Genomic DNA, 54,464 nt, shown 5'->3' on the forward strand with positions numbered 1-54,464 from the left:
GCCTCAAACGCCGGCGAGGCTAAGGTGGCCCCGGCCGAGGTTGAAGGGGGCCGGGCCGAGGCTGAAGGGGGCCCGGCGAGGATGGATCGGCCCCGGCGGGGGCTAGAAGCCTGGGCCGTCTGCGCGGTTGCCGGCGGTGGCCAGGCGGCCCCAGAGCAGGTCGGTGAGGCCCGCGACCAGGACCGCGCGCTCGCAGGGGCGTTCGCCCAGCCACCAGTCGCCGGCCGCGTGCATCATGCCGACGATGCCGTGCCCCCAGATCCGGGCGAGGCGTTCGCCCCCAGGGCCGAGGTCCACCCGTTCTCCGATCACCTCGGCCAGCTCCTCGCCGAGCCGGCGCAGCAGCGGGGCCGAGTGCAGGCCGACGTCGAAGCCGCGTTCCGCGCTGTGGGAGTCCTCGGCCGGGTGCATGAGGAAGCGGTAGACCTGCGGGCGGGCCTCGATGGCGGCGAGGTAGGTGTCGAGGGTCGCCTCCACCCGGCGGCGCCGCTCGGCGGGGGCGTCGAGCGCGGCCCGTAGCGAGTCGAGCAGCGCGTCGGTGTGCCGGACGGCGAGGGCCTGGTAGAGGCCCGCCTTGTCCCCGAAGTGCCGGTAGAGGATGGGCTTGGTGATGCCGGCCTCCGCCGCGATCGCGTTCATGGAGGCCTTGGGGCCGTCCCTGAGTACGACCCGGTCGGCGGCTTCGAGCAGTTCCCGCCGGCGGCGTTCGGCCGCTCCCGGCTCACCGGCCTGCTGAGTGGTCTCCATGACGTGTTTCTCTCCCCGCCCTTGCGATGTGCGTGACGCCCACGCAACGTAACACCCCGCACACCCTGTCGATCGAATCGGCGGTCACCCCGTCCGGCGTCAGGGCCGGTGCGGGCGGTGCTTGACAGTGCTTACTCGTCGGTAACAGACTGTGGCCTTCGCGTAGGTTACCGCTAGTAACTTCCGCAGGGACGAGTGCAGACAGGTGGAGGGGACATGGCGGAGTTCACCATGGAGCTGAACGACGACCAGAAGCAGGTGCGGGACTGGATCCACGGCTTCGCCGCCGATGTGATGCGCCCCGCCGCCGCGGAATGGGACGAGCGCGAAGAGACTCCCTGGCCCGTCATCCAGGAGGCCGCCAAGGTCGGCATCTACTCGCTGGACTTCTACGCCCAGCAGTTCTTCGACCCGACGGGCCTCGGCATCCCGATGGCGATGGAGGAGCTCTTCTGGGGCGACGCGGGCATCGCGCTGTCGATCGTCGGCACCGGACTCGCGGCCATCGGCGTCGTCGCCAACGGCACCGAGGAGCAGATCGGCACCTGGATCCCGCAGATGTACGGCACCCCCGACGACGTCAAGGTCGCCGCCTTCTGCTCCTCCGAGCCGGACGCCGGCTCCGACGTCGGCTCGATGCGCACCCGGGCGGTCTACGACCAGGCCAAGGACGAGTGGGTGCTCAACGGCACCAAGACCTGGGCGACGAACGGCGGTATCGCCAACGTCCACATCGTCGTCGCGGTCGTCGACCCGGAGCTGGGGACCAAGGGGCACGCCTCCTTCATCGTCCCGCCGAACACCCCCGGCCTGTCGCAGGGCCAGAAGTTCAAGAAGCACGGCATCCGCGCCTCGCACACCGCCGAGGTGGTGCTGGAGGACGTACGGATCCCCGGCTCCTGCCTCCTCGGCGGCAAGGAGAAGCTGGACGAGCGCCTCGCGCGGGCCCACGAGCGCGCTCGCAGCGGCGGCGGCGAGCGGGTGAAGAACGCGGCCATGGCCACCTTCGAGGCCTCCCGACCGGCGGTCGGCGCGATGGCCGTCGGCACCGCGCGCGCGGCGTACGAGGTGGCCCTCGACTACGCGAAGACCCGTACGCAGTTCGGCCGCCCGATCATCGACAACCAGGGCGTGGCCTTCCAACTCGCCGACATGCGGACGCAGATCGACGCGGCCCGGCTGCTGGTGTGGCGGGCTTCCTGGATGGCGGTGGCGGGCCGGCCGTTCGAGTCGGCGGAGGGCTCGATGTCGAAGCTCTTCGCGAGCGAGGTCGCCAAGAAGGTCACCGCCCAGGCGGTCCAGATCCTCGGCGGCAACGGCTTCACCCGTGAGTACCCGGTCGAGCGCATGCACCGGGACAGCGCCATTTACACCATCTTCGAGGGCACCAGCGAGATCCAGCGCCTGGTGATCGCCCGCACCATCTCCGGCATGCCGATCCGCTAGGCCGGGGCCGTGGGGCCCTCCGGGGTGCGGGGTGAAGGCCCCGTACCCGCGGCTCGGCCCGGTGGGGTGGGGCGGAAGGTGCCGCGCCCTCAGGGTCTGAGCAGCCGCGTGAGGGCCCGGCCGAAGAGGCGCCGGCCCGCCGCCGCGACCAGGGGATCCAGGGCGCGGGGGAGGCCGCGCAGGCGCAGCTCCTCACGCCAGTGGATCTCCGCGCCGCCCGTGGCGAGGGGGCGGATCTCGATCTCCGCCCAGCCCGTCACCGACCGGCCGCGCTTCTCCAGTCGGACCAACCCCGACAAACCGTCCGCGGGGGGTCGCCACACGACGACTTCCATGCGGTCGTCGAATGTGATCCTGCTCACGCCCGTACGCGCCGTGAAGATCGTTCCGACGTGGGTCGGCGGCGCCGTCTCGATGATCGTCCGGGTGAGCGGGACCTGTGCGCCGTGGCGCTCCCAGTCCGTGAGCATCGACCACGCCTCGACCGGCGGAAAAGACGTGCGGTGAATGATCCGGATTGCGGGCATGAGCGCATGGTAATCGGGCATACACACCGTGAACTGGACGGCGAATATGGGTTCCGTCCGGGGGCGGCGATCAGTAATACTCACCGCCACCGTGGATCGCGGAATCGACCGGGTGACCACCGGCGCTCCCGCCCCACTTCGCGAGGAGGTGCGCCATGTGCTCCCACCAGCCACCCTGCCCTACCGCCGACAGCGCCGATCACGACGCCGCCCGCATTGTGGCCTCTCGCCCCGAACAGGGCTGGAGCCTGCTGTGCAACGGAGTCGTGGTGTTCGACGACACCGGTGAACTGCTCCCCGACAGCCGCACGGTGGAACCCCGCCGCCCGGCCCTGGTCTGAGCGAGGAGGCAGCATGCGCCAGCAGCTGATCCGTAAGCCCGTCCCGAAGCCCGCCCCCCGAGACCTGGACCTGCGCACACCGTCGGGCAGACCCCTCCCGTACTGACGGGAGCCCAGGATTTAGGCCGTACCCCGGTCCCACCGGCCGAGACTCAGCCGGTGGGCGCCGCCGCGCCGCCCAGGAACGCCGTCTCGTAGGCGGCGTCCCCGATCGCCGCGCGGGCCTGCCGCTCGCCCTGGTCCCGTAGGGCCGTCAGCGAGGGCGAGCCCATCTGCGGCCGGCCCACCGTGCGCCACCAGGCGTGCCCGGTGCCCAGCAGCCGCGCCGCGAGTTCCCCGTCACCCAGCCCGGCCACCGCCGCGGCCAGCAGGTCCAGGCCGAGCGCGATGCCGAAGCGGTCGCCGAGCAGTCGTTTCCCCGAGAGCATGGCCCGTACGTGCCGGGCGGCCTCCCCGTGGTCGCCCAGGCCCAGTGCGGCCACGGCCAGGATGTAGTCCGCGTACGCCCGCAGCCAGCGCTCGCCCAGCTCCACGCAGGCCTCCCGCAGGGACCGCGCCTCCTCGGTCGCCTCCTCGAAACGCCGCAGGTCGCACAGGGCGTAGCCGGTGGCCAGCTTGCACAGGAGCCAGCCCGCGCCGCTGGTGCGTCCGCCGTGTCCCGCCCGGGCCCGGGGGCCGGCCAGCCGCAGGGCCCGTACGGGATCGCCGGGCATGAGGACGGAGACCGCCTGCAGGTAGCCCGCGCGCAGCTCCCGCTCCGGGTCCGCGAGCCGGGCCGCGTCGCGCGTGCACTCGCCGCCGAGCTGCTGGGCCGCGTCCATGTCGCCCTGGAGCAGCGCGGTGAGTCCGAGGGCCCACACGGCCTGGTTGTACGCGGCGCCCGTACGCGGAGCGGTCCGCAGGGCCCGTTCCAGGAAGCCGCGGCCCTCGTGCACGTGCCCGCACGCGAACCAGTAGAACCACAGCGCCCCGGCCATCTCCAACGCCGCCGTCGGGTCGGCGGCGATCAGATGTTCCAGGGCGGTACGCAGCTGCGCGTGCTCGGCGGTGATCCTGCGGTACCAGTCCACCTGCCCCGGGCCCAGCCAGCCCCGGTCGGCGGCCTGGGAGAGCGCCGCGTACCAGTGGGCGTGCCGGTCGGTGACGATCCCCACCTCGCCGAGCTCGCCCAGCCAGTCCTGCCCGTACTCGCGGATCGTGTCCAGCATCCGGTAGCGGGCCCCGGTCCCGCGTTCCTCGATGCGCAGCACCACGGACTTGGCGGCGAGGCCCGCCAGTACGCGCTCCACCCGGGCGGCCGGCAGCGGCCCGCCCGAGCAGACGGCGCGAGCCGCCGCGATGTCGAAGTCACCGGTGAAGACCGAGAGTCGGGCCCACAGCAGCCGCTCCAGCGGCTCGCACAGTTCGTGGCTCCAGCCGATCGTGGTCCGCATCGTCCGGTGCCGGCGCGGCACCGCGGCCGCCCGGGCGTCGGACAGCACCTCGAAGCGTTCCCCGATCCGCTCGGCCATGTGCTCCAGCGTCCACGACCGCAGCCGGGCGCCCGCGAGTTCCAGCGCGAGAGGGATGCCGTCCAGGCGTCGGCACACCTCGGCGGCCACCGCGGTCCGCGCGGGGTCGGCGAAGACGGCCGCCGCCCGCGGGGTCGCGGCCAGGGCGCGGGCCCGGAACAGGGCGAGGGCGTCGCTGTCGGCCCCTTCGCAGGGCAGCGGCCGGACCTCGACGACCTCCTCGGTCGGCATGTCGAGCGGCTCGCGGGAGGTGACCAGGATCGTCAACCCGGGCGCGGACTGGAGGAGTTCGCCGACCAGATGGCGGCAGTCGGCCACCAGGTGCTCGCAGGTGTCCAACACCAGGAGCAGCTCCCTGTCGGCCATCCACGCGCACAGCTCCTCGTCGGGAGGGCGCGGGGAGTGGTCGGCGAGGCCGACCGCGTGGGCGACGGTGGCCGTGAGCAGGATCGGATCGCGCAGGGGGGACAGCTCCGCCCACCAGACCCCGTCGGGGCGCGCCTGGCGGGCGGCGGCGACGGCGCGTAGGGCGAGCCGTGACTTGCCGACGCCACCCACGCCGGTGAGGGTGACCAGTCTTCGTTCACGCAACAGGCCGTCGAGCAGCTGGAGTTCGCGCTCCCGGCCGACGAAGCTCGCAGGTTCCGGGGGTAGGTTGCCGGGCACCGGGCAGGGGGCCGGTCCGGGACCGCCGTCCGCGGAGTCTGCCTGATTGTCATTGAACGAGTACTCACCGAACACGGATGTATTGTGCGCGATCTTCCCGGGCGGCCGCGCCGTTCAAGCCGGATCGGTGTCTTCTTTCACGCGACGAGTGTGATCCGCCGCTCCGCGGAGAAGGATCCCCAGTTGCCGTCGGGGAGTCTGGCCCGCAGTTTCACGGCCCACACCGTGCCGGCCGGCTCGGCCACCGTGATCCGGTGTTCCGCCCGGCCGCTGGGCACCGCACCCGCTCCGAACTGGATGACGGTGGTGGGCAGTCCGTTGACGTACAGCTCGTACTCGGTGGTCTCGCCGCCGGTGTCCGGGGCGGTCCAGGTCAGGGTGACGGTGCCGGGGGAGGCGGTCGCGGCGAATTCGGCGGGGGCGGTGCCAGGGCCGTCGCCGGAGGCGGGTGGGGTCGTCACGTCCACCGCCGGGCCGTCGGGGGAGGAGTTGTCCGCCCCGTCGCGGGCCCGGACGGTGAAGGTGTAGACGGTGTCGGGCCGGAGGTTGGCCAGGGTCGTGGCGCTCTCGCCGGGGCCGGCGGTGTGGATCCGGACGCCGCCCTGGTAGATGTCGTAGGCCGTGACGCCGGTGTCGTCGGTGGCTGCCGTCCAGGTCACCCGGGCGGGCCGGGGCCCGGTCGCCCGGGCGGTGGTGGCGGCCGGGGAGGAGGGGGCCGTGCGGTCCTCGGCCTTGGCGGCGGGCGTGGTCACCCGGGCGGCCGGGGCGGGTCCGGAGAGGTTGCCGGCGGCGTCCTCGGCCCGGACCGTGAAGGCGTAACCGGTCTGCGGGGCGAGGTCGGTGATGTCCACCATGGTCTTCTCGGCGGGGAGTTCGCGGACCAGGCGGTCGGCCTGGAAGACCTGGTAGCCGGTCACGCCGTCCTGGTCTGCGGCCGCGTTCCACATGACGTGCACGCTGGTGGCGCTGCCGGCCTGGGCGGTCAGTCCGGCGGGGGCGGGCGGGGGTCGGGTGTCGGGCGTGGTGCAGGCCGTGAGGCCGGTGAGGCCTGCGACGGCCAGGCGGAGGGCGAGCGTGGGGGCGCTGCGTCGCACGGGGGTGCCTTCCTCGGCTTCCTTGGCTCCTTATTGGTCTAGACATATATGGCACGGCGGGCGGGAGCCCGACAAGACCCCTGCGCCCGGCGGCTCGTGGTGTGCCCGGGTTCGTGTTCATCTGTTCCGGCAAGGGGCGGCAACTCCGTGATCTCCGACGGTCCCGAGCCGACGCCGACCGGCTCGCAGCGAGATCGTCAAGGACCGACCGCCCGTCACGGACGGTCAACACCCGTACGGCGGACACGTCTTTCGCCCGAAGGCACCCCCTCCTGCGCCACGATGGCGGCGAGTAAGGAGGTTTCGATGGTGATTTCCCTCTCGGTGGTCGTCCTGCTCCTCATCCTGGCCTGGATCTTCCTGCGCAGCGGCGGGCTCAAGTTCTCGCACGCCCTCGTCTGCGCACTGCTCGGCTTCTACCTCGCGAGCAGCAGCATGGCCACGACCATCCACAACGGTCTGACGGCCACCGCGAACGTGGTGGCCGGCCTCAATCCTTGATCGACTGTTGCGCCTTCGTGAATCATCCGGCCCATCCATGGACTCCTCGTGCGGTGCGATCTAGCGTCTGGCGGCGGCGCGACATCAGACGCAATGTCAACAACACTCAGAGACATGGAGGAAGCCCGGATGCTCCGAAGATCGCTGAACTGCGCCGTGCTGCCCGTCGTCGCCGCACTCACGGTGATGTACGGCGGCTCCTCGGCCCAGGCCGAGGAGATACCCAAGGCCCCCGGTCATCGCCTCGTCACCCACTACGACGGCAGCCCCTCGGCCGCCGTGCCGTTGCCCGGCGAGGCGCCGCCGCAGCACCCCTTCCTCGCACCCAACGGCCGCAGCGGCATGCACTCCGACGCGGCGGGCAGCGCCACCTCCCCCTGGTCGGGCCCGCTCGGCAAGAATCCGAAGGTCACCAGCGAGAAGATCGCCGCCCTCGGTGGTGAGTGCGCCACCGCGACCTTCGACTCGGCCGGCCGGCTCGTCACGGTGTGCGGCACCTTCTCCGGCTTCAAGGTCAAGCTCCTCGAGCCCCGTACGCTCGCCACGCTCGCCGAATACCAGCTCCCGCAGCGCTCCTCGACGGTCGAGGCGATCACCTCGCTCGACTTCGCGAAGATCTTCAAGGACACCTCGGGCGGCGCCTACTTCTACCTGGACAACCAGGACCGGGCCGTGCTGGCCGACTCCCGCCAGCACATCCTGCGCCTCGGGCATTCCTGGCACGCCGACGAGTCGGGCGGCAGCTGGAAGTTCACGGTCGAGGACGACTGGGACCTCACCGGGCAGGTCCCGCACGACTGCGTGACCTGGACCAACCTGTGGCCCAGCGGCACCTGCGACCCCGTCACCTCCGTGATGCCCGACTGGAACGGCCGGATCTGGTGGGTCACCCGCCAGGGCCGGGTCGGCACGGTGGACCCGGCGACCGACCGGATCCGCTCCGTCCAACTGCGGGGCGAGGAGATCCAGAACTCCTTCTCGGTCGCCGAGGACGGAGTCTCCATCGTCTCCGACCACGCGCTCTACAGCTTCCGCGCCGCCGCCGACGGCACCCCCGAGGTGCAGTGGCGCCAGACGTACGACCGTGGCACGGCGTCCAAGCCCGGCTCCGTCAACCAGGGCTCGGGCACCACCCCGGACCTCTTCGGCCAGAACTATGTCGCCATCACCGACAACGCCGACGACCGGATGAACGTACTGGTCTACAAGCGGGGCATGGACGTGCCCGCCGACCGGCGGCTGGTCTGCAAGGTGCCGGTGTTCGGCTCCGGCGCCTCGACCACCGACAACTCCCTCATCACCTGGGGCAACAGCATCGTCGTCGAGAACAACTACGGCTACGAGAACCCCACCACCCTGCTGCTGGGCAAGTCCGTCGTGGGCGGCGTGGCCCGCATCGACGTACGCGCCGACGGCAGCGGCTGCGACACGGTCTGGGAGAGCGCCATCCGCGCTCCCTCCGTGGTCCCGAAGCTCTCCACCGCGAACGGGCTGCTCTACTTCTACGAGAAGGAGCCCAACGTCTGGGGCATCGACGCCTGGTACCTCACGGCCGTGGACTTCCGCACAGGCGAGCGCCGCTGGCGGCAGCTGACCGGCACCGGCCCGCTCTACGACAACAACTGGGCCCCGATCACCCTCGGCCCCGACGGCACCGCGTACGTCGGTGTCTTCAACGGCATCGTCGCGGTGCGCGACAGCTGACGCACGAACCGCCCGCCGCCAGGTACTCCTCGCGGCGGGCGGCTCACCTCAGGCGGGACGGGCCGCGCCCGCCCATACGGGAGGCCTGCGGTCCGCCCAGGGGGCGGCCCGCTCCAGTTGTGCGGCGAGCCGGAACAGCGTGTCCTCGCGTCCGTGGCCCGCGGCGAACTGGACGACCTCGGTCAGCGTGCCGACCGGCGGTGCCACTCCTCGGCGAGCAGCCGGTAGGAGTGGACCCGGTCCGCGTGCCCGTGCGTGATCGTGGTGATCAGCAACTCGTCCGCGTCCGTCGCCTCCTGGAGCCGCTCCAGGTCATCGGCGACGGTCCGTGCCGAGCCGACGAACCGGGTCTCCACCCGGTCGGCCACCAACTGCCGGTCCGCGTCGGTCCACGGCAGCGCCCGCGCCTCGGCCGGGGTGGGGTACGGGATGGCCCCCTCGGCCGTCCGGATGCTGCGCACCCAGGCCCCGTACCCGGCGGCCAGTTCGCGCGCCGTCTCCTCGTCCTCCGCCACGACCACATCGGCGGACACCGTCAGATACGGCCGCTCCAGCTCGGCCGACGGCTTGAACGCGGCCCGGTACCCCTCGGCCGCCTCCAGCACCGCCGCCGGACTGACGTGGTAATTCGCCGCGAACCGGAGCCCGTTGCGGCCCGCCGTCTCCGCGCTCACCCCGCCGCTGCTCCCCAGGATCCACACTTCCACGTCGGCCCCCTCGCCGGGGACGGCATGCGCCTCCACCCCCTCCGGCGAGCGGTACTCGCCCCGCAGCAGCGCGAGCACGTCGTCGACCTGCTCGCCGTACTCCTGCGGCCGGGCCCCCGGCAGGTTCAGCAGCTTCTGTTGGAGGGCCACCCGCGGATGGCCCAGAAGACGGGTGAAGGAGAACGGCTCCGGGATCCGCAGCCCGTTCGGGGCGTACCCGTCCACGACCGGGGTGACCGGCGGCTGCGGGACCGGACCCTCGGACGGCCGGGGTCGGCCCGCCGAGCGGCCCAGCCCCAGGTCGACGCGCCCGGGATGCAGCGCGTCGATCAGGCCGAACTCCTCGACCGTCGACAGCGCGGTGCGGTGCCCGAGCTGTACCGCGCCGGAGCCGAGCCGGATGGTCGAGGTCGCGGAGGCGGTCAGCGCGAGCACGACCGCCGGGGAGGTCCCGGCGACCCCGGGATTGAGGTGGTGCTCGGCGAACCAGTAGCGGGCGTAGCCGAACTCCTCGGCGCGCCGGGCGAGATCGATGCTGCGCCGCAGGGCCTCGGCGGCGGTGGAACCGGAGGAGACGGGGACGAGGTCGAGGACCCCGAGAGGGATGCCGGGCATGGCCGGACTCCTTAAAGGTCGGGGAGGGAGGGGTCGGGGAAGGCGGGGTCGGGTATCGCGCGGCGCAGGACCGGGGCGATGTCCGACTGGAAGAGTTCGAGCGAGGCGCGGTGGTCCGCCTCGGGGAGCCCGCCCGCCTCGGCCTGCAGATGCAGGGCCGTGTGCCCGAAGGCCTCGTGGTAGCGGTGCACCTTCTCGATGACCTGCTGGGGGCTGCCGATCAGCGCCGAGCTCCGCTCGACGAAGTCCTCCAGGGTCGGGAAGACGGGGGCCGTGCCCAGCCGCTCGTGGAAGGCGAGGTAGCGCGCGAACGCGGGCCGGTACGCCACGACCGCCTGCTGCGAGGTCCGGGCCGCGTGGTAGCCGGCCGTGCCCGCGCCGACCACCGCCCGCGCCGGATCGTGCCCGTGGTGCTCCCAGCGCTCCCGGTAGTGGCGGATCAGCTCGGCGTAGGGGCCGATCGGGTGGGTGACGTTCGCCGAGAACAGCGGATCGCCGTACCGCGCCGCGAGATCGACCGACTCCCGGCTCGTGGCACTGCCGTGCCAGACCCGCAGGGTCCGCTGGTACGGCCTCGGCAGCACCTCCGCACCGCTCAGCGCGGGCCGGAAGCGCGGCTGCGCGCTCACCTTGTCCTCCCGCCAGATCCGGCGGAACAGCTCGTAGCCCTCGGCGTTACGTGCCCACTGGTCCTCGGGGGTCACCTGGAACAGCTCGCGCTGCGCGGTGCCGTTGCCCTTGCCGATCATCAGCTCCAGGCGCCCGTCGCTGAGGTGGTCGAGCGTCGCGTAGTCCTCGTACGCCCGTACCGGGTCGAGCAGGCTCAGGGTGGTGACGGCGGTGAACAGCCTGATCCGGCGCGTCAGCGCGGCGATGTGGCTGAGCACCACGGGCGGTGAGGAGGACAGGAACGGCCGCTCGTGGCGCTCTCCCACGCCGAAGCCGTCGAAGCCGAGCTCCTCCGCCCGCAGCGCGGCGGCGACCACCTCACGGAACCGCTCCCGGGTGGGCCGCAGGCCTCCCGTCACCGGGTCCGGGGAGTCCGTGATCAGGGTGATGGCGAGGAACTTCACGAGACCGGGGCAGGGGCAGGGGCAGAGGTAGAGGCAGGGGCAGGGGCAGGGGACGGAACCGTGAGGCCGAGGTGGTCGCGCAGGGTGGTGCCCTCGTACTCGGTGCGGAAGACGCCCCGCTCCTGGAGCAGCGGTACGACGGAGTCCGCGAAGCCGTCCAGGCCGCCCGGGGTGATGTGGGGGACCAGGATGAACCCGTCGGCGGCGTCAGCCTGCACCAGCGCGTCGATCGACTCCGCGATGGTGGCGGCCGAACCGACGAAGGTCTGGTCGGCGGTGGTCGCGATGACCAGCTCGCGGATCGACAGGTTCTTGGCCCGGGCCAGCTCGCGCCACTGCCGGGCGGTGGCGAGCGGATCCCGGAACTGCCGCACGCTCGCCCGCCCCAGGGCGATGGTGTTCTCCCCGACCCGGGGATCGATCTCGGGCAGCGGGCCGTCCGGGTCGTAGGCGGACAGGTCCCGGTTCCAGACGTGCTCCAGGAACTTGATCGCGGTCTGGCCGCTGACCTGGAGGCGACGCACCTCGTGCGCGATCTCCCGGGCCTCCGCGTCGGTGTCGCCGAGCACGAAGGTGGCCGCGGGGAGGATCTTCAGCTGGTCGTGCGTCCGGCCGTGCCGGGCGAGCCGGCCCTTGACGTCCGCGTAGAACTCCCGCCCCGCGTCGAGGGTTCCGTACCGTCCGAAGATCGCGTCCGCGCCGGCGGCGGCGAATTCCCGGCCCTCCTCGGAATCGCCCGCCTGGAAGATCACGGGCCGGCCCTGCGGGCTGCGCGGCACGTTGAAGCGACCCTCGATGTCGAAGTGCCGGCCCCGATGGGCGAAGGCCCCGGCCCGCGCGTGACGCAGGAAGGTGCCGGACCCCGCGTCGGCGGCGATCTCGGAGCCGTCCCAGGAGTCGAACAGTTCGGTGGCGGTGGCCAGGAACTCCTGGGCGCGGGAGTAGCGGTCCTCGCGCGGCAGGAATCCGCCGCGCCGGAAGTTCTCGCCGGTGAAGGCGTCCCAGGAGGTGACCACGTTCCAGGCGGCCCGGCCCTCGGAGAGGTGGTCGAGCGTGGCGAACTGGCGGGCCACCTCGTAGGGCTCGTTGAAGGTGGAGTTGATGGTGCCGGTCAGCCCCAGACGATCGGTCACCGCGGCCAGGGCGGCGAGCACCGTGAAGGTGTCGGGCCTGCCCACCACGTCCAAGTCGTATATCTCGCCGCCCTGTTCGCGCAGGCGCAGGCCCTCCGCGAGGAAGAGGAAGTCGAACTTGGCGCGCTCGGCCGTCCGCGCGAAGTGGATGAACGAGTCGAAGTCGATGTGGCTGCCGGCGGCCGGGTCGCTCCACACGGTGGTGTTGTTGACGCCCGGGAAGTGGGCCGCGAGATGGATCTGCTTGAGCGGCTTGCTGCTCATGGTTCGTCCTTCCGGATGGTCCGGGTCAGGCGGCGGGTCGGGCAGCGGTCAGGCGGCGGGCCGCGCGTAGCGGTTGGCCGGGCGCTCCAGCCCGAGCAGGCCGCGCAGCGTGTCCGCCTCGTATGCGCGGCGGAAGGCCCCGCGCCGCTGGAGTTCCGGCACCAGGGACCGGGTGATGGCGGGCAGGTCGTGGGCGATCACGCCCGGCCGCAGCAGGAAGCCCGACAGCCCCGCCGCCCGCCGCTCCAGCAGCAGGTCCGCCAGCTGCCCGGGGCTTCCGGCGAAGACCGGGCCGCCGTCGACCCCGTCGTCGTCGCCGTACGGGAGTCCCGCGAGCGCGTCGAGGCGCTCCAGGCGTGCGGCGGCGGCCGGGGCGTCCGCGTCGAGGAACACCGTGAGTTCCCCGAAGAGGTGCAGCGGGTCCGCGGCGAGCCCGGCCGCCTCCCGGGCCCGCCGGATCGCCGCCACGGCGGCGCGCGTACCGTCGCCGTCGTGCGCGGCCACGAACCCGACCTCGGCGGACCGGGCGATGAGCGCGTACGAGGCCTCGCCGGCGCCGGACGCGCTGACGACGGGCTGTCCCTGCGGCGGGCGTGGGGTGATCGAGGGGCCCCTGACGCTGAAGTGGCGGCCCTCGAAGTCGATGGGGTGCAGCTTCTCGCGGTCGACGAACCGACCCGTGGCCACGTCCCGGATCTCCGCGTCGTCCTCCCAGCTGTCCCACAACCGCCGGATCACCTCGACGTGGTCGGCGGCCTCCGCGAGCAGCTCCCCGTCCGCGAACGGAGCGGTGCGCCGCCCGAAGTGCCGTGCCTCGTGGGCGAGTCCGGACACCTGGATCCGCAGGCCGGCGCGGCCGCGGCTGACGTGGTCGAGCGTGGCGATCGCCTTGGAGATGTGGAAGGGCTCGGTGTGGGTGGCCGTCACGGCCGGGACCAGCCCGATGCGCCGGGTCAGGGGCGCCACCCGGGCCGCGGTGAGCACCGCGTCCAGTCGCCCGCGGACCCGGTCCGTGCGCTCGTCGGATCCGGTGGGCGAGGAGGACTGCAGGGCGAGGCCGTCCTCGAAGGTGATGAAGTCGAGCAGCCCGGTCTCGGCCTCGGCTGCGAGACCGGCCCAGTAGCGGGCGGTGAAGAGCTCGGCGGGCCGGGCGCCCGGCTCGCGCCAGGCGGCCGGGTGCCGGCCCGCTCCGTCGAGGGCGACGGCGAGGTGCAGGGGCGCCGGGGACGATGAGGAAACGGACACGGAGAATTGCGCCTTCCTGCTCGGCGTACGGAAAGGGAAGCCGATGCGGGAACAGGTGATTCGGCCCGTCATCAATTTCTTTCGAAAACGCTACGCCCGATAGCGGTGTCATACAATGACCGGAATATTAAGAGAAGTTGGCAGCGGTGTTGCCCGGGGCCCGGACGGCCAGGAAGAAGGGCCGGCGGCGCAGGGTGAAGCCGATCGACTCGTAGAGCCGGATGGCACGCGTGTTGCTCGCCGAGGTGTGCAGGAACGGGATCTCGCCGCGCTCCCGGATGCCCGCGGCGACGGCCCGCACCAGCCTGGTCGCCAAGCCCTGGCCGCGGTGGTCGGGATGGGTGCACACCGCGCTGATCTCGGTCCAGCCGGGCGGGCGCAGCCGCTCCCCGGCCATGGCGACCAGCCGGCCCTGCCGGCGGATGCCGAGGTACGTGCCCAGCTCGACGGTGCGGGGCAGGAAGGGCCCGGGCTCGGTCAGCCGGATGAGTTCGAGGACCTCCGGCACGTCGGCGGCGCCCAACCGGACCGCCTCCGGGGCCGCCTCGGCGCGCAGTGAGGTGTCGACGAGCTGGACGCCCTGGATCCGGCCGGCGGGCTCCCCGCCGGCGGGGCGGGGCGGGGTCAGCACCCCGGCGAGCGAGGCGACCTCGCCGTCGCCGACCAGCGCGCGCAGGTCGGCCCAGGAACGCGGGTCTTCCGGGTCGGAGAGGGCGGCGAAGGGCGAGACGTCCCGGGAGTAGCGGGCGGCGCGGGCACCGCCGCCCGCCGGGTACTCGGCGAAGGCGGTGTGCGCGCCGGACAGGGCGGCCCAGGCCGGGTTGTCCAGGACATGGGGGTCCAGCGAGGTGTGGGCGGGGGTGCTCATGAGTTGCTCAGGGGCAGGCCGGGCGGGTTGACCGCAGAGGTCTTGACGGCCTCGTTGGACAGGTTCCAGGCCGCCAGCAGCTTTTCGTACTGGCCGTTCTCGATCAGGTGGTTGATGGCAGCGGCCACCGGCTCGGCCAGCCCGCTGTCCTTCTTGGCGGTCGCCGCGATCAGGCCCTGCAAGGACTCGCCGGCGCCGGAGAAGGACCCCGCGTTGCGCGTGGGGGCGCTGCCGTTCGCGGTCTGGGTGACGTGGTAGGCGATGGAGGGGTTCGGGGCGAAGTTGATGTCGATCTTCTTGCCGCTCAGGGCGAGGAAGACGCTGTTGGTGTCGGGGAAGTACTTGACGGTGAGGTCCTTGCCCTCGGCCTGCAGCTTCTTCTGCCACTCCAGGAGGATCTTCTCCTGGTTGGTGCCCGAGCTGACGGCGACCGTCCGGCCCGCGAGGTTGCGGTAGTCGCCGTCGAAGTTCCAGGGGCTGTCCTTCAGCACTTCGAAGGCCAGGTTGTCCTGCCGGTACGAGGCGAACTCGTACTTCTTCTTGCGCTCCTCGGTGACCGTGACGTTGGTGAAGGCCACGTCGACCTTGCCGCTGTCGATGCCGACGAAGAGGTTCTCCCAGGTGGAGTTCTTCACGACCGGCTTGAGTCCGAGGGTGGCGGCCACCAGCCGGCCCAGGTCCGGCTCCGCCCCGGTGAGCGTCTTCTGGTCGGTGCCGACGTAGGCCAGCGGCGGGAAGCCGGCGGGGAGCGCGCCGACGCCGACGACCAGCTCGCCCCGTTCGCGGACGGCCTCGGGCAGCCGGCCGCGCAGCGACTCGACGACGGGGACGGACAGGTCCGTCTGCCGGGCGGCGCCGTTGGACTCCGCTCCGACGGTGACCTTGCCCGAGGCCGTCGATGTCGCGGTGGCCTCGGCGTCACCGCACGCGGTGAGTCCGCCGGCAAGGGTCACGGCGGCCGTCGCGGCGCCGAGGCCGCGCAGGAGTCTGACGCGCAGGGTGGGCTCGTGGTGCATGGCGTTCCTTTGCGTGAGTGGGAGGAGCGGAGGAGGGACGGAGGAGGAACGGAAGGCGGAGCCGGGGCGGGTCACAGGACCTTGCTCAGGAATTCCCGGGTACGCGGATGGGTGGGCCGGTCCAGGACCAGCTCGGGCGGACCCTGTTCGACGACGCGCCCGTCGTGGAGGAAGACCACCTCGTCGGCCACCTCGCGGGCGAAGCCGATCTCGTGCGTCACGATCACCAGCGTGGTGCCCCCGGTGGCCAGCTCCTTGATCACGGACAGCACCTCGCCCACGAGCTCCGGATCGAGCGCGGAGGTGGGCTCGTCGAAGAGGATGACCCCCGGGCGCAGCGCGAGGGCACGGGCGATGGCCACCCGCTGTTGCTGCCCGCCGGACAGCTGCCGCGGATAGGCGCCGGTCCGGTCCCCGAGCCCGACGCGCTCCAGCAGTTCCCGTGCCAGGTCCTCGGCCTCGTCGCGGGGGAGCCGCCCGGTGGCGACCGGAGCCGCCGCGACGTTGTCCAGCACGGTGAGGTGCGGGAAGAGGTTGAAGTTCTGGAAGACGAAGCCGATCCGGCTGCGCTGGGCGAGGATCGCACGCTCGCTCAGCTCCTTCAGCCGCCCTCCGTGCCGCCGGACGCCGATCGGCTCGCCGCCCACGCTGACATACCCGGCCTCGGGCTTCTCCAGGTGGTTGATGACCCGCAGCAGGGTGGACTTCCCCGAGCCGGAGCGCCCCAGGACGACGGTGACCGTGCCCGGCGGGACCGTCAGGTTCACCCCGTCCAGGACCGGCCGGCCCGTGAACCACTTGTGCACGTCGTGGACCTCTATCGCGGCGGGCCGCGCCGTGATCGTGTCGGTCGTGGTGGTGGTGTTCGTGGTCATCGAGCCGTCTCCTTCCGGAAGCGGACCCGCAGCTCGCGCAGGGCCGCCCGGATCCGTTGCGCCGGGGTGGGCGGCAGCGTGCGCAGCGCACCGCGCGCGTAGTGCCGCTCGACGTAGAACTGGACGACGGAGATCAGGCTGGTGAGGATCACGTACCAGGCGGTCGCCACCAGCAGCAGCGGCACCACGTCGCCCGAGTAGGTGCCGGCCAGGCTCTGCACCGAGCCGAACAGGTCGAGCAGGGACACGTAGAAGACCAGCGAGGTGGCCTTGACCAGCCCGATCAGCAGGTTCACGTACGAGGGGACGATCGCCCGCAGCGCCTGCGGCAGGACGATCCGGGTGAACCGGTAGCGCCCGGGCAGTCCCAGCGCGGCCGCCGCCTCGTGCTGGCCCTGGTCCACGGAGAGCAGGCCCGCCCGTACCACCTCGGCCGCGTACGCGGCTTCGGCCAGGCTCAGGCCCACGACCGCGATGACCATGTCCGGGGCCGGCCGGGATTCGTCGAAGGTGAGGAAGGCCGGTCCGAACGGCACCCCGATGCTGAGGGTGGGGTAGAGCGCCCCGAGGTTGTAGAGGAAGAGCAGGACGACGATCAGCGGCACGGAACGCAGGAGCCAGACGTACGTCCAGCTCACCGACCGCAGTACCGGGTTGGCGGAGAGCCTGGCGAGGGCGAGCAGAACACCGCCGACCAGGCCCAGCACCGCGCTGTACGCGGCCACTTGGAGGGTGATGAGCAGCCCGTCGAGGATGACGGGCCGCAGGAACCAGTAGGCGAAGCGGTCCCATTGGTAGAAGGGATTGGTGAGCAGCCCGTGCACGGCCTGGGAGGCGAGTACCAGCACGACGCCGGTGGCGAGCCACCGCCCGGGCCGGCGGAGCGGGCGGACCCGCTCGGCCGGCGCGGGCGGGCCGGAAGGGCCGGTGGGCGCGGCGAGGACAAGGGATTCGGTCACGGACACTCCAGCAGCTTCGACAAATCGAAGAATCGAAAGAAGCAGCCGTCATGCCGGAAAGAAGAGGCCGCCGATGTCGTTATCTGCGGCGTAAGCTAGGCAGCCCGGAGAAGGGCTGTCAACGTTTCTGATCGGTATCCGGATAAGCGTCCGGCAATTTAATCAGCCGTACATGAAACGCCTTCCGGTGAAATAATTCGAGGTACGTGGGGTACGTGGGGCGTCGGGTGCGTGAGGGTCGTACGGTACTGCCGGGGTACGCGGGTGTGCCTCACAGCCAGGGGAACTGCTCGGCGGCGTACCGGTAGGCGCGGAAGACCGAGTTCTGGGCACCGGCCGAGGACTCCAGGCCCACGCCCTCCCCGAAGGACCGGAACTGCGGGACCACGAACTCCCACACCACGTCCCCGCCGGGAGTCACCTCGAAGAGCCGCCCGAAGGAGCCTTCGGCGATGAAGGTGTTGCCGTTCGGCAGGCGCTGGGCGCTGGACATGTACGGGCTGAAGAAGTTCTGCGGCGGGTTGTCCTCGTACGCCCACACCTCCTTGCCGGTGGACGGGTCGAGCTCCAGCACCCGCGAGTACGGCACCGAAGTCGTGTCGCGGTAGGTGCCGTTGTCGAAGACCAGCAGGGTGCCGCCGGGCAGTTCGTGCGGATGGTGTTGCTGGGCGAGCACGTCCGGGCCGATGCGCCACCGCACCGACCCGTCGGCGCGGTCGACCGACACGGTGGTGGACGCGCTGCGGAAGCCCACCACGATCGAGCCGTCCGCGCTCTCGTTGACGGTGTTGGCCATCGGCCAGTGGTTGCGGGCGAAGTGCCGGTTCAGCGGTACCTCCTCCGGGTCCAGGTGCTCGATGGCGGCCCAGCGCCACACGATCTCCCCGTCCCAGGTCAGCTCGTACACCACGTCCCCGTAGATCACCCCGCCGGGCGCCTCGGAGCCGGGGATGCCGCCCCGGATCCGGGCCGCGTCGGCCGGGTCCAGCGGCTCCACGGCTCCGATGAGCAGGTTGCCGTTGCGCAGGATCGAGGCGTCGTGGTGGTGGAAGGGATGCCGCACCTCGCGGAGCACCGTGGAGTCCGGCGCCAGCTCCTGGAAGATGCCGCCGTGGTACACGTCCCAGATGGGGAAGAGGGTCGGGCCGTTCGTGTCCTTGGCCGCGTAGAAGAGGTTGCCGTTCGGCAGGATCTGCGCCTGACGACCGGGCGGGTGCGGGGAGTTCCAGGTGTGGACCGGTCGGCCCTCGATGTCGACGAGGTGGATCTCACCGGCACTGGTGATCGGCGTGTAGAGGGTGAGGCCGCCGTAGCTGCGCTCGGGGTCGTGGGCGATCAGGCCGACGCCGCGGCGGCGCAGGGTGTTCTGGTCGACGGTCATGGGATCTCTCCTGGGTGCGTGTGCGTGTGCGTGTGCGTGCGGGTGCGGGTGCGGGTGCGGGTGCGGGTGCGTGCGTGCGGGGTTCAGCGGACGGTGACGGCGGCCGGGTCGACGGCCGTCAGGGGGCCGGAGTCGAGGTGGCGCATCAGTGCGGCGCGGTCGGCGGCGCCGGGCAGTTTCTGGGCGGCCTTGGCCCAGGCGGCCTCCTCCTCCAGCTGGACCAGCAGCTCGGGGGAGAGGGTCGCGCCGTACGTGTAGCGGGGCTGGTAGGTCTCGACGTAGGCGGCCTGCAGGACGCCCTGGGACTGGGCGAGTACGGCCTTGCGCGCCCCGGCCGGGTCGGCTTCGAGCTCCCGCTGGGCACGCAGCAGCGTACGCAGGACCGCGGCCGTGCTCTCCTCGTTCGCGGACGAGCCGGCGACGAGGAGGGTCCTGGCCGTGTATCCGGTGAAGGGGAGCTCGGCGTAGGCGCCGCCCAGGGCGGTGCGCGCGGCGTCGTAGAAGCTGGGGAAGGTGACCCCGGCGTCGATGTCGCCGCGGGCCAGGGCCGAAGTGACCTGGTTCGGGGCCAGGTTGACCACGGTCACGTCCGAGGCGGTCAGCTGCGCCGAGGCGAGCATCCGCGACAGCGCGTACTCGACGTTCGTGCCCTGCGGGACCCCGACCTTGCGGCCCTTCAGCGCGGCGAAGCCGGTGATCTGCCGGTCGGTCCGGGTGAGCAGCCGCCAGTCGGAGAACCGGGACAGGTCGGCCACGACCCGCAGCTCGCGCCCGCCCAGGGCGGCCGTCACGGCGGGCAGATCGCCGACGACGCCGAGCTGGGCCTGGCCGCCGAGCACGGCGTTCAGCGCGTCCCGGCCGGTGGGCTGGGTGGTGACGGTGGCCGCGATGCCCTCGGCCGACCAGAGGTCGCCCTCCTCGGCCAGGTAGACGGGGGCGCCGCCGAGGTGGTCGCTCGCGGCGAGGGTGACGGCCGGGCGGGCGCCGTCCGGGGTGCCCGACGTGGAGCCGGTGCAGGCGGTGGCGAGCGGGGAGAGCAGGACGGCGAGCAGTACGGCGGCCACCGCGCGGGGTCTGGGCATGGTGAACAGTCCTTCCGGGGACAGGCGGGGGAGCAGGGGGGCAGGGGGGCAGGGGGACAGGGATCACTCGGAGCCGAGGTGGCGGGCGATCAGGGAGCGCAGGTCGGGATCGGGCGGGCCGGAGGGCACGGCATGGTCGGCGAGCACCCGCCCGGGACTCCCGCCGAGGACGATCACGCGCCCGGCGAGTGCCAGCGCCTCGTCGATGTCGTGCGTGACGAACAGGACGGTGGTGCCGCGGCGCTGCCACAACTCCCGCAGCAGGGTCTGCATCCGGGTCCGGGTCAGCGCGTCCAGCGCTCCGAACGGCTCGTCCATCAACAGCACTTCGGGCTCGGCGGCCAGCGCTCGGGCCAGTGCCACCCGCTGCTGCATCCCGCCCGACAGCTGGGCCGGGTACTTCTCCGCGCCGTCCGCGAGCCCCACCTCGGCCAGCGCCGCGAGCGCGCGCCGGCGGCGCTCCGCGCGCGGCAGGCCGAGCCGCTTGAGGGCGAACTCGACGTTTCCGCGGGCCGTGCGCCACGGGAACAGCGCGTAGTGCTGGAAGACCACGCCCCGCTCCGGGCCGGGTCCGCGGACCGGATCCGACCCCGCCGTCACCTGCCCGGCGGTGGGCCGTACGAAGCCGGCCACCGTGTTGAGGACCGTGGACTTGCCGCATCCGCTGGGCCCGAGCAGCGCCGTGAACGAGCCCGCCGCGAACTCCAGGTCGGTGTGCTCCAGCACGGGCGCGCCGGCCGCGTAGCCCGCCGACAACCCTTCCAGCCGTACTTCCAGGCTCATGACGCGCTCCAGTGCACGAACCGGCGGCCCACGGCGGCCAGTACGAGGTCGACGGCCACCCCGAGCAGCCCGAGCACGAGCAGCCCCGCGAACATCCGGTCCACCCGCAGGAACTGCCCGTCGACCTGGAGTCGGTACGCCAACCCGCTGTCCGCGCCGCCCAGTTCGGCCGCCACCAGCGCGAGCAGGGCCACCGAGGCCCCGTAGCGCAGCGCCGCGAGCAGGGCGGGGGCGGCGGCGGGCAGCAGCACCTCGGTGAACCGCCGGTGCAGCGGAGCCCCCAGCGACCGGGCCGCCCGCAGATGGGAGACCGGGACCCGGGACACCCCGTCGTGGACGTACAACCAGACGGCGAGCAGGACGGCGTAGGCGATGAGCAGACGCTTGGCGCTCTCGCCGATGCCGAACCAGGCGGTCGCGAGCGGCACCAGGGCGATGGCCGGGATCGGCCGCAGGAAGGAGATCACCGGGGTGACGGCGGCGGACACCTTCGGCAGGTAGCCGGTGGTGAAGCCGAGCGCGCTGCCGATGACGGCGCCCAGCGCGAAGCCCTGCCCGGCCCGGGCCAGGCTGGCGCCGAGGTCGGCGGCCAGGGTGCCGCTGCGGGCGCTGTCCGCCAGCGCGGCCATGGTCTCGCCGGGGGTGGGCAGCAGTCCCGGGGCGACCCCGCCGGAGTGGGCGAGGAGGTACCAGAGCGCGAGTACGACGCCGGCCGCGCCCAGGGCCGGGCCGAGCCCGGCGAGGCTCCGGCCGGGGGGTGAGGGGGTGGCGTGCACGGGGCGGCTCCTCGTTCGTTGCGACGCGTTCCGTCGTGTTCCGACGTGTTCCGACGCGTTGATAAGTGAGGTCAATAATTGACCACGCTTATGACGGGAGTGTTGCGGCAGTGCGAAACCTCCCGCGGCCCCCCGGCCCGCCCGACCCCATGAGGTACGTTCACCTGCGTGTCTCGCCCAGAACCCACGCCCGAAGCGATCGAGGTCGGACGGGTGATCCGCGGCTGCCGCAAACAGCGCGGCGTCTCCATGGCCGTGCTCGCCACCCGCTCAGGCCTCTCCCAGCCCTTCCTCAGCCAGCTGGAACGCGGACTCGCCACGCCCAGCCTCAGCTCGATCTACCGGATCGCCGAGGCCCTGGACGTCACCCCGGGCACCTTCCTGCGGCCACCCGACCGACCCGGCGCCGTCAGCCACGAGAGCGATCCGCAGGTGATCCGGGTGGACGAGGCCGCGGGCCAGATCGCCCAAGTGCTCATCCCCGGCGGGCGCAGCGCTCTGATGGAGGCCTACGAGCACCACTTCGAGCCCGGCCGGGGCGAGCGCGGCTGGTTCGAACACCCCGGCGAGGACTTCCTCTACGTCCTGGAGGGCGAGATCGTCCTGGAGGTCGAGGGCGAGGAACCGCTGACCCTGCGCGCCGGCCAGAGCGCCCACCACCGGGGCGAAGTCCCGCACCGCTGCCGCCTGTCGGGCCCGGTCGCGGCGCGCACCCTGCTCGTCATCGCGAACGCCTGACCCCGAGGGACGGACCCCCGTCCTGCCCCTCGGGGTCGGACGCCCGCAGCCTGTCGACCGCCGCGAGGCGCGCCCCGACGTCCAGGTCCCACAGCCGTACCGTGCCGTCCGTGCCGCTGCTGGCCACCGTCCGCCCGTCCGGGGCGAACACCACGCTCCACACCGCGTTCGTGTGGCCGGACAGCGCGGCCACCGGCCGGCGCCCGGCCACGTCCCACAACCGGACCGTGCGGTCGTTGCCGCTGCTCGCGAGCGTGCGGCCGTCGGGGGAGAAGGCGATGCCCCGCGCGGAGCCGGTGTGCCCGGTCAGCGCCGCCTGGAAGCGGTGGCCCCGCGCGTCCCACAGCCGCACGGTGCCGTCGTTGCCGCTGCTCGCCAGCGTCCGCCCGTCCGGGCTGAAGGCCACCCCGCGCACCGCGCCCCGATGCCCGGTGAGGACGGCCAAGGGGCGACGCCCCGCGACATCCCACAGACGGACCGTCAGATCGTCCCCGGCGCTCGCCAGGGTGCGCCCGTCGGGGCTGAACACCACGTCGTTGGCGAAGTCCGTGTGACCGGCCAGGATCGCGAGCGGGCGGCGCCCCGCCACGTCCCACAGCCGTACGGCGCCGTCGGAACCGGCCGAGGCCAGCGTCCGCCCGTCCGGGGAGAAGGCCACCGCGAAGACGGTCCCGCCCTGGCCGGTGAGGACCGCCGGCTCCCCGCCGGCCCCCGTGTCCCAGAGCCGGATCGTCCCGTCGGAACCGGCCGACGCCAGCGTCCGCCCGTCGGGGGAGAAGGCCACCGAGAACACCGTCTCGCCGTGTCCTTCGAACGTGGCCAGCACCCGGCGCTCCGCCACGTCCCACAACCGGACCGCGTGATCGGCCTCCGCGGTCGCCAGCCGCTTCCCGTCCGGGCTGTACGCGGCGTCCCAGATCTCCGTGAACGGCCGTGAGGTCAGCGCCGCGCCCCGCAGGTCCCACAGCACCACCGACGTGTCGAAACCGGCGGTGGCCAACAAGGCGCCCCGGCTGTCCACGGCCACCCCGAGGACGTAGTCGGTGTGTCCGGCGAGCGTCGCCACCGCCCGGCCCCCGGCCACGTCCCACAGCCGGGTCGTACCGTCGCCGCCCGCGCTGACGACCGTGGTCCCGTCCGGCGTGTAGGCGACCCCGTTCACGTCGTCGCTGTGCCCGGTGAGCGTGGCCGTCGTCCGCCGGCCCGCCACGTCCCACAGCCGTACGGTGCGGTCGACGCCCCCGGTGGCGACCGTACGGCCGTCCGGAGCGAAGGCCGCGCCCAGCACCTCGTCGGTGTGCCCGGTCAGGACCGCGAGCGGCTCGGCCGCCACCGGATCCCACAGCCGTACGGTCCGGTCGGCGCCGGCAGACACCAGCGTCCGGCCGTCGGCGGCGTACGCCAACGCGTTGACCCGCCCGGTGTGACCGGTGAGGGAGGCCAACGCGCCATGGTCCCCGGCGGCATCCCACAACCCGATCGTCCCGTCGGCACCGGCGACGGCCAGGCTCCGCCCGTCCGGCGCGAAGGCCACGGCGCGGGCGCCCGCCGTACTCGCCGGAAGCGGGGTGCCGCCGCCCCCACCGGCGGAGGTGTCCCAGAGCCGCGCCGGCCCGTCCGTCGACGTGGCCGCGAGCGTCGAGCCGTCGGGGCTGAAGGCCACCGCGCGCACCCGCCCGGGCAGGGTGAAGGTCGCGATCGTCCGGCGGTCGGCCACCCGCCGCAGGATCACCGTCCCGTCCGAACCGGCCGTCGCCAGCGTGCCGTTGTCCGGCGCGAAGGCCACCGCGTTGACCGGCCCGTCGTGCCCGCCCAGGCGGGCGACGAAGGGCTGGGACTGGGTGCTCAGCAGCGCCCCGCGGGCCTCGATCGTCGCCGAGGTCCGGTACGCCTGACCGGCGAGCCGCATCGAGGCCTCGGGCCGGCCCACGGCCAGCGCCGCGGACTGCAGGGCGAGCGCCCGCGACCGGGCGACGCGCTCCTGGCCGAGCGCGCCCGCGCGCTGTTGGTACGCGAGCCCACCCGCGCCCATGGCGAGGACCAGCAGGACCACGAGCGTGGCCAGCGTCCACTGCCGAAGCCGCACCTGGCGCCCGGCCTGCCGTTCACGGCTGTCCTGCGCGTCCTGGCTCGCCCGCAGGAAGGCGGCCTCCAGCGGGCCGAGCCGGTCCCTGCCGTCGTGCTCGTCGGCCCAGGCCCGGGCGTTCTCCAGCCGGGTCCCGCGGTGCAGCGCCGACGGATCGCGGCCCTCGCGCTCCCATTCGGCGGCGGCGTGGGCCAGTTGCTGATGGACCAGCAGCCCGGCCCGGTCGGCGCGGATCCAGCCGCGCAGCCGCGGCCAGGCGTGCAGCAGGGCCTCGTGGGTGATCTCGACGGTGTCGCTGTCCATGGTGATCAGACGGGCCCGGACGAAGGTGTCGAGCGCGGCCGCGGCGGGGCCGGCGTCGGCGAGCTGTTCCATCAGGGCGGTCCGGCTCATCCGGCGGCGCGTGGCCCCCGTACCGTCCGCGACGTGCACCAGCCGCACCAGGACGCGGCGGAGCGTGTTCTGCTCGGCCGGGTACAGGCGGGTGAACACCTCCTCGGCGGTGCGGGCGATCGCCCCCTGGATGCCGCCGGTGCGCTCGTACCCGCCGACGGTCAAGGTGGCGCCCTCGCGCTGGCCCCAGGTGGCCAGCAGGGAGTGGGAGACCAGGGGGAGCACCCCGGAGGGCATCCGGTCGGGCGGATCCTCGCGCAGGCCGACGTCGCGCATCAGCAGCGGGAACAGGCCCGGTTCGAGGGTGAGACCGGCGAGGTCGGCGGGGCGGGTGATCGATTCCCGCAGCTCCGCGAGGGACATCGGGGGCAGGACGAACAGCCCTCGGGTGAACACCGGGGCCAGCTCCGGCAGGTCCAGGCAGTTCCCGGAGAAGTCGGCCCGTACGCCGAGCACCACGACGGCGGGGTCGAGGCCCTCCGGTTCCGGGCCCTCCGGTTCCCGGCCGGCCGTTCCGGGACCGGCCGTTCCGGGACCGGCCGGTTCGGGACCGGCCGGTTCGGGACCGGCCGGTTCGGGTGGGGCGGCCGCCAGCGCGCACAGCACCCGGACGAACGCGCGCCGCTCGTCCTCGTCGGCACACAGCGTGAACAACTCCTCGAACTGGTCGACGAGCAGCACCGGACGCGGGGGCGGCGGCGTCCGGTCGAGGCCGTCCGCCGGGGGGCCGGCCGAGCGCCGTCGGACGGCTTCGAGCAGCGCGTGCGGCCGGTCGCGCACCTCGTCCGCGGTGACGCCGAGATCGCCGCCCAGGACCTTCGCGGCGCAGGCCAGCAGTTCCTCCAGCGGGTGCGCGGTGGGCGTGAACCGCAGCACCGGCCAGGTGTCGGAGCCCGGCATCGGGAAGTCGCCCCCGCGCAGCGCCGGCACCAGACCGGCGTTCAGCAGGGAGGACTTGCCGGCACCCGACGGGGCGAGCAGCATCAGCGGCCCGTCGCCGATCCGTTCGAAGACCCGCTCGATCAGCTCGGCCGTCGCCCGGTTCCGCCCGAAGAACCAGCGGGCCTCCCGTGTGGTGAAGGCCGGCAGGCCCCGGTAGGGACACTCGGCGTCCACCTGCGGACCGGCGTGCGCACCGGCATCGCCCAGGCCGTCGGTGCCGGTGCCGTCGGAGCCGCGCGGCCCCGTCTCCCGGACCATCCGCACCAGTTCACCCCCAGCCCGCAGTACGTCGTCGCAGCGTCGTGCGACGTCGACGGTGACGCGCTTCGAGCCGGTCTCGATCTTGCTCAGATAGCCCTTGCTGTAATGCGTCTGCCGGGCGAGGTCCGCGAGGGACAGACCACGTTGCACCCGCAGACGTCTCAGCTGTGCGGGGAAGTGCATCGCGGCGCCGTCGGACTCGGGCTGGCGATCGGTCTTCCGCCGGTGGTCCGGATCCCCCAAGACATCCCCCATGGCAGTGCGCGCCCAGGCAGCGGTACGGGAGTGCCCAGGCTACAGCGGGGGTGGGGCGGGCGACCGCCTCTTCGGACCGGTACGACCGGCACACGAGCGTGCGGAGCCACCTGACGGGCGGCTCCGCACGCCGCCCTGACGGGGGCACGGCTACCGGTTGAGCCGGATCGAGTTGATGGGCGTGAGGTCGGCGTAGACACCGGTCTTGGCGGCGATGGGGCTGCCGCAGCCCGAGCCTCCGGAACCCGTGCACAGATTTGCGGTCGCACCGCCGTACTGGTTGTTGAGCACCCAGTGGTTCCCGAACTGGTTGCTCAGATTGTGCGCCCCGTAGGAGTAGAAGACGTGCGTCGGCTTGACGGCGGGGTTCTGGTTCTGAGGGTAGATGCAGACCGCACCGTCCGGACAGCCGGCCCACGCGTCGGCCGGCTTGGCCTCGACCGAACCGCTGAGGGCGATCACGGCGACGACGGCGGTGGCGAGCGCGGCGGCGCCGCGGAACATCTTGCGCATGGTTTCCCCTTGTGGTGCTTGCCTCGTGCTGACGGCTTCAGCCTGCCCCCGGCCCGCACAGGGGTCGACGGGTTGCCCGTTGCCCATCGCGGTCGAACCGGGGAAACCCGCTGCCACCAGCACGGACGCGGAGCAGGGGGCAACGGCCGGTCGGGTCGGCGTAAGACTTTCGTCATCGGCGCGGGCATGGCGCACGGCGGCCCGGCCGCGTTGAATCCGTAGGGACGGGGTCAAGACGAGGAATGAGGGAACGGCAGTGACACGGACAAGGCGGCGCGGGCGGCTGTTGGGCGGAGCGTCGATCGCGGCGGCGGCGGTGGTGTCGGCGGTGGCCCTGTACTGGCTGCAGCCGTGGAAGTTGTGGCAGGACGAGACCGTTCGCGAAGCGCTCCCGGCCGCCGCCGCACCGTCGGGCCCGGGCGCGTCCGCGGCCGTACCGGGTGCCCCGGCCGCCCCGGTGACCGTCGCCCGCGGGACGCTCATCAGCCACGAGCACAGCACCACCGGCACGGTGGAGCTCATCCGACTCCCCGACGGGTCCCACACCCTGCGACTGGCGAACCTCGAGACCAGCAACGGACCGGACCTGCGGGTGTGGCTGACCGACGCCCCGGTGAAGGAGGGCGTGGCGGGCTGGCGCGTCTTCGACGACGGCAGGCACACGAGCCTCGGCAAGCTCAAGGGCAACAAGGGCGACCAGAACTACCCGGTCCCCGCAGACGTGAACATCGCCGACTTCAGCAGCGTGACCATCTGGTGCGACCGCTTCGACGTCTCCTTCGGAGCGGCGGGTCTCGCCGCCGTGTGACGCGCCGCCGGAGGCCGTCCGGGCCGGGCGACACGCCGTAGGGCCGGAGCTGACCGGGCGTCACCCCGTTCGGCCGTCGCTCGGAGTACGACTATCCACTCCTCCGGACGTCAAAATGCGGCCGTTTGCCCACGGGGTGTATCCATCCGGTCGCGCAGTGTGGCGAGCGGTCGTCATCGCCCATAACTTCGGCATCGTGACGAACCGACAAATCAAGTCCCTCACGTGCATCGCAGTCGTCATGGCCGCGGGTCTCGGCGTGCTCGCGCCGTCCTCGGCCGCGGCCGGACGCAGAGTGCACCCGGGCGACTCGATCCAGGACGCGGTGAACTACGCCAGGCCGGGCGACACCATCACCGTGATGCCCGGCACCTACTACGAGAACGTGCTGATCACCAAGAGGCTGACCCTGCGCGGGTACGGCGCCCGGACGGTGATCAGGCCGCCGGTCACGGCCGTCACGCCGGTCGCCCCCGTGACGCCGCAGGCTCCCGGCGCGTCGGGGGCCCCGGTGGCATCCGGGGCGGCCCAGGCGCCGGCCGCGAAGCCGCCCGCGAAGCCCGCCACGTCCGACACGCCCGCGACGTCCGGCCGGGCGCTCGCCTGCTCGCAGGCCGACACCGGCATCTGCGTCATGGGTACGGCGGAGCAGCCCGTCGTCGACGTGGACATCCACTCGCTGACCGTCTCGGGCTTCAAGCGCAACGGCATCTGGGCCTCCTACACCGACCGGCTGAGCGTCCAGCGGGTGATCTCCGAGAAGAACGGCACCTGGGGCATCGCCCAGGAGCGGTCCACGCGCGGGCTCTTCCGCGACAACATCGCCCGTGACAACGCCGAGTCGGGCCTCTTCATCGCCAACACCGTCGACCGGGAGGGCGGCGCCACCGACACCCTGGGCGCCGTGGTCCGCCGGAACACGCTGACCGGCAACCGGATCGGCGTCACCGTCCGGCGCGTGCGCAACCTCTCCGTCTACGGCAACGAGCTCACCGGCAACTGCGGCGGCATCTTCGTCGTCGGCGACGAGGGCGAGCCCGGAGCCGGGGACATGACCATCCGCAACAACCGGATCCACGAGAACAACAAGTTCTGCAAGGGCAACACCCGCCTCCCCGACATCCAGGGCGTCGGCATCGTCCTCACCGGGGCGGAGGAGACGATCGTCCGTTCGAACGACATCCGCGGCAACGTCGGAGCCTCCCCGCTGTCGGGCGGAATCCTGCTGTTCAAGAGCTTCGTGGGCGCGACGAACACCGACAACGTCATCCGGGACAACGTGGTGCGGGACAACAAGCCGGCGGACCTGGCCAACCAGGGGACCGGAACGGGCAACCAGTTCGTCAACAACCGGTGCGCATCCTCCGTGCCGGCCGGGATGTGCTGACGCGTGATCCCCCTGATCAGCAGAATCGAGGCCTCATGACCACGGTAAGTCCCACCCCCACCCCGATCCCGTCCCCCCAGCACACCCCCCAGCCGGCCATGCGCATGCGTGAGCTCGTCTTCGGGGCCGCCTGCGCCGCCGCCGTACGGGCCGCCGCCCGCCTGGGTGTGGCCGACGCCCTCGGGGAGTCGCCCGCCACCGCGGCCGAGCTCGCGACCGCGGTGAACGCCGAGCCGCTGCCGCTGCAGCGGCTGCTCCGCGCCCTGTCCTGCTACGGGATCTTCGCGGAGACCGAGGACGGGCAGTTCGTCCACACCGAGATGTCGCACCTGCTGCGCGAGGACGACCCGCACAGCCTGCGCTACATCGCCCTGTGGTGCACCGAGCCCTGGACCTGGCAGGCCTGGCCGCGGCTCGACGACGCCGTCCGCTCCGGCGCCAGCGTCTTCCAGGAGCTGTACGGCAAGGGGTTCTTCGACTACCTGCACCAGGACGCGCACGATTCGGCCCACGTGTTCAACCGGGCCATGACCACCTCCAGCATGCAGTCGGCGCTGGACGTCGCGGAGCTCCTCGACCTCACCGGGATCTCGGTCGTCGCGGACATCGGCGGCGGCCAGGGCCACGTACTGGCGAGCCTGCTGGAGAAGCACCCGACGGTACGGGGCGTCCTGCTCGACCTGCCGGGCGTGGCGGCGAAGGCGGACCCGCGCCTGCGGGAGGACGGGCCGCTCGCCGCACGGGCCGACATCGTCCCCGGGGACTGCCGCGAGGCCATCCCGGTCGACGCCGACATGTACATCATCAAGAACATCCTGGAGTGGGACGACGACAGCACCCGCAGGACCCTGCGCAACGTCGTCGAGGCGGCCCGCCCCGGATCCAGGGTCGTCATCATCGAGAACCTGGTCGACGACACCCCGTCGATGAAGTTCACCACGGCCATGGACCTGCTGCTGCTGCTCAACGTCGGCGGCGCGAAGCACACCAAGGCCAGCCTCTGCGCCCGCATGGAGGACGCCGGACTGGTGATCGGCGAGATCCGGCCGGTCAACGCGTACCTGCACGCGTTCGAGTGCACCGTGCCCGGGTGATGCCCGCCGGCATACGCCCGAACGCCTCGAGACCGGCACGAAGCCGGTCTCGAGGGCGTGGGCGGTGTCCCGGGCGTCGCTGTCAGGCCGCCAGGGCGTTGTTGACGAGGTCGAGGAACTCGCGCGGGGACTTGCACCGGTCCGCGTCGGCCGGCAGCGGCCGGCTGTGCCGGTTCTCCAGCTCACCGACGATGCCGAGGAGGCCCAGGGAGTCCAGGCCCCACTCGTCGAAGCCCGAGTCGGGGCGGCTCGCCATGGCCGCGGGGTCGACGGTGACGCCGGCCCCCTTCTTCATGAGGGCGGCCAGTTCTTCCATGGTCAGTCGAGCGGTCATGACGGACAACTCCTCAGGCTTGGACCGGCGAACGCCGGTCGGTGATCAGGCGCATTTCAGAGCGCGCGAGGAAGCGGGAGATCTCCTGGTCGGTGGTGGGGACGCCGTCCTTGGCGCTGTCGAGCAGCCGGGCGAGCACGCCCGCCTTGTGGACGCCCTCGACGCCGAGGGCCAGTGCGGGGCGCGCCTCGAGCGGGCCGCGCAGGTCGAGGAGGCGCACGACGATGTCGTCGCGCTGGAAGACGGTGCTGCCCTCGATGGGGCTCGTCGGGTCGTCCACGGCCGCTTCGTCCTGCCCGGCGAGCAGCCGGGCCAGCGCCATGCCGCACCCGTCCTTCGCGGGGTAGAAGAGGGCGTGCCGCTCGACGTCCGCCCCCTCGCGGCCGCCGGCCGCCACATGGTGCACCGCGGGGAGCGCCGCACGGGTGAAGAACATCCGCGCCGATCCGGGATCGCTGAGATCCCGGTCCTGTTCCAGGTACGGGTTGATGGCCTCCTCCAACGCCTGCACCTCGGGCTGCTGGGCCACGTGCCGCAGGGCCGCCAGCAGGTCGCCCTCGACCTCGACCGCCCGCACGACACGGTTGCCGTGCATGAACAGCGAGGTGCGGCGCAGTCGGGTGCTCTCGTCGACCTGGGCCTGCGGGGACGTGTACCCGGCCAGGAGCTTCGCCACCACCGGCTCGCTGCCGGGCTTCACGGTGAAGGTGAGCGCGTGCCGGACCACGCCGTCACCGCGCCGGGGAGCGACCTGGAGGCTGCCCAGGACCCGGTCGACGGCGTCCGGTGAAGAGGTGGCGGCGGAGGGCGGGCCGGTGGGGGCGAGGGAGCCGGGGCCCGGCCCCTTGCCGGTCACGTGCAGCACGCTGAAACGCAGCGAGCGGGTGTCCCGTACACAGCCGTGGAGCGGCTGCACCGACGCGACGTGTTCCTCGCTGTTGACCCAGGCCAAGAACCGCGGTGCGCTCTCCCATTCACTGGTGATGAGCCACTGCGACGGATTCTCGATCGACTGGCACAACTCGTCGCTGATGTGCCCGGGGACGGAGGACACCTGTTCGCGGAGATGTTCGTACACCTCCAGGAACTGATTCTGCGCACCGTCGTACAGATCCAGCAGCAGCACGACCCGAAGCCTCGAGCCGTCGAAGGCGGACTGGGATATCCGTTCCGACAAGGTTGTCATCTTCACACTCCTTCGAGACCACACGGTCGCCACGGGGCGGCGCCACCCGAACCGATCGTCGTTCCGTAATCCGTGCGGCGCGAGAGGAGAGAACCAACCGGGTGAACGAGCGAGGGAACCGGCCTCGTACAGGGCATGGAAGAGCCATGAAGGAAAACGTCGACCACCACGTCCCGGTCCTCATCGTGGGCGGCTCGCTGGTGGGTCTGTGCACCTCGCTCTTCCTCGGCCGGCATGGCATCAGACACATGGTGGTCGAGAAGCACGCGGGTACCTCGATGCACCCACGCGGACGCGGTATCAACGTACGGACGATGGAACTGTTCCGGGTCGCCCGTGTCGAGGACCGGATCCGTGAGGCCGCCTCGGTCCTGGCGGACAACCACGGCATCATGCAGGGTGGCTCGCTGACCGGTGACGACCAGGAGTGGCTCTTCGAGGAAATCGACCCGGGGGGAGCGCTCGCGCGCTTCAGTCCGGCGGCATGGTGTCTGTGCAGCCAGAACGACATCGAGCCGGTCCTGATGTCCGTGACCCCCACACTCGGGGCCGACCTGCGGTTCTCCACCGAACTCCTCTCCTTCGACCAGGACCCGGGCGGGGTCACCGCGATCGTGAAGAACCGGGAGACCGGGGAGCACAGCACAGTGCGCGCGGACTACCTCGTCGCCGCCGACGGACCGCGCAGCCCCGTACGGGAGGCGCTCCGGATCGGCCAGAGCGGCTCCGGGGACCTGTTCCACAACGTGAGCATCACCTTCCGGTCGCAGATGCTCGCCCACGTGGTCGGCGACCGGCGTTTCATCGTGTGCTACCTGACGAAGTCCGACGCCGACGGAGCCCTGCTGCCCGTCGACAACGGCGAGCGGTGGGTCTTCCACGCGCCCTGGCACCCGGACCGCGGCGAGACGCTGGAGGACTTCACCGACGAGCGCTGCAAGGAGCACATCCGCCGGGCCGTCGGCGCACCCGACCTGGACGTCGAGGTCACCGGGAAGGCGCCGTGGCACGCCGCCGAGCGGGTCGCCGAGCGGTATGCGGTCGGTCGGGTGTTCCTGGCCGGCGACTCCGCCCACGAGATGTCGCCCACCGGCGCGTTCGGCTCGAACACCGGCATCCAGGACGCCCACAACATCGCCTGGAAGCTCGCCAAGGTGCTGGACGGTTCGGCCGGGCCGGGGCTGCTGCAGACCTACGAGGCCGAGCGGTTGCCGGTGGCCCGGGCGACGAGTGAGCGCGCCTCGGCGCGTTCGGCGGAGCACAGCCACCCGGGGTACGAGCCCGACCCCGAGCACACGTCCCCCGCCGGGTCCGCGCCCGCGGCCCTTCCGGACGCCGCGCCGGGCGCCGGCGGCCGGCAGGGCGGGGTCCTGTCCGTGGCCATGGGCTACCACTACAACCAGGGCGCGGTGCTCGGAGCCGATCCGCACCGGCCGGTCGTGCCCGAACGGATGCGGCTCTGCGGCGATCCGGGCAGCCGCGCACCGCACATGTGGCTCTGCGCTCCGGGCGATCCGGAACCCAAGTCCACCGTGGACCTCTACGAGCGTTCCTTCGTCCTGCTGTGCTCGGAGGACACGCCGTGGCGGGCGGCGGGGCGATCCGTCTCCGAACAGCTCGGCCTGCCCCTGGACGTGTACGCGATCGGCACCGGGCCGGAGGCCGACCTGATCCCGGCGAACGGCGGCGACTGGACCGAGGTGCACGGTACGACCCCGGAGGGTGCGATCCTCGTCCGCCCGGACGGTTTCGTGGCCTGGCGCTCGGCGCAGGCGGTGGCCGATCCGGCGGCCGTCCTCCACGAGGTCCTGACCACGCTGCTGGACCGATCCTGATCCGACCGCTCCCGTTCCGCTCCGGTTCGCGCGGACACCGAGGGCGCCGTCCGTGGAGTGATCCACGGACGGCGCCTTTCACGTGACGACGGCGGCGGACCGGGTCATCGTGTCGGTGTCGTCCTCGAGCCGAGGCCCCCGGGTGTCCGCGGAACCCAGTCGGGCGTCGCCGAGGCCTCCTTCGGATCCGGCTCGCGCATGGTCACGCGCCAGCCGTCCTCTCCGGCCCTTCCGGCGAGGCGGACCATGAACGACTTGGTCTGGCCCGTGTCGTGGAAGTACACGACGACGAGCTGCCGCACGGACCCCTCGTCGTAGAACTCCGCGGTCACCTTCCCCTTGGCCCCCTCGTGGAAGGACCGGATCCAGTTCCGGGCGGTCCGTTCGACGTCCCCCCTCGCGTCGTCGGGCTCGGCGGCGAGCGCCTCCACCTCCTCGGCCTTGCCGTCGGCGAGCCGCCAGACCAGCTGCTGGGTGATCCGCAGGGAATCGGAGGTGGGATACCCGACCACGCCCAGCGGTTCGTGGCCCGCGTAGTCGGTCGCGTACCGCAGTGCCTCTTCGTCGGAGCCGCACGCGGTGAGGGCGCCGCAGGCCAGCACGGACACCAGCGCGGCGCGTACGACGAGGGCCGTCCTCGGGCGGGCGCTCATCGGGGGACCCTCGAATCGAGCTCGCCGGGTGTCTTCGGGATCCACGGCTCCACGGCGGTGGCTTCGGCGGGGTCCGCCTCGGCCATGCGCACCAGCCAGGCCTCCTTGTGGTCCACCAGCACGGCCCGGACGTAGAGCTCCTTGATCTGGCCGGTGTTGTGCAGGTAGAGCACGACCGTCTGCCGGTACGAGCCCTCGTCGTAGAACTCCGCGGTGACCGACCCGCCGGCGCCCTTGCGGAACGCGTTGACCCAGTTCTCGGCGGTCTTCTCGGGGATGTCCTCGCCCTGCTTGTCGGACACGAGCGAGGCCAGTCCGTCGACGTCGCCGTCGGCGATCCGCCACACCACTTCCTGGGTGATCCCCAGCGATCCCGTGGAGGGATATCCGACGACGGCGAGCGGCTGATGCCGGCTGTAGTCCCCGGCGTAGTCGTTGCCCTCGGCGTCGATCTCCGCCGAGCAGGCGGTCAGCACGCCGAGTGCCAGGGCGCAGGCGAGTGCGGCGCGCGGGACCGGTCCAGCCATACTTCCTCGGTCTTCCGGTGGTCATCGAGCGATCTCGATGGAGTGAGCTGCAAGGTACTGCGCTGACCGGGCAGTTCGATCCGGTAAACGGACAAGAGGGACACAACTCGCGCCTCAGTGATGCAATTCACTCAATGGCCGGATTTCGACCCCGAACGTCTCACCTCGCCATCCGGATGCCGGACAACTCCGCGCGCCATCGGGGAACGCCGTCTACTCTGGCCGGGCAGCTGGTTCGCCCCGTCCGCCAGGCGGGATGCGTCGTAAGAGGGAACCCGGTGGGAATCCGGGACTGCCCCGCAGCGGTGAGTGGGAACGACCGCCGTCATACGCACTGGACCCGGCCGGGTCTGGGAAGCGACGGCCAGTAGGAGTCTCGTACGGCATCCGTACGACGGGACGCGCCCGCGAGTCCGAAGACCTGCCCGTTGCCCGTACGCGACCGATCGCGCACGGAAATCCCGGTGACCTCGTGGGCGGGTCGGCGACACATCAGGCGGACGACCGCGGGCGCGTGCAGCTGCACGTACCCGTACCCGGTCGGGATCCGCCCGGTTCGTCATCCCTTCGCGCCCTCGGCCCCTCATCGGGTCCACAGGAGAACGCTCGCGAAGGAGAGTTCCGTGACCAGCACGACCCCCGCCGCCGGACGGCCCACCGTGGCCACCGTGTACGGCTACCCCCGCCAGGGCCAGAACCGCGAACTGAAGAAGTCCGTCGAGGGCTACTGGAAGGGCCGCACCGCCGCCGACGCCCTCCGGGACACCGCCCGCGAGCTGCGCCGGACCAACTGGCGGCAACTGGCCGACGCCGGCATCACCGAGGTGCCGACCGGCGACTTCTCGTACTACGACCACGTACTGGACACCAGCGTGATGGTCGGCGCCGTCCCCGAGCGGCACCGCGCCGCCGTCGAGGCCGACCCGCTCGACGGGTACTTCGCGATGGCGCGCGGAACCCAGGACGTGGCGCCGCTGGAGATGACCAAGTGGTTCGACACCAACTACCACTACCTGGTGCCGGAACTCGGCCCGGACACGGTCTTCACCGCCGACTCCACCAAGCAGGTCGCCGAGCTGACGGAAGCGCTCCGGCTGGGCCACACCGCCCGCCCGGTCCTGGTCGGACCCGTCACCTACCTGCTGCTGGCCAAGCCCGCACCGGGCGTGGCCGCGGACTTCGATCCGCTGGCCCTGCTCGACCGGTTGCTGCCCGTCTACGCCCAGGTCCTGGCCGACCTGCGCGCCGCCGGAGCCGAGTGGGCGCAGTTGGACGAGCCCGCCCTGGTGCAGGATCGCACCCCGGCCGAACTCAACGCCACCGCCCGCGCGTACCGGGCGCTCGGCGGATCGACCGACCGGCCCAAGCTGCTCGTCGCCTCCTACTTCGACCGGCTCGGTGAGGCGCTGCCCGTTCTGGCCAAGGCCCCCGTCGAGGGGCTCGCCCTGGACTTCACCGAGGCCGCGGCCGGAAACCTCGACGACCTCGCCGCCGTCGGGGGCCTGCCCGGCAAGCGCCTCGTCGCCGGCGTCGTGGGCGGCCGCAACATCTGGATCAACGACTACGAGAAGTCCCTCAGCACCCTCGGCACCCTCCTGGGGCTCGCCGATCGGGTGGACGTGGCCGCCTCCTGCTCCCTGCTCCACGTGCCGCTGGACGCCACCGCCGAACGCGACATCGACCCGCAGGTCCGGCGCTGGCTCGCCTTCGCCCGCCAGAAGACCGCGGAGGTCGCCACCCTCGCCCGGGGCCTGGCCCGCGGCACCGACGCCATCGCCGCCGAACTCGCCGCCAACCGGGCGGACCTGGCCTCCCGCGCCGGATCCGCCCTCACCCACGATCCCGCGGTCCGGGCCCGCACCGCCGCCGTCACCGACGTGGACGGGCGGCGCGCCCAGCCGTACGCGCGGCGGGCCGCCGCTCAGCGGGCACACCTGGGCCTCCCGCTGCTCCCGACGACCACGATCGGATCGTTCCCGCAGACCATCGAACTGCGCACGGCCCGCGCCGACCTGCGCGCCGGGCGCATCGACACCGCCGGCTACGAGGACCGCATCGAGGCCGAGACCCGGGAGGTCCTGGCCTTCCAGGAGAAGGCCGGCATCGACGTCCTGGTGCACGGCGAGCCCGAACGCAACGACATGGTCCAGTACTTCGCCGAGCAGCTCACCGGCTACCTGGCCACCCAGCACGGCTGGGTCCAGTCCTACGGCACCCGCTACGTCCGGCCCCCGGTCCTGGCCGGCGACATCTCCCGCCCCGACCCGATGACCGTGCGCTGGACCACGTACGCCCAGTCGCAGACGTCCAAGCCGGTCAAGGGCATGCTGACCGGGCCCGTCACCATGCTCGCCTGGTCCTTCGTACGCGACGACCAGCCCCTCGGCGACACCGCCCGACAGGTGGCCCTCGCCCTGCGCGACGAGGTGGGCGACCTGGAGGCGGCCGGCACCTCGGTCATCCAGGTCGACGAGCCCGCCCTGCGCGAGACCCTCCCGCTACGGGCCGCCGACCACGCCGCGTACCTCGCCTGGGCCACCGAGTCCTTCCGGCTCACCACCGGTGGGGTCCGGCCGGACACCCAGATCCACACGCACATGTGCTACGCCGAGTTCGGCGACATCGTGGCGGCGATCGAGGACCTCGACGCCGATGTCATCAGCTTGGAGGCCGCCCGTTCCCACATGCAGGTGGCCGGTGAACTCGCGGGCGCCGGCTACCCGCGCGAGGTCGGCCCCGGCGTCTGGGACATCCACTCGCCGCGGATCCCCTCCGTGGCCGAGGTGACGGCGCTGCTGCGCAAGGGGCTGGGGGCCATCCCGGCCGAGCGGTTGTGGGTCAATCCCGACTGCGGCCTGAAGACCCGCGGCTGGCCGGAGACCAAGGCCTCGCTGGAGAACCTGGTCGAGGCCGCCCGGCAGGTCCGCGGCGAAACGGCCTAGCCTTCGGGCTCCTGGTCGTCGCCGACGAGGCTCGCGACGTGGTCGGTGATCATGTCGAGGATGTTCGCCGCGATCCGGTCGTCGCCGAGGACGAGGTGGTTCAGCGTCAGACCGTCCGTCATGGCGGCCAGGTAGTGGGCCAGCACGCGTACGGGCACGCGGAGTTCGAAGGCCATGTGGTGCCGGAGCTGCTCGATGAGTTCGGTGTAGGTGTCGCAGTACCGCTCGTACTGCCGCCGCGCCAGGTGCTCGAAGTCCGGTCGGCGCAAGGCGTACTGGGTCAGTTCGTAGGTGAGCATGTGTTCGCCCGGGTGGGCGGCCACATGCTCCCAGTACGCCTGGAAGCCAGCCCGGACGGTCTCCCGGAGCGTGGCCTTCGGCTGGATCGCCTGCTGCACCAGGGTGACGCTGTGGTCGGTGATCGCCGCGATCACGGATTCGAGCAGGGCCTGCTTGGAGTCGAAGCAGTAGTGGAAGACGCTCAGGGACACGCCCGCCTCGGCGGCGATCGACCTGGTCGTCGTCCCGGCGACGCCGTCGCGGGTCATCGCGCGGATGGCGGCCTCGGTCAGCTGCCGGCGCCGCTCGGCCGAGGGCATCCGTGCCATGGGCGTTCCTTTCGGTTCGTGCCGTGGTGCGTGGTGCGTCGTGCGTGGTGCGAGGGAGGCCGGGGCCGGCCGGATCAGCGGATCCGGCCGGCCCCGGCCCCTGGAGTCCCGCTCGGCGGGATCAGCTGCTGTAGACGCCGACCTCGTGGAGCGAGTACCCCCACTTCGTCGCGCGTTGCAGTCCCTGGACGCGGACGTAGCGGGCCGTCACCCCGGAGAAGCGGGCCGTGTCCAGGCCGCCGTCACTCGCGGTCGTGGACCAGACGGTCTGCCAGTTCGTGTCGTCCGTGGAGACCTCGATGCGGTACGCCTTCCCGTACGCGGCCTCCCAGTCGAGGGTGATGCGCCCCACGCGGTTCGCGGACCCGAGGTCGATGCGCAGCCACTGGTTGTCGTTCCACTCGCTCGCCCAGCGGGAGCCCGAGTCCCCGTCCACGGCCCGGCCCGGGGAGAAGTTCACGAAGGGGTTCCACCACTCCGCGCTCGACGCCGAGGCGGGGGAGCCCGTGGCGAGGTTCACCCCGGACCGGTGCTTCTCGGAGTTCCCCCAGGTGGTCAGGTAGGACTCGGCGCCCTTGAACAGGTCGTCGACCACGCCCTGGCCGCCGACGAGGCGGATGTCCTCGATCCAGTCGGGGACCAGACCGTAGTGCGAGGCGCCGTCGGTGTTGAGGTCCCAGGTGCGCGAACCGGTGGTCTGCTTGTCGATGACCGAGCCGCCGTCGGTGCTGCGGAACGGGTAGCGCACCGGGTTCGGGGTGTCGGCCCCGCGCGGTCCGGGCCAGCCGCCGACTCCGTTCATGTCGGTGCCGTACCCGTAGCCGACGTTGTACTTGTCGCGCAGCGCGTCCGTCCGCTTCGCCTCGGCGCTGAATCCCTCGGCGCCGCTCATGTACGAGGCGATGAAACCGCCGAGCTTGTAGACCCGCTCGGTCCAGTCCATGTCCATCCAGCTGTGCGAGGAGATCACACCCGGGTACGACTCGGACTCCATGATGTCGAAGGACCGGCCCGCGGCCTTCACGCTCATGTGGTCGACCTCGAGCATCATCTTGCGCTTCATCATGCCGCGCACCGCGTACTCGCCGAGTTCCGTGAGTCCGCGCGTATTGCACTGGGCGTCGGCGGCGTAGGACGGGACCGCCACCCCTGCCGGGAGTTTGCTCTGCACCGCGGGCGCGGCCGCCGCCAGTCCGATGGGGTTGTCGTGCTGGGGGCCGGTGCACTGCTCCGTCTTCCAGAAGGTCCCGGTCGACAGGAACTGGCCCACGTTGATGGCCGTACCGAGGGCGCCCTCGTCGAAGCGGACCCCGCACAGGGCGTTGTCGAACTTGTGGCACAAGAACATGCTGCGCACCCCGAGGCGGTACAGCTCGTCCAAGCCGCGGTCGATGTCCGCCTTGCTGCACTGCGCGATGTCCAGGATCTGCTTGCAGCCGAAGGGCTCCGAGGTCTCGACCCCGAGGACCACGGCCAGCTTGCCCTGCTGGACGACGTCGCGGGCCTGCGCGGAGTCGGTGACGATGCGGAACCAGCCCTTGCCCGGGCCGCCGTACATCTTGTCGATGTACGCCTGCATGTCGTAGGTCTTCTGCGCCTCGAGCCGGATGGCGGTCATCTCGTCGCAGCCGCGGTCCTTGAAGAAGTAGACCGAGCAGATGACGCCGTTGGTGACGAGGTCGTTCACGAGCACGCGCTGACCGCCGCGCCAGGCCCGTTCGACCCAGGCGTAGTAGTTCTGCTGGTGGGTCAACGAGTCGTGGGCGGGCCAGTCCTTGAAGGTCGGCCAGCCGTTCGGGTCGTGCTTGCCGTCACCACCCTTGGTGATGAAGTCGAAGATCGCGAGGGTGCCGTCGGGGTAGTGCTCGGGACAGTCCTTGAGCGCGTCGGTCACCCCCGCCTCGGAGAACGGCTTGCCGCAGATGAGCCGGCCGCCGAAGCCCTCGTTGGACATCAGGTGGTCGTGCGCGTCGACGAAGCCCCGCACCCGTCCCTGGGAGTCGGTGCCCTTGAAGGGCTCGCCCGTGACGTTGATGTCGGAGTCGGGTGCGGGCCGGGCGACCGGGTTCCACCAGCCGGGATCGGCGGCGGAGGCGGGTACGGGGCCGAGCACCATGGCCACCACGGCGAGGAGCAATGACAGGACCGCCAGGGGCCTACGCCTGTGGTGCGTGTGTCGAGAAATGGTCATCACTCACGTCTTAAGGTCAGCCGGATGGCGCGGTCGAGGAGCCGGATCCGTTCGGAGGCACGACGAGCCGCGGTCACAGGTGTGACTTGTCATGGACCTCACAAATGGTGGGACGAGAATCGCGACTGCCATCGACGGAGTCAATAGTCCGGGACAGGTGACCTGATGATTCATCAGATCCGCCGATTCTTCACAAGGTCCACGCACCGCTCGCAGGCGGAGCGGATGCGCCGACGGGGCAGCCCGGCTCGGCCGCGTACGGGACGGAGTACGCGAGCCGGCCGGGTCTGCCCCGTCCGGGAAGAGGGCGCCGTGGCGTCAGCGCGCGTTGTGCTCCGGCAGGTCCATCTCGGCCGGGGCGAACCCGAATCCGCGCTGGGCGGCCTTCGGGGCCGGCTTGCCGCAGAACGCCGCTTCGAGGGTCCCGCCGAGGGCGGTGTTCGCCTCCCCCTTGTTCGAGGTGTTCGCCATCGCGGAGAGGGAGCGGCGCCCGTCGCGGGTGGAGAAGGCGTAGGTGTAGAAGCCCTGCACGGTACCCGTGTGTCCGTAGACCGAGGTGCCGCACGAAAGGTCGTAGCGGCGCAGGCCGAGCCCGTAGAACCGGGTGTTCGTGGTGTCGGTCGGCGTCACGGTGAGCATGGCGTCCAGCATGCGGGTGGGCAGCAGCCGTCCGCCGAGGAGCGCGGAGGTGAAGGTGTTCAGGTCGGCGGGGTTGGAGATCACCGCTCCGGCCGACTGGGCCCACGACACCGTCTGCTCGGTGGAGTCGACCAGCGGCGCGCCGGCCTCGTCGGGGTGGAGGTAGCCGCGGGTGTGCAGCCCCTCGATCTGCGTGCCGGGGTGCACGTACGAGGTGTTGCGCAGCTTCAGCGGCTTGATGATGCGCCGCTCGTACTCCTTGGCCACGCCGTTGCCGGTGGCCTTCTCGATGAGCATGCCGACGACCACGAAGTTGGTGTTCGAGTACTTGTACGCGACGCCGGGCTCGGTCGTCCGCGGTTCGCGGAGCGAGAGGTCCACCAGCTCCTGGTAGCTGAACACCTTGTTGCGCACGGCCTCGAAGCCCGGCACCGTGTGCTCGAACATCGCGTCCGTGTAGTCCGCCAGCCCGCTGCGGTGGGTGAGCAGATGACGCACCGTGATCCGGTCGTCGGGCAGCAACCCGGGCAGGTACCGGTTGACGGCGGTGTCCAGATCGATCCGGCCCTCGTCCACCAACTGCAGCAGGACGACGGAGGTGAACGTCTTGCTGACGCTCCCGATCCGGAAGCGGGCCTGCGGGTCCATCGCCGAGCCCGTGGTCCTGTCGCGTACCCCCACCGTCCGGACGCTGACCCCGCCGGGTCCGCTGAAGCGGGCCAACGCGCCCGGCGCACCGGCGGCGGTCGTGTTCCGCAACGCCTGGGTCAGCGCTTCGAGATCGGGGGTGGTCGGTGCGGTGTGGACGGTGGTCGGTGCGGCTTGGGCGGTGGTCGCCGGAGCCACGGCGGCCGTCACCGCCAGCAGGGCCGCGCTGAGGGCCAGACGTCGGTTCATGGGCAGGGGCACGATGCTCCTCCGGTGGGGGGCGTAGGGGGCGGGCGACACGAGCCTACGCAAGATCATCGGACCGACCGACCGTCGGTATGAGCCAGAACGCGCCATTTACGCACGGCAGTTCCGCCACACGGGCGAGCCGCCTCACGTGCCTGCCTGGGTGCGCCGCACCCAGGCAGGCACACGGGACCCGTTCTAGTCTGAAGCCGTGACCAGCAGCGATCTCGGAGACTTTCTGCGCGCCCGGCGCGCACGCCTGCGGCCGGACGACGTCGGACTCGTCTCCTACGGACGCCGCCGCGTGGCAGGGCTGCGTCGCGAGGAGGTCGCGGTCCTGGCCGGGATGAACAGCGACTACTACGCGCGGCTGGAACAGGGGCGCGAACGCGGCCCGTCCCCGCAGATCCTTGACGCGATCGGCGACGCCCTGCGCCTGGACGAAGCGGCGCGGGAGCACCTCTTCCGGCTGGCGGGCACGGCGCCGGACGGCGCCCGGCGCGGTGCCCGCCGGCCGAGGGAGTCGATCGGCGCCCCGCTGCGCCAACTGTTGGACGGGTACACGGGCACCCCGGCCTTCGTCCTGAATCCCGCCACCGACGTGCTGATGGCCAATGCCCTGGCCGACGCGCTGTTCTCCCCGTTCGCGCAGCGGGACAACCTGGCGCGCATGATCTTCCTCGACCCCGCGGCCCGGTCGTTCTTCGTCCGTCGGGACCTCGCGGCCGAGGCGGTGGTGGCCGGCCTGCGCCACGCGACCGGCCTCGACCCGCACCACCCAGGCCTGAGCGCCCTGGTACGTGAACTCGGCGGGTCCAGCACGGAGTTCGCGCAGCTCTGGGTCGCGCACTCCGTCCGTGGCAAGACCCGCGACACGAAGGAACTCGACCACCCCGACGTCGGGCCGCTCTCGCTCGCCTTCGAGTCGTTCGCCGTGCTCGGGGCGCCGGGCCAACAGTTGGTGATCTACCACGCCGAACCGGGAAGCCCGAGCGCCCGCGGCCTCGCCCTGCTCGGCAGCCTGCACGCGACCCGCCGGACGACCTGACCGCGCGTCGGGCGGGCGGGCCGGGCTGCCGCACCCGGGCTCAGGGTGCCGAGGCCCGCGTCGTCCACGCCGCGAGCGCCCTCGCGCGGCCGGTGCGGCGCAGGTCGGCGTCGGCGCTCCGGGTGGCCCAGGCGACGTGCCCGTCGGGGCGGACCAGGACCTCGCGGACCCCGTCGAGCTCCGGGTGTTCCTCGGCGGCGCGGGCGGTGACGTCGCTGATCCGCGGCCCCCGTCCGGCGGCGGGGGCCTCGTACGCCCGCGAGTGCGGGTCCCGCGCGTGCGTGAGGCGGAGCAGGACGAAGCCGCCCTGGTGCAGGAGTTCGTACACCCGCGTCGCATCCGAACCGGCCGGATCGGTCGTGCTCAGGCCGATGTCGGGCATGCGGCGGCCGATCAGCGGATCGGCGCCGGGGCAGGCCGACGGGTAGGCGGTGTCGAGCGCGGAGACCTGGTCGGCGAGGCGGCGGTTGACCTCGGGCATCCCCAGCAGTTCCTCGAAGAGCCCGCGCAGCGCGGCGGCCGGCCGCCGGTACCGGGTCACCAGCGGCAGCTCCGCCAGCAGCGTCTGCACCTCGGTGTTCTCGGTGACGGCCCGGCCGACGGGGTGGCGCTCGGCGTGATAGCTGTCGAGGAGCCCGGGCGGGGCCCAGCCGCGCACCTCCGCCGCCAGTTTCCAGCCCAGGTTCATGGCGTCCTGGAGCCCGGTGTTGAGGCCCTGGCCCGCGGCCGGGAAGTGGATGTGGGCGGCGTCGCCGGCCAGCAGGACGCGGCCGGAGCGGTAGGCGGCGGCCAGCCGGGTGGCATTGCCGAAGCGCGAGAGCCAGTGGGGCCGGTCGACCCCGAAGTCGGATCCACATATCCGCACGAGCCCCGTACGGAACTCGTCCAGGGTCACCGGCACCCGCGCCGGCGTCCGCATCCGCTCCGGGTCGATGTACACGAAGCGGGTCAGCCCGCCTTCCAGCGGGACGGCAAGCACGCCCGCGTCCCGCGCGGTGGCGAGGGCCGCGGGGTCGGCCCCGACGGTGGCGAAGTCCCCGAGCACCCCGGTCAGGGTCTCGTCCGTGCCCGGGAAGTCGATTCCGGCCGCCTGCCGGACGAGGCTGCGCCCGCCGTCGCATCCCACCAGGTACGCGGCGCGAACGAGCCGCGGGTCCCCGGCCGGCCCACGCACCTGCGTCTCGACCCCGTCCTCGTTCTGCCGCAGGCCGGTGAGCGTGTGCCCGCGGTGTATCCGCACCCCCAACTCGTGGGCCCGTTCGGCCAGCAGGGCCTCGGTGCGCGCCTGGGCCAGGAACAGCGTGTACGGGTGGCGGCTGTCGAGGGCGGCGAAGTCCAGCGGGGTGTCGAGGGCGGCGAAATGCCAGCCCGGCACGGTCCGGCCGAGCTCGAGGAAACGGGGTGCGAGCCCGCGCAGGTCCATCAGTTCCAGGCTGCGCGGATGCAGGGTCAGCGCCCGGGAGTCCTGCTGGGGCTCGGTACGCCGCTCGACGACGTGGGTCCGTACGCCGGCCAGGGCCAGCTCGCAGGCGAGCAGCAGCCCGGTCGGTCCCGCGCCCACGACGATCACATCGGTATCCATCGGTGATCCCTCCCATATTTAGTGAACATCGTTCACGTGAACGATGTTCACTATAGTGAGGCCCATGAGTTCTCCGTCAACCCCGGCCCGCGGCCGCCCGGCCCGCCTCGACCGAGACCGGACGGTCGACACGGCCCTGGACCTCCTGGACGAAGTCGGCCTCGACGCGCTGACGATGCGCCGCCTGGCCGATGCGATGGACGTCCAGGCCGGCGCGCTGTACCGGTACTTCGCCACCAAGGACGACCTGCTGACCGCGATGGCGGAACGGATGCTGGCCGATCTCGCGGCGACCGGCACCGACGGCGACTGGAGCGAGCGGCTGACCACCCTCGCCCGAGCCATGCGGGCGGCGCTGCTCGCCCGCCGCGACGGCGCGCGCGTCTACGCGGGCACGCACGCGACCGGACCCCACACCCTCGGCTTCGCCGAAGCGGTCGTCGGAGTGCTGCGCACGGCCGGCTTCGGCGAGGAGGACGCGGCGCGCTCGCTGATGGCGTTGGCCCACTTCACCATCGGCCACACGCTCGAGGAGCAGGCCGCGCTCCGGCCGTCGGGAGACGGCGGGGCGGCGGATCCCGAGCGCCTGCGCCTGGCGGCCGAGCCCGAGCGGTATCCGCAGCTCGCCGCCGTGCTGCCCACGCTGACGAGCGGTGACTTCGCGGCGCACTTCGACTTCGGGCTGTCCCTGCTCCTGCGGGGGCTGCGCGCCCTGGAGCACTCGTAGGGCCGGGGCCGGATCGGGCCGCGTCGTTCGCTGACCTGCGGCGACAGGCCCTGAAATATACTGTCGGGGTGACTGAGAACCCCCTGCCTCCCTGCCCCGAATGCGCGGGCGCGTACACCTACGAGATGGGTGCGCTCCTGGTCTGCCCCGAGTGCGGCCACGAGTGGCCCCTCGCCTCCGGGGAGTCCGGCGGTGCCTCCGAGGAGCGGGTGATCAAGGACTCGGTCGGCAATGTGCTGGCCGACGGCGACACCGTGACGGTGGTCAAGGGCCTGAAGGTCAAGGGCAGCGCGTCGGGCATCAAGGCGGGCACGAAGGTGCGCAACATCCGCCTGGTGGAAGGCGTCGACGGCCACGACATCGATTGCAAGATCGACGGGTTCGGCGCGATGCAGCTGAAGTCCAGCGTGGTCAGGAAGGTCTGATCGGCGGCGTCGGCCCGCCGTGAACGGCGGGGGGTGCTTCTTCACGGCGTCCCTGTTGGGTGGCTGGCTCCTGTTCCGCTTCGTCGAGATGCCCGCCATGCGCCGCTTCGGCCGCGCCAAGCCTCGTACACGGCCCGCCCCGGACTCGGCCGGCGCCCCCCTACGAGGGCCCGGGGCCGCAGCAGGGCCAGGACCCGGCTCCGGTCCCCGCGGCGGTGGGTGGCGGCCACCGCACCACCTGACCGCCCGCCCCGCGGCCCGTACCTCTTACGCCTCCTCCTACGCCTCCCCGCCCGCGTCCGCGTCCGCGCCCGCGCCCGCGCCCGCATCCGCCGACGCGGGCTTCGGGCTGTCGTGCCTCGCCCCCGTGGATGCCGCGGTCAGGCTCGACAGCATGCGCAGCCCCGCGTCGGAGGGGGAGGACTCGGGAGCGCTGTAGAGCAGCATCCGGTGGTTGGTGCCGTCGGTGAGGTTCAGGTTCTCGAAATCGAGGGTCAGCGGGCCCACGACCGGGTGGTGCAGGTTCTTGGTGCCGACCGTGCAGTCCCGTACGGGGTGCTTCGACCACAGCGAGGCGAAGTCGGGGCTCTGCAGCATGAGCGACCCGATGAGCTCGGCGAGCGCGCGGTCCTGCGGATTGCGGCCGGCGACCAGGCGCAGGGCCGCCAGGGCGACCCGCGCCTCGCTCTTCCAGTCCGTGTAGAGATCCCGGGTGTGCGGGTCCAGGAACAGCATCCGCGTGAGGTTCGGGCGGACGGCCGGGTCGTCGGGGCTCGCGATGTCGACGTGCCCCGCGAGCAGGGCGTGCCCCAGCGGATTCCAGGCGAGCACGTTGTTGCGGCCGTCCAGGACCACCGCCGGGACGTGCGGCATCGAGGTGATCAGACGCCGCGTGGTGTCACGGGCGTACTCGGGACGCGGCGACTGGGCCCGCTTGGCACGCGGCGGCCGGGCGAGGTTCAGCAGATGCGCGTGCTCGTCCGGGGTCAGGCGCAGGGCGCGGGCCAGGGCGTCGAGGACGCTGTCCGAGGCGTTCGTGCTCTGCCCCTGCTCCAGGTGCGTGTAGTAGGTGATGCTCACGCCGGCCAGGAGGGCGAGCTCCTCGCGCCGCAGCCCGGGCACGCGCCGGCGGGTGCCGTGGGAGGGGAGCCCGACGTCCTCGGGCTGGAGCTGGGCGCGACGAGTGCGGAGGAATTCGCCCAGAGCAGTCGGTGTGTCCATGCGTTCCAGTGTGCCGGGGGACGGCGCCGAACTGTGCTCGGGAAGGTGGCCCTGGGAGTGCTAGCTTGCCCGGCGCCAGCAAGACCAGGGGGCTGGGTAACCCCCTCCGACCGGTCCAGAGTCGGTGACGCAACAGCTCGTTGCGTGATCGAGAGGATGTGGTTCGCGATGTCGGTCGTCGAGGGTGCGCGGGTCGTCGATACGGGAGCGGAGGGGCCCGTTCGGTTGGACGGGCGTCTGAAGTTGGTTCTCGTGGTGCTGCTGGTGGCGCAGTTCATGCTGGCGGTCGACTTCTCGATTCTGAATGTGGCGTTGCCGGTGATCGGTGACGGGCTGGGTTTCTCGTTGTCGAATCTGCAGTGGATCGCGACGTCGTTCGCGTTGTGCGCGGCGGGTTTCACGTTGTTGTTCGGCAGGGTGGCGGATCTGTTCGGTCGGCGCCGACTGTTCCTGGTGGGTCTGGCGGTGTTGGGTCTGTCGTCGTTGGCGGGTGGTCTGGCGAACAGTCCGGAGATGCTGCTGGTGGCGCGTGTGTTCCAGGGTCTTGCGACGGCCGCGGTGACCCCCGCCGGCCTGTCGTTGTTGACGACGTCGTTCCCGGAGGGGCCGTTGCGTCAGAAGGCGTTGGGTCTCAACGGTGCGTTGATGTCGGCGGGGTTCACGACGGGCGCGATCCTGGGTGGTGTGCTGACGGATCTGCTGTCGTGGCGGTGGGCGTTCTTCATCAACGTGCCGGTGGCGTTGGCGGTGTTGTTCATCGCTCCCGCGGTGATCAAGGAGTCGAGTCCGTCGGTGCGTCCGAAGCTGGACCTGCCGGGTGCGACGGCCGTGACGCTGGGTCTGCTCGCGCTGATCTACGGACTCACGCAGGCGGGTGAGCGCGGTTGGGGTTCGGGCGGTGCGTTGGGTTGGCTGGCGGCGGGTGTGGTGCTGCTGATGGTGTTCTACGCGATCGAGTCGAAGAGCGCGGCTCCTCTGGTGCCGGTGTCGGTGTTGAAGAAGAAGACGGTGGCGTGGGGCAACATCGCGGGTCTGATCGCGTTCCTGACGGAGACGAGTCTGGTCTTCCTGATGACGCTGTATCTGCAGGAGGTGTTGGACTTCTCGCCGCTGACGGCCGGTCTGTCGTTCGGTGTCCTGGGTATCGGCACCGTGATCGGTGGTTCGATCGCACCGCGCGTCATCGGGGCGACGAACACCCGCACCACGCTGATCGTGGGTGGTCTCCTCCAGGCGGTCGCGACGTTGAGTCTGATCGCGTTGGGTGAGACCTCGTCGAGCATGTGGCTGCTGCTGGCAGCGACGTTCGCGGGTGGTATCGGCAACATGCTGGTGATCGTCGGGTTCATGGTCACCGCCACCACCGGTCTGCCGGACCACGAGCAGGGCATGGCGACGGGTCTGGCGACCATGACGCAGCAGGTCGGCATCACGATGGGCACGCCGATCATGTCCGCCATCGCCGCGGCCAACACCGACATCCACGCCGGCATCACCACCGCGGTCATCGTCAACACCGCCATCGTCGTCCTCGGCACCCTCACCACCGCCCTCTTCCTCCGCACCAAGCGGTCCAGCTGACGAAGTGCGCGCCTCCACCAAGGCAACTCCGCCTTGTGACAGCCCTGTCCCGGCCGCGAACGTCGGCCCCGGGCCCGGCGCGAGCGCCGGCTACCGATGGAAAGGAACTTCCCGCACCGGCTGGCCCAACTGCGCGCCCTGCTGGGCGAGGCCGTCGCCCTCCCGGCCCCCGCCCCGCACGCCGCGGCCCCGGTGGACGCCTCCGGCCCGGCCCTCCAGGGTCAGGAGCGGTCGAGGCCCCAGGTCTGGAGCGCGTAGGGTCGGCCCTTCTCCTCGCCCGTGATCAACGGCACGTCGAGGAGGCGGAAGCCGGCCCGGGTGGCCACGCCGACGCTGGAGGCGTTCTCGGCCTCCAGCTCCAGGATCACCCGGTCCACCCCCAGCTCCTCGAAGGCGTACGCGGCCATCACCCGCACCGCGCGGGCGGCCAGACCCTGGCCCCGGTGCGCCGGACCGAGGGCGTAGCCGAGCTCCGTGCCCTCGGGCGCGCGCCTCAGCATCACCTCGCCGAGCGGGGCGCCGCCGTCGACGGTGATGGCCAGCAGAAGGGCCGCACCCTCCTGGCGCAGCCGCCGGGCCCGCTCGAGCCGGTTGCGGGCGGCCTCGTCGTCGAAGGGGGAGACGATCGGCGTCCAGTAGGCGATGTCGGGGTGGTCGAAGAGCTCGGGCATCGACGCCAGGTCCGCCGCCGTCCAGTCACGCAGGACCAGGCCCTCGCCCGTCAGCTCCATCCGGTCGGGAAACGACGGCGTCGTGCTGCTCATGCGGGAGGACCTCCGTGATCGGTGCGGGACGAGCCAAGATATCCGGCGACCGGTCATCCGTTCACCGGGATATCCGCCCGACAGCGCCCCGGGCCGGATCCGGCCGGCTCATACCGCCCGGGTCCGGAAGGGACGACCTAGACCGCGTACCGGTCCGGGGCGAAGAGGGAGGGGTTCGCCGCGATCCAGTCCGAGGTGCGGCGCAGACCCTCCTCCAGGTCGACCCGGGGCCGCCAGCCGGCCCAGTCGCGGGCCCGGGAGTTGTCCGACAGCAGGCGCTGGACCTCGCTGCCCGACGGGCGCAGCCGGGTCGGGTCCACCACCACCTCCGCGTCCCGGCCGGACGCCGCGATGAGGGCCTCGGCCAGGGCGCCGACCGAGATCTCCTCACCGGTGCCGAGGTTGACCACCTCGCCCAGCGCCCGGTCGCATTCGGCCACCGCCAGGAAGCCCTCAGCCGTGTCCGTCACGTACGTGAAGTCCCGGGTCGGCGTGAGCGAGCCGAGGCGGATCTCCCGGGACCCCGCGTGCAGTTGCGCCAGGATCGTCGGGATGACCGCGCGCGCCGACTGGCGCGGCCCGTAGGTGTTGAACGGGCGCACCACCGTCACCGGGAGTTCGAAGGCGTGGTGGAAGGAGAGCGCCATCATGTCCGCGCCGATCTTCGACGCGGAGTACGGGGACTGCGGCTGCAGCGGGTGGCTCTCGGAGATCGGCGCGGTCAGCGCCGTCCCGTAGACCTCACTGGTCGAGGTGTGCACGAGACGCCGTACGCCGTGCCGCCGGCAGGCCTCCGCCACGTTCTGCGTGCCCGTGACATTCGTCTGCACGTACGCGCCCGGCGAGGCGTAGCTGTACGGAATCCCGATCAGCGCCGCCAGGTGGAAGACGGTGTCGCAGCCGGCCACCGCGTCGCTGACCCGGCCCGCGTCACGGACATCGCCCGCCCACATCTCCACCGGACCGTCCGGGTCGGCGAGGTAACGCGCCAGGTGGCCCTTCTCGGCGTACGGCTTGTAGTGGACGAACGCGCGCACGCGCGCACCCCGTGCCACCAGCAGGTCCACCAACGTCGAGCCGATGAAGCCCTCCGCGCCGGTGACGAGGACGGTGCGGTCGGTCCAGCTGTTCATATGCGCTCCAGGTGAGGGGTGGGGACGAGGCCGGCGACGCGCAGGACTTCCGCGGCCAGCAGTTCGGCGGCCCGCGCGTGCGGGCCCGGGTCGGCGGCGCCGGCCATCGCCGACAGCCGCGCGGGGTCGGCCAGCAGCGGCCCGATGAGGCCGGCGAGGCGTTGGGCGGTGGTCTCGGCGTCGGGCAGGAGCAGTCCGGCACCCGCGTCCGACAGCACCCGCGCGTTGTGGGTCTGGTGGTCGCCGGGCGCGTACGGGTAGGGCACCAGGACCGACGGGACCCCGGTCGCCGCGAGCTCGGCGACGGTCGCGGAGCCCGCACGGCACACCACCAGGTCGGCGGCCGCGTAGACGAGGTCCATCCGGTCCAGGTACGGCACGGCCCGGGCGATCCGCTGCCCACCGGACGACAGCAGCTCGGCCACCGTGTCCGGCAGCGCGTCCGGACCGGTCTTGACCAGCAGCTGTACGTCGTCCCGGTACTGCCAGAGGTCGGCGAGCGCGGCTGCCGCCCGCGTGAGGCGGATCGCGCCCAGGCTGCCGCCGTTGAAGACGATCAGCCGGCGCCCCGCGGGCACCCCGAGCGCGCGCCGGGCCTCGGCGCGCAGTGCCACCCGGTCCGGTCCGGGCAGCTCCGCGAGGCCGGACAGGGCCGCCGAGATCGGCATCCCGGTGGTCAGCGCCCGGTCACCGCCCGAGAGATGGCCCCGGCTGCGGTCGAAGGCCACCGCGACGTGCGGGGTGAGCCGGGCCGCGAACTGGTTGGCACGGCCGGGCACCGCGTTCGACTCGTGGATCACGGCCGGCAGCCCCGCCAGTCGGGCGCCGAGCACGGCGGGGGCGCTCGGATATCCACCCATGCCGACGACGACGTGGGCACCCTGGGCCCGGATCACCGAGCGCGCCTGGTGCGCCGAGCGCAGCAGCGCCGCGGGGAGCAGGTACCGCTTCGCGCCCAGCGCGGGATCGAAGGGGATCATGTCGACGGTGTGCAGGCGGTAGCCGGCGCCGGGGATCAGCTCGGTCTCCAGGCCCCGCTCGGTCCCGATGAACGAGACCACGGCGCCGGGCACGGCGCCGCGCAGCGCCTCCGCGAGGGCGAGACCGGGATAGATGTGCCCGCCGGTGCCGCCCGCACCGATCACGACGGAGAGTGCCGCGGATGTGTGGGGTGTGGTGGTGGTCATGGGCGCACACTCCCGGTGCGCCCTAAGAACGTTCTAAGAGGTTCTCTCAGAAGCCTTTGGCAGGCTGTGCCCCATGAGCTCCACGGACAGCACAGGCGGCACACGCGGGACGAGCGGCACGGGTGGCACGGGCAGGCAACGCATCCTCGTCGTCGACGACGAGCCCGAGGTGCGGGCGGCCGTCGAGGACGGACTCGCGGTCGAGGGGTACGAGGTACGCGGCGCCCCGGACGGGCTCGCGGCCCTCTCCCAGGTGGCGGACTGGGAGCCCGACGCGGTCGTCCTCGACGTGATGATGCCCGTACTCGACGGCCTCGCCGTCTGCCGGCAGCTGCGGGCGCTGGGCGACCGTACCCCCGTCCTCGTCCTGACCGCGCTCGACTCCGTCAGCGAGCGCGTCGACGGACTGGAGGCGGGCGCCGACGACTACCTCGTCAAACCCTTCGCCTTGGACGAGCTGGTCGCCCGGGTCCGCGCACTCCTGCGACGGGCCGCGCCCGGACCCGCCGGTGCCACCGCCCCGCTCGGCTTCGCCGACCTCGTCCTCGACCCGGCGACCCGGACCGGTCGCAGGGGGAGTCGTCCGCTGGAATTCAGCCGGACCGAGGCGGCCCTGCTCGAACTGTTCCTGCGCCACCCCGGCCAGGTGCTCCCGCGCGAGCTGATCCTCGAACTGGTGTGGGGGCGGGACTTCGGGCCGGACTCCAATTCCCTCGCCGTCTACGTCGGATACCTGCGCCGGAAACTGGAGGCCGCGGGCGAGCCCCGGCTGGTGCACACCGTCCACGGGGTCGGCTACCGGCTGGACGCGGCGTGAGCGGCGGCCGCCGGCGGCTCGGCCGGGTCTGGCGCAGGCGCGGCCCCCTGCGCACCCGGCTGGCGCTGTCGGTCACCGCCGCCGTGGCCCTCGTGGCCGTCGGGGTGTGCGCGGCGGCGTTCCTGGTGGTCCGCTCCGCGCTCTACGAGCAGCTCGACCTCAGCCTCACCCAGTCCGCGCGGCTCGCCGCCCAGCGCAACCCGGGGGACGCGCCGGGCACCCTGGCCGGGGAATGTCGGTTCCTGGCCGCTCCCGCCTGCGCGGAGGTGGTGGCCGCCGACCCGGCCAAGGACCCGGAGACACCGGGACAGCTGCCCGTGGATCCGGCGGCGCGGAAGGTCGCCGCGGGCCGGAAGGCCCCCTACTACACGAACATCACGGTGGCCGGGTATCCCGCCCGGATGCTCACCACCGACTACGCCAAGGGGCGCGCCCTCCAGGTGGCCCTGCGGGCCGACACCGTCGAGGACGGCATCGAGGAGGCCGCCCGGTGGCTGGTGCTCACGGCGGCGGCCGGCGTGCTGCTGGCCGCCCTCCTCGGGTACTGGGTCTCGCGGACCGGCCTGGCCCCGGTCGCCCGACTCACCGCGACCGCCGAGCGGATCGCCGCCACCCGCGACGCACGGCACCGGATCGAACTGCCGCCACCGGGGCGGGAGGACGAGATCACCCGGCTGGCGGCGAGCTTCAACACCATGCTGGGGGAGCTCGAACAGTCCATCGCCGCACAGCGCCAACTGGTGGCGGACGCCTCCCACGAACTGCGCACCCCGCTGACGGCCCTGCGGACCAACGCCGAACTGCTGGCCCGGGCCGACCGGCTCACCCCCGACCAGCGCGAGCGCGCCTCGGCCGCGCTGGGGCGGCAGTTGCGGGAGGTGACCGGACTCGTCAACGACCTGATCGAGTTGGCGCGCGACGAGGAGCCGCAACCGCTGGTGGAACAGGTCGCGCTGGGCGCGCTGGTGGAACATTGCGCGCAGGCGGCGCGGACACACTGGCCGGCCGTGCCCTTCCACGTGGAGGTGCCGGCCGAACCCGTCGTCGTGCCCGGGGTACCCGCGCGACTCAGCCGACTGTTGGGGAACCTGTTCGACAACGCGGCCAAGTTCGGCCGGGACGGGCTGCCCGTCGAGGTGGAGCTGGTGGCGGGCGTCCCGGGCGGCCGGGGCCCGGAGCTGACGGTCCGTGACCACGGCCCGGGGATCGCGCCGGAAGACCTGCCGCACGTCTTCGACCGGTTCTACCGGGCCGGGGCGGCCCGCGCCCTGCCCGGGTCGGGGCTCGGCCTGGCCATGGCCCGGCAGATCGCGCGGGCGCACTCCGCCGAGCTGACCGCGGAGGCCGCCCCGGGCGGGGGCGCGTTGTTCAGGCTGGCGTTCTGAACGGAGCCCGGGCCCGCGCACGTCACGGCCGGAGCAGGGCGCGTCGCACCGACTCCCGACATGCGCGTCCCACGCCCAAGGCGGGGCCGGCCCGTCGGTTTCCGTGGTGCGAGCGCCGACAGGCCGACGCGCATGTGTTCTGAGGCATGCTGGTGGCAGAGTCCGATCATGGGGGAGAGAGCCGATGGAACGGCACGTCGAGTTCGAGCGACTGCACAACTTCCGGGACCTGGGCGGCTACCGGTCCGCCGACGGTCGGACCGTGCGGTGGAGGACGCTGTACCGGGCCGACTCGCTCGGCAAGCTGGTCGGCGGCGACCGGGAGCGGTTCCTGAAGCTCGGGATCGGGACCGTGATCGACCTGCGGTATCCGTGGGAGATCGAGGCCAAGGGACGGGTGCCCGAGGCGGACCGCTTCCGCTACGTCAACCTGAGCATCGAGCACCGGCCGTACGACCAGGCCGAGATCGACCCGGACATCGACCCCTGGCGCTACCTCGCGGACCGGTTCGCCGAGGTCACCGAGGACGGGGCCGACGAGATACGCCAGGTCCTGGAGGAGCTGGCGCAGGCGTCCGGCCCCGCGGTCTTCCACTGCACCTCGGGCAAGGACCGGACCGGGCTGATCGGAGCCTTCGTACTGACCCTGCTCGGGGTGGAACGGGCCGACGTCCTCGCCGACTTCGCGCTCACGGAGCTGGCCACCGAGCGGCTCGCGGCCGACTGGCGCGCCGCCAACCCGGACCGGGTCATGAAGTGGCCGAGCTACGGCCGCGCCCCCGCCGTGATCATGGAGTTGGTGCTCGCGGACCTGGAGGCCCGGTACGGATCCGTCCACGGCTACCTCACCGACCGGGTCGGGCTGCGGGAGCGGACCGCGCAGCAGCTGCGCGACCGGCTGCTGACCACCCCCTAGGTGTATTGATCACGAGCGTTGTTGACACTCGGTAGGTCTTGAACATGGCGAAGACCTCCGGTGTGGTGGGAGCTGTCT

49 protein-coding genes and 1 riboswitch are annotated in these 54,464 nt (G+C 72.2%); of the genes, 18 read left to right on the forward strand and 31 right to left on the reverse strand.

Features of this window, described 5'->3' with window-relative positions; translation table 11 throughout:
- Window positions 1-102: 102 nt before the first annotated feature.
- Complete coding sequence (locus AB8A24_RS26000; RefSeq protein ID WP_328964295.1) at window positions 103-747, reverse strand: TetR family transcriptional regulator; 645 nt, start codon at window positions 745-747, stop codon at window positions 103-105.
- 216 nt (window positions 748-963) lie between these two features.
- Here AB8A24_RS26000 and AB8A24_RS26005 point away from each other — a divergent pair, with 216 nt between their 5' ends.
- On the forward strand, window positions 964-2,193 hold the full coding sequence (locus AB8A24_RS26005) for an acyl-CoA dehydrogenase family protein (RefSeq protein ID WP_030719072.1): 1,230 nt from the start codon (window positions 964-966) through the stop codon (window positions 2,191-2,193).
- 89 nt (window positions 2,194-2,282) lie between these two features.
- Here the strand turns inward: AB8A24_RS26005 and AB8A24_RS26010 are convergent, their stop codons facing one another.
- On the reverse strand, window positions 2,283-2,720 hold the full coding sequence (locus AB8A24_RS26010; RefSeq protein WP_369477784.1) for an SRPBCC family protein: 438 nt from the start codon (window positions 2,718-2,720) through the stop codon (window positions 2,283-2,285).
- A gap of 155 nt (window positions 2,721-2,875) precedes the next feature.
- On the opposite strand from AB8A24_RS26010, the gene AB8A24_RS26015 reads away from it, so the two are divergent.
- On the forward strand, window positions 2,876-3,061 hold the full coding sequence (locus AB8A24_RS26015) for a DUF5999 family protein (protein ID WP_266388743.1): 186 nt from the start codon (window positions 2,876-2,878) through the stop codon (window positions 3,059-3,061).
- A gap of 152 nt (window positions 3,062-3,213) precedes the next feature.
- On the opposite strand, the gene AB8A24_RS26020 is transcribed toward AB8A24_RS26015, so the two are convergent.
- Together AB8A24_RS26020 and AB8A24_RS26025 are read right to left on the reverse strand one after the other, a co-directional pair.
- Complete coding sequence (locus AB8A24_RS26020) at window positions 3,214-5,313, reverse strand: NB-ARC domain-containing protein (RefSeq protein ID WP_369477785.1); 2,100 nt, start codon at window positions 5,311-5,313, stop codon at window positions 3,214-3,216.
- Between the two features lie 62 nt (window positions 5,314-5,375).
- Complete coding sequence (locus AB8A24_RS26025; RefSeq protein WP_369477786.1) at window positions 5,376-6,332, reverse strand: fibronectin type III domain-containing protein; 957 nt, start codon at window positions 6,330-6,332, stop codon at window positions 5,376-5,378.
- A 306-nt stretch (window positions 6,333-6,638) separates the two neighbouring features.
- Here AB8A24_RS26025 and AB8A24_RS26030 point away from each other — a divergent pair, with 306 nt between their 5' ends.
- A complete protein-coding gene (locus AB8A24_RS26030) occupies window positions 6,639-6,833 on the forward strand; it encodes a hypothetical protein (protein WP_328964299.1) in 195 nt (64 codons plus the stop codon).
- Between the two features lie 186 nt (window positions 6,834-7,019).
- On the forward strand, window positions 7,020-8,537 hold the full coding sequence (locus tag AB8A24_RS26035; protein ID WP_369477802.1) for a hypothetical protein: 1,518 nt from the start codon (window positions 7,020-7,022) through the stop codon (window positions 8,535-8,537).
- A gap of 48 nt (window positions 8,538-8,585) precedes the next feature.
- Here the strand turns inward: AB8A24_RS26035 and AB8A24_RS26040 are convergent, their stop codons facing one another.
- The 13 genes from AB8A24_RS26040 to AB8A24_RS26100 all read right to left on the reverse strand — a co-directional run bounded on the left by AB8A24_RS26040 (window position 8,586) and on the right by AB8A24_RS26100 (window position 21,314).
- Window positions 8,586-8,744 carry a hypothetical protein gene (locus AB8A24_RS26040; RefSeq protein ID WP_369477805.1) on the reverse strand — a complete coding sequence of 53 codons (159 nt, stop codon included), beginning with the start codon at window positions 8,742-8,744 and terminating at the stop codon, window positions 8,586-8,588.
- Window positions 8,720-9,859, reverse strand: a complete 1,140-nt coding sequence (locus tag AB8A24_RS26045; RefSeq protein WP_369477787.1) for an LLM class flavin-dependent oxidoreductase — start codon at window positions 9,857-9,859, stop codon at window positions 8,720-8,722. Before AB8A24_RS26045 ends, AB8A24_RS26040 begins: the two co-directional genes overlap by 25 nt.
- 11 nt (window positions 9,860-9,870) lie before the next feature.
- A complete protein-coding gene (locus tag AB8A24_RS26050) occupies window positions 9,871-10,932 on the reverse strand; it encodes an LLM class flavin-dependent oxidoreductase (RefSeq protein ID WP_369477788.1) in 1,062 nt (353 codons plus the stop codon).
- The gene (locus AB8A24_RS26055) at window positions 10,929-12,329 is read right to left on the reverse strand and encodes an NtaA/DmoA family FMN-dependent monooxygenase (protein WP_369477789.1); all 1,401 of its coding nucleotides are present in this window, start codon (window positions 12,327-12,329) and stop codon (window positions 10,929-10,931) included. Before AB8A24_RS26055 ends, AB8A24_RS26050 begins: the two co-directional genes overlap by 4 nt.
- A 48-nt stretch (window positions 12,330-12,377) precedes the next feature.
- Window positions 12,378-13,574, reverse strand: coding sequence for an LLM class flavin-dependent oxidoreductase (locus AB8A24_RS26060; protein ID WP_328964303.1), 1,197 nt, complete (start codon window positions 13,572-13,574; stop codon window positions 12,378-12,380).
- A gap of 127 nt (window positions 13,575-13,701) precedes the next feature.
- Window positions 13,702-14,442, reverse strand: coding sequence for a GNAT family N-acetyltransferase (locus AB8A24_RS26065; protein WP_369477790.1), 741 nt, complete (start codon window positions 14,440-14,442; stop codon window positions 13,702-13,704).
- Window positions 14,439-15,458 carry an ABC transporter substrate-binding protein gene (locus AB8A24_RS26070; RefSeq protein ID WP_369477791.1) on the reverse strand — a complete coding sequence of 340 codons (1,020 nt, stop codon included), beginning with the start codon at window positions 15,456-15,458 and terminating at the stop codon, window positions 14,439-14,441. The genes AB8A24_RS26065 and AB8A24_RS26070 overlap by 4 nt, the downstream gene beginning before the upstream one ends.
- A gap of 71 nt (window positions 15,459-15,529) precedes the next feature.
- The gene (locus AB8A24_RS26075; RefSeq protein ID WP_328964306.1) at window positions 15,530-16,333 is read right to left on the reverse strand and encodes an amino acid ABC transporter ATP-binding protein; all 804 of its coding nucleotides are present in this window, start codon (window positions 16,331-16,333) and stop codon (window positions 15,530-15,532) included.
- Complete coding sequence (locus AB8A24_RS26080; protein ID WP_328964307.1) at window positions 16,330-17,292, reverse strand: amino acid ABC transporter permease; 963 nt, start codon at window positions 17,290-17,292, stop codon at window positions 16,330-16,332. The genes AB8A24_RS26075 and AB8A24_RS26080 overlap by 4 nt, the downstream gene beginning before the upstream one ends.
- A 271-nt stretch (window positions 17,293-17,563) precedes the next feature.
- Window positions 17,564-18,673: an aryl-sulfate sulfotransferase gene (locus AB8A24_RS26085; RefSeq protein ID WP_328964308.1), complete on the reverse strand. Its 1,110-nt coding sequence runs from the start codon at window positions 18,671-18,673 to the stop codon at window positions 17,564-17,566.
- 83 nt (window positions 18,674-18,756) lie between these two features.
- A complete protein-coding gene (locus AB8A24_RS26090; protein WP_369477792.1) occupies window positions 18,757-19,755 on the reverse strand; it encodes an ABC transporter substrate-binding protein in 999 nt (332 codons plus the stop codon).
- A 63-nt stretch (window positions 19,756-19,818) separates the two neighbouring features.
- Window positions 19,819-20,538 carry an ABC transporter ATP-binding protein gene (locus AB8A24_RS26095; protein WP_369477793.1) on the reverse strand — a complete coding sequence of 240 codons (720 nt, stop codon included), beginning with the start codon at window positions 20,536-20,538 and terminating at the stop codon, window positions 19,819-19,821.
- Window positions 20,535-21,314 (reverse strand): ABC transporter permease, encoded by a 780-nt coding sequence (locus tag AB8A24_RS26100; protein WP_369477794.1) that lies wholly within the window; start codon window positions 21,312-21,314, stop codon window positions 20,535-20,537. Before AB8A24_RS26100 ends, AB8A24_RS26095 begins: the two co-directional genes overlap by 4 nt.
- 168 nt (window positions 21,315-21,482) lie before the next feature.
- On the opposite strand from AB8A24_RS26100, the gene AB8A24_RS26105 reads away from it, so the two are divergent.
- A complete protein-coding gene (locus AB8A24_RS26105) occupies window positions 21,483-22,052 on the forward strand; it encodes a helix-turn-helix domain-containing protein (protein WP_030719130.1) in 570 nt (189 codons plus the stop codon).
- On the opposite strand, the gene AB8A24_RS26110 is transcribed toward AB8A24_RS26105, so the two are convergent.
- Complete coding sequence (locus tag AB8A24_RS26110) at window positions 22,036-25,917, reverse strand: helix-turn-helix domain-containing protein (protein ID WP_369477803.1); 3,882 nt, start codon at window positions 25,915-25,917, stop codon at window positions 22,036-22,038. The genes AB8A24_RS26105 and AB8A24_RS26110 overlap by 17 nt on opposite strands.
- Before the next feature lie 222 nt (window positions 25,918-26,139).
- Complete coding sequence (locus AB8A24_RS26115) at window positions 26,140-26,502, reverse strand: hypothetical protein (protein WP_266388684.1); 363 nt, start codon at window positions 26,500-26,502, stop codon at window positions 26,140-26,142.
- A gap of 286 nt (window positions 26,503-26,788) precedes the next feature.
- Between AB8A24_RS26115 and AB8A24_RS26120 the strand changes: the two genes are divergently transcribed.
- From AB8A24_RS26120 to AB8A24_RS26130, 3 genes are all read left to right on the forward strand, one after another.
- Entirely contained in the window at window positions 26,789-27,310 is a 522-nt protein-coding gene (locus AB8A24_RS26120) for a DM13 domain-containing protein (RefSeq protein WP_369477804.1), read from the forward strand.
- Between the two features lie 196 nt (window positions 27,311-27,506).
- On the forward strand, window positions 27,507-28,697 hold the full coding sequence (locus AB8A24_RS26125; RefSeq protein ID WP_328964314.1) for a right-handed parallel beta-helix repeat-containing protein: 1,191 nt from the start codon (window positions 27,507-27,509) through the stop codon (window positions 28,695-28,697).
- A gap of 35 nt (window positions 28,698-28,732) precedes the next feature.
- A complete protein-coding gene (locus AB8A24_RS26130; protein WP_369477795.1) occupies window positions 28,733-29,791 on the forward strand; it encodes a methyltransferase in 1,059 nt (352 codons plus the stop codon).
- An 82-nt stretch (window positions 29,792-29,873) separates the two neighbouring features.
- On the opposite strand, the gene AB8A24_RS26135 is transcribed toward AB8A24_RS26130, so the two are convergent.
- Both AB8A24_RS26135 and AB8A24_RS26140 read right to left on the reverse strand, forming a co-directional pair.
- Entirely contained in the window at window positions 29,874-30,125 is a 252-nt protein-coding gene (locus tag AB8A24_RS26135; protein WP_030388264.1) for an acyl carrier protein, read from the reverse strand.
- A gap of 13 nt (window positions 30,126-30,138) precedes the next feature.
- Window positions 30,139-31,311, reverse strand: coding sequence for a SchA/CurD-like domain-containing protein (locus tag AB8A24_RS26140; RefSeq protein WP_328964316.1), 1,173 nt, complete (start codon window positions 31,309-31,311; stop codon window positions 30,139-30,141).
- 146 nt (window positions 31,312-31,457) lie between these two features.
- Between AB8A24_RS26140 and AB8A24_RS26145 the strand changes: the two genes are divergently transcribed.
- Entirely contained in the window at window positions 31,458-33,146 is a 1,689-nt protein-coding gene (locus tag AB8A24_RS26145) for an FAD-dependent monooxygenase (protein WP_328964317.1), read from the forward strand.
- Between the two features lie 104 nt (window positions 33,147-33,250).
- On the opposite strand, the gene AB8A24_RS26150 is transcribed toward AB8A24_RS26145, so the two are convergent.
- Together AB8A24_RS26150 and AB8A24_RS26155 are read right to left on the reverse strand one after the other, a co-directional pair.
- A complete protein-coding gene (locus AB8A24_RS26150; protein ID WP_266485556.1) occupies window positions 33,251-33,799 on the reverse strand; it encodes a hypothetical protein in 549 nt (182 codons plus the stop codon).
- Window positions 33,796-34,326 (reverse strand): hypothetical protein, encoded by a 531-nt coding sequence (locus AB8A24_RS26155; protein WP_328964318.1) that lies wholly within the window; start codon window positions 34,324-34,326, stop codon window positions 33,796-33,798. Before AB8A24_RS26155 ends, AB8A24_RS26150 begins: the two co-directional genes overlap by 4 nt.
- Before the next feature lie 214 nt (window positions 34,327-34,540).
- Window positions 34,541-34,770: riboswitch (cobalamin riboswitch) on the forward strand.
- Window positions 34,771-34,949: 179 nt separating this feature from the next.
- Between AB8A24_RS26155 and metE the strand changes: the two genes are divergently transcribed.
- Window positions 34,950-37,268, forward strand: a complete 2,319-nt coding sequence (gene metE, locus AB8A24_RS26160; protein WP_369477796.1) for a 5-methyltetrahydropteroyltriglutamate--homocysteine S-methyltransferase — start codon at window positions 34,950-34,952, stop codon at window positions 37,266-37,268.
- On the opposite strand, the gene AB8A24_RS26165 is transcribed toward metE, so the two are convergent.
- The 3 genes from AB8A24_RS26165 to AB8A24_RS26175 form a co-directional block, all read right to left on the reverse strand.
- Window positions 37,265-37,876, reverse strand: coding sequence for a TetR/AcrR family transcriptional regulator (locus AB8A24_RS26165; protein WP_369477797.1), 612 nt, complete (start codon window positions 37,874-37,876; stop codon window positions 37,265-37,267). The two genes, metE and AB8A24_RS26165, sit on opposite strands and share 4 nt — an antisense overlap.
- A 121-nt stretch (window positions 37,877-37,997) precedes the next feature.
- Window positions 37,998-40,067: a discoidin domain-containing protein gene (locus AB8A24_RS26170; RefSeq protein ID WP_328964320.1), complete on the reverse strand. Its 2,070-nt coding sequence runs from the start codon at window positions 40,065-40,067 to the stop codon at window positions 37,998-38,000.
- A gap of 318 nt (window positions 40,068-40,385) precedes the next feature.
- On the reverse strand, window positions 40,386-41,603 hold the full coding sequence (locus AB8A24_RS26175) for a serine hydrolase domain-containing protein (RefSeq protein WP_328964321.1): 1,218 nt from the start codon (window positions 41,601-41,603) through the stop codon (window positions 40,386-40,388).
- Between the two features lie 208 nt (window positions 41,604-41,811).
- Between AB8A24_RS26175 and AB8A24_RS26180 the strand changes: the two genes are divergently transcribed.
- Entirely contained in the window at window positions 41,812-42,648 is an 837-nt protein-coding gene (locus AB8A24_RS26180; protein WP_328964322.1) for a helix-turn-helix transcriptional regulator, read from the forward strand.
- Window positions 42,649-42,688: 40 nt separating this feature from the next.
- On the opposite strand, the gene AB8A24_RS26185 is transcribed toward AB8A24_RS26180, so the two are convergent.
- Entirely contained in the window at window positions 42,689-44,230 is a 1,542-nt protein-coding gene (locus AB8A24_RS26185) for a monooxygenase (protein ID WP_328964323.1), read from the reverse strand.
- Window positions 44,231-44,294: 64 nt separating this feature from the next.
- Between AB8A24_RS26185 and AB8A24_RS26190 the strand changes: the two genes are divergently transcribed.
- Both AB8A24_RS26190 and AB8A24_RS26195 read left to right on the forward strand, forming a co-directional pair.
- On the forward strand, window positions 44,295-44,957 hold the full coding sequence (locus AB8A24_RS26190; protein WP_328964324.1) for a TetR/AcrR family transcriptional regulator: 663 nt from the start codon (window positions 44,295-44,297) through the stop codon (window positions 44,955-44,957).
- A 68-nt stretch (window positions 44,958-45,025) separates the two neighbouring features.
- Window positions 45,026-45,382 carry a zinc ribbon domain-containing protein YjdM gene (locus AB8A24_RS26195; RefSeq protein WP_369477798.1) on the forward strand — a complete coding sequence of 119 codons (357 nt, stop codon included), beginning with the start codon at window positions 45,026-45,028 and terminating at the stop codon, window positions 45,380-45,382.
- Window positions 45,383-45,661: 279 nt separating this feature from the next.
- On the opposite strand, the gene AB8A24_RS26200 is transcribed toward AB8A24_RS26195, so the two are convergent.
- Window positions 45,662-46,603: a helix-turn-helix transcriptional regulator gene (locus tag AB8A24_RS26200; protein ID WP_369477799.1), complete on the reverse strand. Its 942-nt coding sequence runs from the start codon at window positions 46,601-46,603 to the stop codon at window positions 45,662-45,664.
- 168 nt (window positions 46,604-46,771) lie between these two features.
- On the opposite strand from AB8A24_RS26200, the gene AB8A24_RS26205 reads away from it, so the two are divergent.
- Together AB8A24_RS26205 and AB8A24_RS26210 are read left to right on the forward strand one after the other, a co-directional pair.
- Window positions 46,772-48,184: an MFS transporter gene (locus AB8A24_RS26205; RefSeq protein ID WP_369477800.1), complete on the forward strand. Its 1,413-nt coding sequence runs from the start codon at window positions 46,772-46,774 to the stop codon at window positions 48,182-48,184.
- A gap of 96 nt (window positions 48,185-48,280) precedes the next feature.
- Window positions 48,281-48,442 carry a hypothetical protein gene (locus AB8A24_RS26210; RefSeq protein ID WP_328964329.1) on the forward strand — a complete coding sequence of 54 codons (162 nt, stop codon included), beginning with the start codon at window positions 48,281-48,283 and terminating at the stop codon, window positions 48,440-48,442.
- On the opposite strand, the gene AB8A24_RS26215 is transcribed toward AB8A24_RS26210, so the two are convergent.
- The 3 genes from AB8A24_RS26215 to AB8A24_RS26225 all read right to left on the reverse strand — a co-directional run bounded on the left by AB8A24_RS26215 (window position 48,406) and on the right by AB8A24_RS26225 (window position 51,268).
- Window positions 48,406-48,948, reverse strand: coding sequence for a GNAT family N-acetyltransferase (locus tag AB8A24_RS26215; RefSeq protein WP_328964330.1), 543 nt, complete (start codon window positions 48,946-48,948; stop codon window positions 48,406-48,408). The two genes, AB8A24_RS26210 and AB8A24_RS26215, sit on opposite strands and share 37 nt — an antisense overlap.
- 137 nt (window positions 48,949-49,085) lie before the next feature.
- On the reverse strand, window positions 49,086-50,081 hold the full coding sequence (locus tag AB8A24_RS26220; protein ID WP_328964331.1) for an SDR family NAD(P)-dependent oxidoreductase: 996 nt from the start codon (window positions 50,079-50,081) through the stop codon (window positions 49,086-49,088).
- Window positions 50,078-51,268 carry a glycosyltransferase gene (locus tag AB8A24_RS26225; protein ID WP_369477801.1) on the reverse strand — a complete coding sequence of 397 codons (1,191 nt, stop codon included), beginning with the start codon at window positions 51,266-51,268 and terminating at the stop codon, window positions 50,078-50,080. The genes AB8A24_RS26220 and AB8A24_RS26225 overlap by 4 nt, the downstream gene beginning before the upstream one ends.
- A 73-nt stretch (window positions 51,269-51,341) precedes the next feature.
- Between AB8A24_RS26225 and AB8A24_RS26230 the strand changes: the two genes are divergently transcribed.
- From AB8A24_RS26230 to AB8A24_RS26240, 3 genes are all read left to right on the forward strand, one after another.
- Complete coding sequence (locus AB8A24_RS26230; RefSeq protein ID WP_328964333.1) at window positions 51,342-52,085, forward strand: response regulator transcription factor; 744 nt, start codon at window positions 51,342-51,344, stop codon at window positions 52,083-52,085.
- Window positions 52,082-53,470 carry a HAMP domain-containing sensor histidine kinase gene (locus tag AB8A24_RS26235; protein WP_328964334.1) on the forward strand — a complete coding sequence of 463 codons (1,389 nt, stop codon included), beginning with the start codon at window positions 52,082-52,084 and terminating at the stop codon, window positions 53,468-53,470. The genes AB8A24_RS26230 and AB8A24_RS26235 overlap by 4 nt, the downstream gene beginning before the upstream one ends.
- A 184-nt stretch (window positions 53,471-53,654) precedes the next feature.
- A complete protein-coding gene (locus AB8A24_RS26240) occupies window positions 53,655-54,386 on the forward strand; it encodes a tyrosine-protein phosphatase (RefSeq protein ID WP_328964335.1) in 732 nt (243 codons plus the stop codon).
- Window positions 54,387-54,464 lie beyond the last annotated feature (78 nt).

This window comes from Streptomyces sp. BF23-19 (assembly GCF_041106355.1).
GTDB lineage: Bacteria > Actinomycetota > Actinomycetes > Streptomycetales > Streptomycetaceae > Streptomyces > Streptomyces virginiae_A.

Bases quoted from the DNA above. Each gene is read 5' to 3' on its own strand.
- AB8A24_RS26000 (WP_328964295.1), bottom strand. From the start codon at position 747: ATGGAGACCACTCAGCAGGCCGGTGAGCCGGGAGCGGCCGAACGCCGC.
- AB8A24_RS26005 (WP_030719072.1), top strand. From the start codon at position 964: ATGGCGGAGTTCACCATGGAGCTGAACGACGACCAGAAGCAGGTGCGG.
- AB8A24_RS26010 (WP_369477784.1), bottom strand. From the start codon at position 2,720: ATGCCCGCAATCCGGATCATTCACCGCACGTCTTTTCCGCCGGTCGAG.
- AB8A24_RS26015 (WP_266388743.1), top strand. From the start codon at position 2,876: ATGTGCTCCCACCAGCCACCCTGCCCTACCGCCGACAGCGCCGATCAC.
- AB8A24_RS26030 (WP_328964299.1), top strand. From the start codon at position 6,639: ATGGTGATTTCCCTCTCGGTGGTCGTCCTGCTCCTCATCCTGGCCTGG.
- AB8A24_RS26035 (WP_369477802.1), top strand. From the start codon at position 7,020: ATGTACGGCGGCTCCTCGGCCCAGGCCGAGGAGATACCCAAGGCCCCC.
- AB8A24_RS26045 (WP_369477787.1), bottom strand. From the start codon at position 9,859: ATGCCCGGCATCCCTCTCGGGGTCCTCGACCTCGTCCCCGTCTCCTCC.
- AB8A24_RS26055 (WP_369477789.1), bottom strand. From the start codon at position 12,329: ATGAGCAGCAAGCCGCTCAAGCAGATCCATCTCGCGGCCCACTTCCCG.
- AB8A24_RS26065 (WP_369477790.1), bottom strand. From the start codon at position 14,442: ATGAGCACCCCCGCCCACACCTCGCTGGACCCCCATGTCCTGGACAAC.
- AB8A24_RS26070 (WP_369477791.1), bottom strand. From the start codon at position 15,458: ATGCACCACGAGCCCACCCTGCGCGTCAGACTCCTGCGCGGCCTCGGC.
- AB8A24_RS26075 (WP_328964306.1), bottom strand. From the start codon at position 16,333: ATGACCACGAACACCACCACCACGACCGACACGATCACGGCGCGGCCC.
- AB8A24_RS26085 (WP_328964308.1), bottom strand. From the start codon at position 18,673: ATGACCGTCGACCAGAACACCCTGCGCCGCCGCGGCGTCGGCCTGATC.
- AB8A24_RS26090 (WP_369477792.1), bottom strand. From the start codon at position 19,755: ATGCCCAGACCCCGCGCGGTGGCCGCCGTACTGCTCGCCGTCCTGCTC.
- AB8A24_RS26095 (WP_369477793.1), bottom strand. From the start codon at position 20,538: ATGAGCCTGGAAGTACGGCTGGAAGGGTTGTCGGCGGGCTACGCGGCC.
- AB8A24_RS26110 (WP_369477803.1), bottom strand. From the start codon at position 25,917: ATGCACTTCCCCGCACAGCTGAGACGTCTGCGGGTGCAACGTGGTCTG.
- AB8A24_RS26115 (WP_266388684.1), bottom strand. From the start codon at position 26,502: ATGCGCAAGATGTTCCGCGGCGCCGCCGCGCTCGCCACCGCCGTCGTC.
- AB8A24_RS26130 (WP_369477795.1), top strand. From the start codon at position 28,733: ATGACCACGGTAAGTCCCACCCCCACCCCGATCCCGTCCCCCCAGCAC.
- AB8A24_RS26135 (WP_030388264.1), bottom strand. From the start codon at position 30,125: ATGACCGCTCGACTGACCATGGAAGAACTGGCCGCCCTCATGAAGAAG.
- AB8A24_RS26140 (WP_328964316.1), bottom strand. From the start codon at position 31,311: ATGACAACCTTGTCGGAACGGATATCCCAGTCCGCCTTCGACGGCTCG.
- AB8A24_RS26145 (WP_328964317.1), top strand. From the start codon at position 31,458: ATGAAGGAAAACGTCGACCACCACGTCCCGGTCCTCATCGTGGGCGGC.
- AB8A24_RS26150 (WP_266485556.1), bottom strand. From the start codon at position 33,799: ATGAGCGCCCGCCCGAGGACGGCCCTCGTCGTACGCGCCGCGCTGGTG.
- AB8A24_RS26155 (WP_328964318.1), bottom strand. From the start codon at position 34,326: ATGGCTGGACCGGTCCCGCGCGCCGCACTCGCCTGCGCCCTGGCACTC.
- AB8A24_RS26165 (WP_369477797.1), bottom strand. From the start codon at position 37,876: ATGGCACGGATGCCCTCGGCCGAGCGGCGCCGGCAGCTGACCGAGGCC.
- AB8A24_RS26170 (WP_328964320.1), bottom strand. From the start codon at position 40,067: ATGACCATTTCTCGACACACGCACCACAGGCGTAGGCCCCTGGCGGTC.
- AB8A24_RS26175 (WP_328964321.1), bottom strand. From the start codon at position 41,603: ATGAACCGACGTCTGGCCCTCAGCGCGGCCCTGCTGGCGGTGACGGCC.
- AB8A24_RS26185 (WP_328964323.1), bottom strand. From the start codon at position 44,230: ATGGATACCGATGTGATCGTCGTGGGCGCGGGACCGACCGGGCTGCTG.
- AB8A24_RS26190 (WP_328964324.1), top strand. From the start codon at position 44,295: ATGAGTTCTCCGTCAACCCCGGCCCGCGGCCGCCCGGCCCGCCTCGAC.
- AB8A24_RS26200 (WP_369477799.1), bottom strand. From the start codon at position 46,603: ATGGACACACCGACTGCTCTGGGCGAATTCCTCCGCACTCGTCGCGCC.
- AB8A24_RS26205 (WP_369477800.1), top strand. From the start codon at position 46,772: ATGTCGGTCGTCGAGGGTGCGCGGGTCGTCGATACGGGAGCGGAGGGG.
- AB8A24_RS26210 (WP_328964329.1), top strand. From the start codon at position 48,281: ATGGAAAGGAACTTCCCGCACCGGCTGGCCCAACTGCGCGCCCTGCTG.
- AB8A24_RS26215 (WP_328964330.1), bottom strand. From the start codon at position 48,948: ATGAGCAGCACGACGCCGTCGTTTCCCGACCGGATGGAGCTGACGGGC.
- AB8A24_RS26220 (WP_328964331.1), bottom strand. From the start codon at position 50,081: ATGAACAGCTGGACCGACCGCACCGTCCTCGTCACCGGCGCGGAGGGC.
- AB8A24_RS26225 (WP_369477801.1), bottom strand. From the start codon at position 51,268: ATGACCACCACCACACCCCACACATCCGCGGCACTCTCCGTCGTGATC.
- AB8A24_RS26230 (WP_328964333.1), top strand. From the start codon at position 51,342: ATGAGCTCCACGGACAGCACAGGCGGCACACGCGGGACGAGCGGCACG.
- AB8A24_RS26240 (WP_328964335.1), top strand. From the start codon at position 53,655: ATGGAACGGCACGTCGAGTTCGAGCGACTGCACAACTTCCGGGACCTG.